Below are 57,671 nucleotides of genomic sequence, written 5' to 3'. Positions count from 1 at the left end.
CCACATTGTTCGGATGGAGGATATACAATCCCACCATGTTGCCGGTAGCTTCTTCGATGGCCACCCCGGTAAAGGATTGGCCGCCGAAAAACTCCAGGCCGCTCGTTTCGTCAAGGGGTTCCATCTGGGGGAACGCAATCCCGGTAGCTACCACTTCGTTCCAAATGGGCAGCATAGCGGGAATATCTTCAGGTGTAAATTCTCTGACGGTAATGCTCATGATCCATCCTCCTGATTTCTATCATTCTTTAGGTATCTTGTCATTCATTATAACATGGACTTTCTTTCCTTGACATTTACCTTTTCACTGCTTATAATGTAGAACAAAATCAGCGGCAAGCGTGATCATAACCAGAGAAAGGTCCGGGAAAAAATCGAACTGAACTGAATAATAAAATTTTTATATAAGTTCATAATGGGTTGAACGTCTCTACCAACTACCGTAAATAGTTGATTATGAAAATTTTGAATGGAAAGCAACCGGCGATGTTTAAGGGCCGGCTATATTCTGTTTGAAATGTTTTATAATCTTTTTTTATTATCCTTTAAGCCTTTGGTGGAATGAATCGGATCGAAAATAAGCGATCAGGGGAAATGCATGAGGAGGTATGGTCTATGAACGATAGGAATTTAAAAAAGCTGGAGCCAAAGTCCCTGGGGCGGGAGAAGGCACAGCTTGTGCTGAAGAACGCCCAGGTCATCAATGTGTTCTCAGAGGAAATTCTGGTCAGGGATGTTGCCGTTGAAGACGGGGTGATTGTGGGTGTGGGGCAGTACCAGGGCCGGGAAGAAGTGGATCTGAGCGGGAAGTATCTCTGCCCGGGCTTCATCGACGCCCACCTCCATTTGGAGAGCACCCTGGTTGCGCCGCCGGAGCTCATTCACTCCGCCCTCCAATGGGGAACCACCACATTTATCATTGATCCCCATGAGGTAGTTAATGTGGCCGGTGAAGAGGGCCTGGATTATATGCTGGATCAGACCGAAGGTTTGGCGGCCAATGTCTTTCTGATGCTGCCCTCCTGTGTTCCGGCGGTGCCTTTTGAAGAAAACGGCGGTGTTTTCTCAGCGGAAAAGATGGAGCCCTATCTGGCCAACCCCCGTGTTCTGGGTCTGGGTGAGGTGATGGATTATGTGTCTGTGATCGAAGGGGAAGAGGAGATGGTGAAGAAACTCCGCCTTTTCCGGGAGCGCATCAAAGACGGACATGCTCCCTATCTGGAAGACAAACAACTGGCGGCCTATGCCCTGGCCGGCATCAAAACGGACCACGAATGCATCGACTATGCCTATGCCCTGGAGGAAATACGCAACGGCATGCAGGTCCTGATTCGCGAGGGTTCCGGTGCCAGAAACCTGGAGGCCATTGTCCGGGGGATTCAGGAAAATAACCTGGATACAGGGAACTTTTCCTTCTGTACCGATGACAAACATATCAACGATATCCAAAAGGAAGGCCATATCAGCTATAACATTAAAAAGAGCATTGCCTTGGGCCTTCCGCCCCTTAAAGCCATTAAAATGGCCACCATCAATACAGCCAGATGCTACAACCTGACGGAACTGGGGGCAGTTGCCCCGGGATATCAGGCGGATTTCGTCATCCTGGACAGCCTGGAAGAGGTAGTGGTTCATTCGGTCTACCACAAAGGGAAAAAAGTGGAGCGGGAAAAGAAAATTGAAATTAAGCCCTGTCCGGAGCAGCTGCGCCGGACCGTCCACCTTCCCGCCCTCAGTGCCGATGATCTGAAATTAGCTGTCTCTGACTCCCCATCTTCCCTGATTCAAATGATCGAAGGTCAAATCACTACGAAGCATGTGCGGAATGTTCTGCCCGCCCAGGACGGCTGCTTTGTTCCCAATGCCCAATACAACAAGGTGGTTGTGGTGGAACGCCACAAAGGGACGGGACATTTCGCCGTGGCTCCCGTGCTTGGCTTTAATCTGCAGCAGGGAGCAATCGCCACCAGCGTTTCCCACGATTCTCACAATGTGGTGGCCATCGGTGACAACGACGAAAGTATCCTGCTCGCCCTGCAGGAATTGCAGAGAGTCCAGGGGGGCTATACCATGATCCGCGGGCAAAGAGTGCTGGCCACCCTGCCCCTGCCTATTATGGGTTTAATCAGCGATGTCGGATATCAGGCTGTAGAGAATACTCTGAATCAAATGATCGGTTATGCCCATGAGATGGGGGTGCCGGCCCATACCCATCCTTTTATCGCCCTGTCCTTTATTGCCCTTCCGGTGATCCCGGAGATCCGCATCACCACCCGGGGACTCTATGATGTGGTGGAGCAGAAATTTATCAGATAAGTTGACAAATCAATGTGGATAAGCCAAGGAAAGGCAGGCGTCTTTTCGCACTGCAGGAGACGCTGCCCCAGAGGCGGGAGTATAGTCAAATATTAGGAATTAAAGACTGCCGCCAAGGCCCTATTAAGGCTTAGGCGGCAGTCTTTGTATCCTAAGAAATGGTTTGCCTTTACGTCATTAGGCGGATGCTTTGGCCAGGGCATCGTTTACTGCGTCAGTGAAGCCTTTTAGTGTCATAGTAGCGCCGGAGACCGCGTCAATCCCGGTGGACTGGTTGGCGATCACCGCTTCGATATACGTGGGCAATGCCACGCCGCCGATGGTTTCGGTTTCTTTCTGCTCGTCTACGGTGATGGCGGTGATCTTGCCGCTGGCGATGGTGACGCTCACCTTAATATCGTCTCCGAAGACCCCGGAGCCCTTGCCCTGATAGGTGCCGTCCTTCCAATTGCCGGAAGAACCGACAGAGCTTGCGGCAACGGTGGTGGTGCCGGACTCGGCGATCTTGCCACTGCCGCCGGAAAGGGAGGCGGCGTGCTTAGCGGCCAGACGGCCAAAGGTGAAGCAGCGCCCGATGGAGAGACCTGTAGCATGGAAGGGATAATCCGCCGCGCCGTAGAACTGTCCGCCCAGGTTGCCGGCACAATAAAGGCCTTCGACAGGCATTTTGTTTTCATCGAGAGTTTGTCCGTTGGCGTTTATATAGACACCGGAGCAGAGGGCCGAGACGCGCAGATGGCGCCGGATTCCATAAAAAGGAGGTTTTTTAATAGCATTCATCCACTTTTTATCTTTGCCGAAGTCTTCATCCGCACCCTTTGAGCACAACGTGTTGTAGCGCTCGATAGTGGCCAGGAACGCTTGCTTATCCTCAATGCCGAGCTTGTCGGCCAGCTCGTCGAGGCTGTCGGCACGCCAGGTGTCGATCAGGTGGGGGAAGACGCCTGTGCGGGCTGTGCCATTATGGGAGGCGGCATAGTGTTCATCGGTAATTTCCGGCATGTATTTTTCCATGACGGCAGGGGGGACTAAGGATTCGAAAGCTTCATGGCTCATGTAGTCGCTGTCGTAGATTTGGCAATACCACCCGAGAGAACCCTTCTCCGGATCGTCGTAGTTCTTGCCCCCCTTGTACATATCCTGATGGAGCATCATGTCGTTCATATAGACAAAACCGATGAACTCATTGCAGAAGCGTTGGCCTTTCATGTTGACGGAAAGGAAGGGCTCCTCATACATGAGGCCGGCGTCAAAGTCGTGGAGCATTTTGGTATGCCCGAGTTTTTCCATGACAGCTCCGGCGGTGACTGCCATGAGGTGGCCGTCCCCCGTCTTCTGGAACTGTTTCTTGTCGAAGTTCTCCACATCCGGGCACCAGTGCTTCACCATGGCAGGGTTGTTTTGATAGTCACCGGTGGCGAGGATAACGGCTTTGTTAGCATTAAACTTTACATAAGTCCCGTCGGCAAGCTTGCCAACGACACCCTTCACCCGGCCGGCATCCACAATAAGCTGAACCCCCGGAGTGCTGTAATAAATCTTCATGCGGTCGGAATATTGCTGGGCGGCCTCGTCAAGCACGTAGCTCAGGTACGTGCCGATATTATTGGGTTTCGGTCCCATCCAGGGGGCATACATATGGGCTTTAGCCGTACCGTAGTCGAACTTGCTGTAACGATGGTCGGTCCATTCGCCGGTGAAATCCTGGCTGGTGTCCAGGTAAGCGAAGAGTCCTTTGTCATTGGGCTTGCCGGCAGAAGTGCCGGTCAGGCGGGCGCGGTCGTATACCCATTGCACGGCCTCGCCGGAATGCATAACGTAGGCCTTAAGAAGCTCAGGGTCGGAGCGCCAGCTGTTCAGACTGTTGGTCTGCTGGACATAACGCAGGAGCCCCTCGGTGTCACTTTTGTCGATAATAAGACCGGAACCGCAGTTGCCTTGAGAGACGACCGTACTCTGCTTCTGCAGCACGGCGACGGAATTGCCTCCCTCAGCGGCGGTGACTGCCGCCGGTACACCGGCTGCACCGGCGCCGACAACGACGATGTCTACTGTAACCTCGCCAACAAAACTGGTAATGGAGTCAAGCTGTACCAGTGAATCCTTAAACTCTTCAAGGGTGAAAGAGCCGGGAAGCGCGGCGGAGCCTTCCGGTGATGTGAGGTCCGCCCCGGGAGTCTCATTGACGGATGTGTCACAGCCTGTCAGTCCCATGAGGCCGATGCCGGCTGCTCCTAAAGCGGCAGTCTTAAAAAAGTCCCTGCGTGAGATAGTGGTGCTCATTGTTTTTCTCCTCCCAACGATTGATAATATAATTGCGCGATTTCATTTTACAAATCATTGCCGGAAATTTCATCGTACAGTTCCGCTGTTTTGTCTATAAAGTCATTGGCTCTGGACAGATACTGAAAACTGTCCAGGGAAGGCCAAGCCAGGTTTGCTGGGATGCTCTAAATGGATTCACATTTTCAAAAATTTGTGATAAAATGTACATAAAATCAAATGTCCGGATGCCTCTGTAGGTATAGAAGCATCCACAACTGGAGGTGAATCTTAGTGGGGTAAGGCAGCGGGAAGGACAGATGAAGCTCTGCAGTACTCTGGAAAAAACTCTGGAAAGATTACTTCAGACAAGTAGCCTTTCGGAGATTAAGGTGATGGATGTTTGCCGCTTGAGCGGCATACCGAGGTCAACCTTTTATTCTTATTTCTGTGATATCTATTCTGTTCCGCAGTGGATATGGGACGACATGATGGAGCATTCCCTTTATAAGATCGGTGACGGCCTTACCTGGGACGAGGGCCATCGTATTATGTTTGAGAACATTCTGCAGCATAAGATTCTTTTCAGCAAAATCTACTGGGAAAACGACAACAATTCGATCCTGGAATACGGCTACAGGGGAGGATATTCTGCGGTGAAGCGCAATGTTGCGTTCCGCAAACATCACCACTGGACGGAAACGGAGCTGCTTGAACTTGACTATACCATCCGGGCGCTGGCCTCCCTCACCACAAAGTGGGGGAGAGACGGCATGATTGTGCCGGTTGAGACCGTGGTGCATATCTTCAACACCCATGTGCCGCCGTTTTTAAAGGAGCTGTGCGACATATAGCCCGCCACTTTTCATGGGAAGGAATTGTCCGTTGAACCCAAAAGATTTTAGGCTGCTTTTTAAACTACCGCATTATATGTGGTAGTTTCATTTATATTAATCGCCTCATCTTGTTGATGGAACCGTTGTACTCAGGACGCCCGGCTTTTCCTGTACAGGAAAGGCGGGCGTCTTTTCGTGCTGCAGGGGTTCCCCTTTGCGGGGGTAGAAGCATATCATATTCCATAAATTGCCGACATCCTTATTTATGCAGGGAGATGAGTGCAGGATATGCTTTTCGAGCGTGAAGACTGGAAACTGTTCCGGAATATGGAGACACTGACCCAAAAGGCGGGAGTGCCCAAAAGCAAATTGTCCATGCTGGTCTGCAAGGAACTGGCGGATAATGCCCTGGATGTGTGCGGCCAGTGTGAGATCGGTTTTGAAGACGGTTTTTTTTATGTCAGGGATCAGGGGCCTGGGCTGGACCCCGCACTTTTTTCCATCAACAGGCCCTTAAGATCCTCCAAATACCTGAGGCTGCCCACCCGGGGAGCGCTGGGGAACGGTCTGCGGGTGGTGGCCGGCGCGGTGGCCGCTTCAGGGGGGGAGTTGTATGTTTCCACAAGGGGCAGGCGTTACCGGATTCATTTTCAGCCCGATGGGACGGCCCGGCCCGAGAACCTGGGCGATGCTCAGGAAATGGGCACCAAGATCAGCTTCCAACTGGGCAGACTGCCTATCAACTCAAGCTGGGCGCAGACGGCGGTCCGCTATGCCGGCGGGGAGAGCTACCGGGGAAGGACCTCCCCCTGGTGGTATACCAGCGAGAATTTCTTCGAGCTGTTCCAGGCCTTCGGCGGCACCGTCCGGGAGCTTATCCAGCAATTGACGGCTGCACCGGGGGCAAAGGGGGGAAAATCGCCGCCCTCTATCCCAAAACTCCCGCCGGGGACCTGACCTTTGCCGAGACGGAAGGGTTGCTGGGGGAAATGAGAACGGCGGTCAAAAATGTCAGGCCGGCGAGATTGGGGCGGATCGGGGAGCGGGAGGAATGGAGCAGTTACAGCAAAGGGGAGGGCGTCTTTTATGTGGAGAGTGCCAAGGGGGAACATAGAGCGGAAATCCCCTTTGCGGTCGAAGTCTACGCCGAAGCCTCTTCCAGCCCCGACATAACGGTTTTGCTCAACAAATCCCCCATCACGGGCGGAGTCAGTCTCTACGACCGGGAGAAGCATGAACTGGGACTGTTGGGCTGCGGGCTGTACCTCTCTTTTCGGAGCAAGCCCGTCCGGCTTCTGCTCAATATCATGACCCCCTATATGCCGCTGGTGACGGATGGGAAGGAGCCGGATCTTTCCGTCGTGGAGGATGTCATCGAGGAGACAGCCGCCCGGGCCGTCCGCCGGGCCGGGAAAACCCTGACGGGGCTGCCCGCAGGCAAAAAGAGATCCCATAAGGAGATCGTGGCGGATTGCCTGGAGCAGGCCATTGCCAAAGCCAGCGGCAACGGCGAGTACCGCTTCAGCCTGCGTCAGCTTTATTATGCCGTAAGGCCCTATGTAATCCGGGAGACCGGCAGAGAGCCGGATTACAACTATTTCTGCCGGGACCTGGTGGGGGGCTATGAGGCACGGCACGGCGACATCCCCCTCATGTACCGGGATGAGCGGGGAACCCTCTATCATCCCCATCGCGGCGAGGATATCTCCATCGGCACTATTGCGGTGGAGAATTACCGCAAGCCCCTTTGGACGTTCAACAAAGTTCTCTATATCGAAAAAGAGGGTTTCTTCAATGTGCTCAAGGAAAGAAAAATACCGGAAAAATACGACATGGCCCTGCTCACCAGCAAAGGGTATGCCAGCCGGGCGGTCCGGGACCTGCTGGATGCCCTGGGGGAACATGCCGAGGAGGAGATCATCTTTTTCTGCATTCATGACGCGGACGCCTATGGCACCACCATCTATGAAACTCTGCAAAACGAAACGGGAGCCCGGCCCGGCAGAAAGGTAAAGATCATTAATTTGGGGCTGGAGCCCGAAGAAGCTGTGGCTATGGAACTGGAAGTGGAAAAGGTGGAAAGATCAGGACGCAGAAGAGGGGTGGCCAGCTATATTGAGCCTCAGTGGGAGGGCTGGCTGCAGAGGAACAGGGTGGAACTGAATGCTATGAGCACCCCCCAGTTTCTGGCTTGGCTGGAGGAGAAGCTGCAGCGTTACGACAAAGGAAAGGTGATACCACCCGAATCCGTCCTGCGGGAGAATCTGGAACAAAGCCTGGAGGCCGGAATCAGCCGGGCCATCGCAAAGGAGATCCTGGAACAGCATAACCATGCGGGCCGGGTGGCGGAAGCGGTCCGGCAGGTCAAAACCGATTGGGAGGAGCGGCTGACCGGGCTGGAAGAGAGGGTGCGGGAGGAGCTCCGGCAGGAGCCGGTCAGCCACTGGCAGGACATTGTGAAGGATCTGTCGGAAGCCATGTTGAAAATCCGCCCTTTTTAAAAATCAGGAAGCAGGCTTCGTAATTTTGCAAACTGTCGGATTTTAACGGTGGAAACCACAGAGAACAGCCTTTAGTCCAGCTTCATATACACCGGTACCGCAAACACCCCACCTTCTGCCGCAAAGGGGACCCCGCCGCCGTACTTTTTTTCCTCTGGATTTGCCCGCCAAAATCCATATAATTAGGTGTAGGGCCGTTTAGGCTAATACCCCGGACACCTGGCGGAAAGAAGTGGGGCGCAACGTGCAGTATATTACCTTTTCCATCGTTTATGGGATTATGATATTTATTTGGACTTTTGTGTATCTGAATAAAAGCAAGGATAAAGTCAATGAGTCCTTTTTGGGCTTCTTAACCGTGGTTATCCTCTGGATGGTTCTGAGCATAAGCATCGCCGGCGACGATATTTCCACCCTGGGGCTTGTGCTGAAAACGATCTATTTTTACAGCATGCTCAACATGGCGGTTGCTTTCTTGCTGTTTATCTACCGGTTTATCGGCAGGAAGCTGGACGGGGTATTTTATATGTCGGTGACCATCAACACCCTCACCATTCTGGCCAGGTACCTGTTTCCCATCGATTATGCGGATCCGACTTTCTGGCGGCTGACCGACCCGGTCGTCGCGCCGGTCATGTCCGCCTTGTTCAGTCTGCCGGCTGTGTTCGCCCTGATTCTTATTGTGCGGCACTATAAAATGACGCGGGACGCCAAATTAAGAACCCAATTGAGATTTGTCTTGAGCGGGACCGGACTGGCCTGTCTGATCAGCATAGTTTCCGAATACATCCTGCCTGCTTACTTTGGGCTGGAGAGCAATCTTTCTCTCATGTATTTTGCTATTCTTATTTTTATTGTTTATATTTTCCGCTCCATCATCAAGTTCAAATTCCTGAATATACAGTCCGACTATGTGTACAGAAGGTTGTTTTTAAATTCCGGCGAAGGCATCCTCATCGTCAACCGGCATTTAACCATCGTCAGCATCAACAACCTGGCCAAAGAAATTCTGGAGAATAAGGCTATCGAGCCGGGGGATAAGATAACGCAGCTGATCAAAACCTACGATTTTGACACGAATTATAAACAGCAGGAGATAACCATTGTGTTGGAAAGCGGAGAAAAATATCTCACAATGACCCAGCATCCCATAGACCCGGATGATCGGGATTCAACCAAGCTCCTGGTAGTCAACGATATAACCTCTGCCAAGCTGAAGCAGAAGCAGGAAAAAGAGCTGCTGATGAAACGGTCTTCAATCGATCCGCAGACCGGCTTTTTCAATAAGCAGTATATGCTGGACTATGATGAGGCAGAAAATCCGGATTTGGGCAATACGGCTTTGCTGTTTATCGATATTGACAATTTTAAATCTATCAATGATCTTTACGGACACCTGGCCGGGGACAGTATCCTGAAATCCGTGGCGGAATGCATCAGGTGCAGCATAGGGAGCGAAGCACAAGTCATCCGGTTCGGCGGGGATGAGTTCGTGGTGATCTTTGCAAATCCCGGGAAGAATGAAGCTTACCTGACGGCGGAGGAAATCAGGAACAAGGTGAATGGTTTGATCTTGCCGGAGCACTACGGGGATTTGACCATATCCCTCAGCATCGGCCTGGCGGAAGGCCGGGCTCCGGTCAAAGAGCTGATCACCCAAGCGGACGAGGCCATGTACAGTGCCAAAAGCCATGGCAAGAACAGAACGATGATCTTTCTGCATTAGCAAAACCGTGCCCCAGTCTGCCGACAGGGTTATCGACAAGATAGTCACGTCAAGATAGAATTGTGTTCCTCATAGCTGCCATCCTTCATAGGAAAGTCTGGTCAGGGATGTTGCCGTTGAAAAAGGAGGCCGGCAACAATCGCAGTTATTGGAACCGTAATCGTAAGGCCGATGCTTCCGGCCATAGACCTTAAGATTTCCGAAGCAATGATTTCCCGGTTGATAAGCTGATGCAACGATATATTCTCGGCAGATAAGAGGAGCAGCATATAGATGGAACCACCTGTATAAGCCAAGATCAAGGTATTGGCCATGGTACCAATGGTGTCTTTTCCAACATTCATACCTGCTTTGATTAATTGGCAAGAACTTAACGAATAGGTCTTTTCTTTCAATTCATTTACGGCTGAAGCAATGGACATGCTGACATCCATGACTGCGCCGAGAGAACCGATAATGATTCCGGCAAAAAATAAACCTTGATAACTGAATATAGAATCTTGGGAAAGATATTCCAACAGATAGGAGTCTTCATCAATGGCTCCGGTAAAATGCGCTAAATCGCCGATTGTGATCGTAAGATAGGCTGCAGCGCAGAGACCGCAGAGGGTTCCGATAATAGCGGCAAAAGTTTTCTTATTATGACCTCCGACTAAGAGCAACGTAAAAATTGCGATAACCGAGCATAAACCGATCGTAATATAGGTTGGATCATAGCCTTGTAAAATAAGCGGAAAAAGAACGTAAATAATCGCAAAGTAGGTTGCAAGCAGGGAAAGAATAGCCCGGATGCCTTTGGCTCCTCCGATTAATACGAGAAGCCCAATAAAACCCAATAAGAGGTAGGTCATATACTTATCGCGGGCAATCTCTGTAATACTGACTTTCTCCACAGCCCCATCCCCGTTAAGAAAAAGGGTAACGAACACCTCGTCGTTTTCTCTAAGAGTAATTCCGTAAAAAATACCGGTAGCATAAAAACTCGTAACAAATCTTTGCTGCTTATGCGCCCCCTCTAAGGTAATTAACTCCACAGACTGAGCGGAGTTTTGATGCTTTTGCAGATCAATGCTGATAATTCTTGCTCGGATCATTTTTTCTTGTTTCTCTGAAGAGGATGATGATATCTCGGCGGCGGCCAGGCAGATATGGCTTGAAGATATAAAGGAAAACGCTATACAAATGACCCCCAAAACGATGTATTTATAAAGATTTTTCTTCACTTCATTCCTCCTTGGGCAAAGGTTGTCCCTAATATTTATGTGTATGATTCAAGATTATTCTTCTAAAAAGATCCAATGTATCTATAACAAAATATTTGCAGGATAAGGCAGTAAGGAGCCGGCAAGAAAGTCTTTTCGCCGTATATGATAAAAAGTCATGATAGTGGCCTAACCACTATCATGACTTTACTAAAGGTCAATCAAAACTCGCTTTCCCGTTTTTTGAAAAAATCATAGTAGATGCGGACATTTTCCAGCTCCGTCCATCGTTTCACCGCTACGGGATTTTCATCAAGATCATAGACTTTAGCTCCCCTCAGAGCCAGGAGAAAAGGGGAATGGGTGGCGATAATGAACTGGCATTGCCAAAACCGCGCCGAGTCCTCGATAAACTTCATCAATTCCAGCTGACGCTTTGGGGAAAGGCTGTTTTCTTTTCTGACGAAACGGGACTGAGAGTTAAACCGGGCATGGTTGACCCTTTTCAGCTCCTCGTAGTCGGCCAGGGATTTCAATTGGAACCGGGAATATTTCGCTTCCAGATAGTCGTCAAAAAGCTCTTCCCGCTTCCGGTCAATTCCTTCATTTAAGCTGCGTATGTTGAGCATATAGTCAAAGACATCATCGCTGGTAATAATCCGGCTGTGTTCAGGAAGGGCGGCTTTAAGCTCCATCTCACATATGGCGACATAGTCGGGGAAGAAACTGGATTTGTTATAGATGGCATCCCGGGGGACTTCCGTTTTTTCGGCGATAATATTTAATAGGGTCGATTTTCCCGAGCCGTTTCCTCCATATAAAATGGTGATGGGATCAAAATCAAGCCTTTCCAGCCCCCGTCCCGGCAGGACCTGAAAGGGATAATAGGAGTCATAGCAGGTTCGTTTGACCTTGTCCTGGAAGAAGCCGGATTCCATGTCTCCGTCGGGAAAGGTAAACTGATCTAAATAAATCATGCTGTCCTCCCCATGTTCATCGATAATTCTTTAGTATCATGATAAGGCAGGAGAGATGATTTTGGCAATGCCGCGGCAACCCTAAAGCCGAACCCAACAGCTTGATTCGACGGGAATTCTTCTTGACAATTCAAAGATAGTCGATTACCCTGTAATAGACAGACAGTCGGTCTGTTGCAGGAGGTATAACATGAGGATAGTCAAAGAAGCTGAAGAACGCAGAAACGAGATTCTCGACGCTGCGGATGAACTTTTCGCTCAGAAAGGCTTTGACGGCACCAGCACCAACGAGATTCTCGAAAAGGTGGGGATTGCCCGGGGAACGCTGTATTATCACTTTAAGTCAAAGGAGGATATTATGGACACTCTGATTGAGCGGCATAATGTCCGTCTTATGGAGGCGGCCCGGCAAATTGCCGCGGATAAAACTCTGGCGATTCATGAGCGCATTGTCCGTGTCGTTATGGCCTTGAACTTAAGAAGTGCAAGCGGACCAGAAATTATCGAACATCTCCATAAGCCGCAAAACGCCCTGATGCACCAAAAAATACAAAAAGCGATTTTTGGGGGCGTTACACCGATCCTCGCTGAAATTATCGGCGAAGGGATTGAAAAGGGGCAGTTTAATACACCCTATCCCTATGAATGCATGGAAATGGCCATTGCCTATGTCAATACCGTTTTTGATGGCGATGGGGTTGAGATGACCGAGGAGGAACGGGCTTCACGCATACGGGCGTTTATCTTCAACTTAGAAAGACTGCTCGGTGTGGAAAGCGGAAGTCTTCTGTTCGCCAGGCAAATGTTTGGTAGTGGAAGCAGAGGCGGCCATGAATAATTCGGAAAAATCTTTTGGGAAGTTTATGCTTCTCTGGTCCGGAGAATTTATTTCGGCTGTGGGAGGCGGGCTGACTGCATTCGGGCTTGGCGTCTATGTTTTTGAGCAGACGGGAAAGGCCTCGGCCCTGGCCCTGGTGACCTTGCTGGCCTTTATGCCGTCCCTTCTTCTCAGTGCTCCGGCGGGGGTGCTTGCGGACCGTTATGATCGCAGACTCCTGATGGCCCTGGGCGACAGCCTTTCCGCGCTGGGTCCTATCTTCATTCTCGTTTGTATGCTGCAAGGGGAAGTACGGCTATGGCAGATTTGTCTGGGAGTTACCATCAGCTCAGTGTTCTCAGCGCTGCTGGAACCTGCCTACAAAGCCACGGTTACGGATTTGCTGACCGAGGAACAGTATGTCAAAGCAAGCGGCCTTGTTCAGGTGGCGGGTTCGGCAAAATATCTGATTTCACCGATCATTGCGGGCTTTCTGCTCATCGTTTCCGATATCAAGCTATTGCTGGTCATCGACATCTGCACATTTTTGGTGACGGTTACCACCATTCTTATGGTGCGCAGCGGTCTGGCCGCCAAAAAACAGGAACAGGTTCATTCCTTTGTCCGCGAATTCCGAGAGGGCTGGGGTGCTGTGTCCGGAAACAGGGGTGTGCTTGTTCTCATCCTGATGGGGACCCTCATAACCTTTTTCCTCGGCTTTGTTCAGACGCTTTTCACACCGGTGATCCTTGCTTTTGCGGACAGTTCCGTATTAGGAACGGTGGAAACAATCGCCGCTTCGGGGATGCTGGTAACGAGTGTGCTCATCGGCATCCTGCCGATTAAAAAAGGGTATGTGAAAATACTCTCCTGTTCCTTGTTTGGTGCCGGAGTTTTTATGGCGGCTTTCGGCCTGGGCGAGAATATCATCTTGATTGCCGTTTCGGGATTTTTCTTCTTTGCCATGCTTCCTTTGGCCAATACAAGTCTGGACTTTCTGATCCGCACGAACATCAACAATGAGCTGCAGGGCAGAGCTTGGAGACTGATCGGCGTTATCTCCCAGTTTGGCTATATTATCGCTTATGGGATCTCCGGTGTTCTGGCCGATTATGTATTTACTCCCCTGCTGCTGGAGGGCGGGCTGCTCGCCGGCAGCGTGGGCAGGGTTCTCGGTACGGGAAGCGGCAGAGGAACAGGGCTGCTCATTATCTGCGCGGGAGTGCTGCTATGTGTGACTGCAGTCATTTTGTACCAGCTGAAATCAGTGAAAAGCCTGGACAAGGGAGGTGAATTATGTATTTCAGAATCCTAGGCAATGGTATCTTCAAAAGCAAGACGGTTACCCTGATCACCATGATCTTTGTCGCCGCCGCGGCCCTGCTTGTTTCCCTGGCGGCAGTGCTGATCGTGAATTTACCCGGCGCGCTGGATACCTTAATGAGCCAGGCCAAAACCCCCCATTTTATGCAGATGCATGGGGGAGCCATCGATAGGACCCGGCTTGCGGATTTCGCGGAGGGCAACAACCAGGTGGAGGATTTTCAGGTGCTTGAATTTCTCAATGTGGACGGAGCACAGCTCGTCATTGGCGGTCACTCCCTGGCAGATAAGATTCAGGATAACGGGCTCTCTACCCAGAGTGAAAAATTTGACTATCTCCTTGACCTGAACGGAAAGAGGATCCAGGTGTCCGATGGGGAGATTTATGCTCCGATCAGCTATATGAAGGATGGCACAGCGAAGGCCGGTGACCGGGTTGTGATCTGGGGAAAAGCATTTACCGTCGCAGGGTTTCTCCGGGATTCCCAGATGAATTCGCCCCTGGCTTCGTCAAAGAGGTTTCTGGTGAGCGAAAAGGACTATAGTTCCCTCAAAGAGTTTGGCAGTACAGAATATTTGATTGAGTTCAGATTAAAGGAGCTGTCCTCCCTGGGCTCCTTTGAAGCCTCTTATCTTTCCGCAGGACTAGAAACCAACGGGCCGACGGTTACCTATCCGCTTTTCAAAACCATGAATGCCCTTTCCGACGGGCTGATGATTGGGGTTATTCTCCTGGTAAGCCTGCTTGTAGTTGCCGTCGCACTCCTCTGTATACGTTTTACCCTGCTGGCAAAAATCGAGGACGATTATCGTGAAATAGGCGTCATGAAAGCCATCGGCCTGCGTCTTGCCGAGATCAGGAAAATATACCTTGCCCAATATGGGGTGATTGCGGCGGCAGGCTGTGTTCTCGGCTTGATGTGTTCCTTTTTGTGCCGGGACAGGCTGCTGGAAAACATACGGCTGTATATGGGGGAAAGCGAGCACGCTTCTTTAGCCTTGATGTTTGGAATAAGCGGCGTACTGCTGGTATTCCTGACGATCCTTGCTTATGTAAACAAGGTGCTGAAGGGCTTTCGGAATATATCGGCGGCGGAGGCGATCCGCTTCGGGATGTCACAGGAAAAAGCCCCGGGCGTCAGGAAGTTTCGCCTGAGCAGAAACAGGGTGCTGAGTACGAATGTCTTTCTTGGCATCCAGGACGTTCTCACCAGGACAAGATTGTATGCCACCATGCTGGCGGTGTTTGTGATCGCGTCCTTTATCATCATTGTTCCGCAGAATCTGTACCATACCATTTCCTCAGAAGACTTCATCACTTATATGGGGATAGGGAAATGCGATCTGCGCATCGACGTCCAGCAGACCGATCATATTTCCGCAAAGGCGGCGGAAATTGTCAAACATATGGCAGGGGACAGGGACATATCCCGCTACGCTGTGCTGACGACCAAACTATTCAAAGTCAAGGGTCCGGACGGTATAGAGAAACGCCTGAAAATTGAGCTGGGCGATCATGGGGTGTTCCCGGTAGCATATTCTCAGGGCAGAGCACCTGCTGCGGAAAATGAAATCGCGCTTTCGGTTATCAACGCCGGCGACTTGGGCAAAAAAACCGGAGATGGGATTACCCTGGTGAGGGGAGGAAAGGAAACGAAGCTTACGGTATGCGGAATTTATTCCGACATCACCAACGGAGGGAAAACGGCAAAAGCTGCTTTTGCCGCTCCTGAGGCGGACATCATGTGGAGCGTAATCTATGCGGAGCTTGGCAATCGCTCCCTGGTAGGCGGCAAAGTTTCAGACTATGAAAGACGCTATGGATATGCCAAGGTTTCGGATATTAATGAATATATTCGGCAAACTTTCGGCGCCACCATCAGCTCCGTGGGTAAGGCCTCCCGGGCCGGAACGGGGGTGGGGCTTATGCTGACGCTGCTGGTTACCCTGCTGTTTATGAAAATGCTTGCCGCCAAAGATCGCTATTCGATTGCCGTACTGAAAGCCTTAGGTTTTACAAGCCGGGATATTGCGGCACAGTATGTTTCACGTTCAGCCGTTGTTTTGATTGCGGGAATTGTTTTGGGAACGCTGCTGGCCAACACTCTTGGCGAGGCACTGGCAGGCGGAGTGATCTCCTGGTTCGGAGCGTCCTCTTTTCAGTTTACAATTAATCCTCTCTGGGCCTATCTGATGTGTCCCTTGATGATGGCCGGTTCCGTACTGCTCGGAACCATGAGCGGCATAGCCAACGGGGGGCAAATTAAGCTATCCTCCCATATAAAGGAGTAGTCTATGAAACAGATTGTCACCGGTGAAACCATTGTCAAGTATTTTGGCAAGGGCGGCGAGAGAGTCAAGGCTCTGGATAAAGTCTCCCTCCAAATAAACGAAGGCGAATTCATTGCGGTTATGGGGCCTTCCGGATCGGGAAAGTCAACGCTTCTGTTCGCACTCAGCGGTCTGGACGGAATTGACAGCGGGAAAGTTATGTTTGAGGGCCGGGATATTTCGCTACTCAGTGAACATGAACTTGCCGACCTGCGCAGAACCAAAATAGGATTTGTTTTTCAGCAGCCCACCCTGTTGAAAAATCTGAATATCCTGGATAACATCCTTCTTCCCGCTTGGCGCGGCAACAGAAAAAACACCCTGCAGATAACGGAAAAAGCCAGAAAGATTATGAAAAGAGCCGGGATTGCGGAGCTGGAAAAGCGGGATATCACCCAGGTTTCGGGCGGGCAGCTGCAGCGTGCGGGAATCTGCCGTGCTTTGCTGAGCGGTCCGGAAATTATTTTCGGGGATGAACCCACCGGCGCCCTTAACTCAACATCTGCCCAGGAAGTGATGAGCCTGTTTTCCGAAATCAATCGGGAGGGGACTGCGGTTATGCTGGTGACTCATGATGCCAGGGTAGCGGCGGCGGCAGAGCGCATTCTGTTTATGAGTGATGGCAAAATAGTCAGCGAAATACGGTTTCCCCAATCAGCCGGTAGGGATGCCGGGAACAAAATAAGGAAAATCACGGCAAAAATGCAGGAGATCGACATATAATAACGGAAAGACAGTAGAAATATTTAAATCTCTGACACCAATTCATTAAAGGGTTGGTGTCATTTTTATGCAGAGGGAAATTCCGTCCGCTTGAGTACATTCAGTTAATTTTCAGCTAACACTAAGTAGTCTTTAAGCATGGACCGTTATAATTATGGAGGAGCAATCTGGAAACTATTAAGGAAACAGTTAGTCTGGGCAGAAACAAGGAATAGAGGAGAGAGGGTATGAAAAAAAAGTTGGTGATTACTCTGGTCCTTGGCGTTGTTGTATTGGGCGGAGGAGGTTTCTGGGCTTACCAGCATTTTCAGGAGAAACCCCAACAAACGTCCTTGCTGACAACCACAGTTAAGAAGGGTGATATTATCCAGGAGATTACAGCTACAGGAACTGTGATGTATCCTGAAGAGGTTCCCCTGGCCTTCGAACAAAACGGCAAGGTGCGGGAAATCTATGTAAAAGTCGGCGATGAGGTAACAGCAGGTCAGGCTCTGGCCCAGATGGATACGGAAACCTTGCAGCAGGAGGTGACCGAGAGTATGGCCAGTCTGAAAGAAGCTGAGCTGAACTGGCAGCAACAGAAAGTGGAAGCAGAAGGCACGCTGGTTAAAGCCAGGCAAGCGCTCCGGACAGCGGAGCAAAACGCTGATCCGGCTTATTTGCAGAATCAGCTGGCCATTGCGGAACAAAGTCTTCTGATTGCCGGCAATAATCTGGCGGCCAGTCAACTAAGCGGAGATGAATCGAGTATCTTACAGGCCAAAACCGCCCTCACTCAGGCCCAGTCTGAACTGATCAATGTTCAAAATACATATAACGGTGGTGCGGAACAGGCTGTGGACTCAGCAAAAGCCGATCTGGAAATCGCCGAAGTGAAATTAGCTCGTCTTCAGGAAAGGACTTCCCTGGCCCAGGCAGAAACCGCTGTGGTGAAAGCACAGGACAATTTGGCCAAAGCAACCTTGGTTGCTCCTTCAGATGGGGTGATTATCGATATTCCGGTAAAAGAAGGGCAGACCTTAAGCAATACGACCACCGTGCTCAATTTAGCCACCGGAGGAGAGCTGTTGATCGTAGAATCCTATGTCTCTCAGGATGAAGTGACAAAGATTAAAACAGGTCAGAGGGCCAATATCTCCCTGGATTCTGCGCCGGAGGATTATATGAGCGCAACGGTGACCCAGGTGGCCCTAAAAGGAACAACGACTCAAAATGTAACCACTTTCCAGGTGACAATGCAAATGGATGAAGTAACAGACGCCATACGGCCGGGAATGAACGCTAATGTGGGGATTATCATAGCCGAAGCCAAAGATGTTCTCATCGTACCGAGTTCAGCTGTACAAACCCAGGGAGATCAGAAAGGGGTTCTCCTGCTCTCCAATCCGCCATCTTCAGGCAGTCCATCCTCAGAGGGGCAGATGCAGGGAGGGCCTTCCCAAAGGGAACAAGTTCAGGGGGAACAAGCAGAAGCTCAAAAGGAACAAGCCCAAGGGGAACAAGCTCAGGCAGGGGCCGCTGAACCCAGGAATTCGGAGAGGTCCGCACCCCAGGGGACTATGTCAAATAACCGGGAGCAGGGAGGTATGGGGGCAGCACAGTTTGTTCCCGTTGAGACGGGTCTGGATGATGGGACTAATGTAGAGATTAAAAGCGGTTTAACAGAAGGGCAAAGGATTGTGGCAGGGACACGAACAAACTCATCCGGTTCCAACACGAATGCCAATTCCAACAGGAATATGAACTCCCCCGCCGGAGTGATGCCCGGTATGGGCGGCGGAGGCGGATTTGGCGGAAGCGCACGGCCCATGAGATAGGGGGGACCAAGGGTGATCCAGCTTAAAGGAATTAAGAAAATCTATACAACCGGGGATATTCAGGTCCACGCATTGCGGGGAGTGGACTTTCACATCAAGGCCGGAGAGTTTGTATCCATCATGGGGCCCTCCGGTTCAGGGAAATCCACAACGATGAATGTCCTGGGCTGTCTGGATATTCCTACAGAAGGAGAATATCTTCTCGATGGTGTGGATGTGGCCAAGGCCACGGCTAAAGAATTAGCCAAAATACGCAACCGCAAGATCGGTTTTGTCTTTCAGGGATTTAATCTTTTACCGCGCACCACGGCTTTGGAGAATGTGGAGCTGCCCATGCTGTATGCCGGGATCAATGCTAAAGAGCGTCATCAAAGGGCGGTGGAAGCATTAGAGTCGGTGGGTTTGGGAGACAGGGTATACCACCGGCCCAAAGAGCTGTCGGGAGGCCAGCAGCAGCGGGTAGCGATTGCCCGGTCTTTGGTGTGCCGGCCGGCCATTATTTTAGCCGACGAACCCACCGGAAACCTGGACAGCAAGGCCAGTGGGGAAGTGATGGCCATCTTTCAGCGCCTGCACCGGGAGGGGAATACCATTGTGCTGGTTACCCATGAGCCGGATATAGCGGAGTATACCCAGCGCATTATCCGCTTCCGCGATGGGGAGATCGAGAAAGACGAAGCCGTCGAAAACTCCCGCGTGGCTAATGCTCTCCTTGACCGGGAGAAAGGAGGAGCGGTGTGAACTTCCTGGAATTGATGAAAGTATCTTTACGGGCTCTTTATGCCAACAAGCTCCGCTCGGCCTTAACCATGCTGGGAATTATCATCGGCGTGTTTGCCGTGATTATCATGGTGGCCATAGCCAATGGGGCAACCCAATCTGTAACCGCCAATATACAGGGGCTGGGTTCCAATCTGCTTATTGTCTCTGCAGGGCAGTCCAGCTTTGGCGGGGTGCGGGGCGGGGCGGGGAGTGCCAACACCTTGACCATGGAGGATGTGGCGAAGGTGAGAGCTGCCGGCTCCGCGGTCAAGGCGGTGGCTCCGGTGGTGAATACCAATGCTCAGGTGGTTTATGGCACGGGCAATACCTCCACCAGTGTCATGGGGACAACTGCGGAATATGCCGATGTCCGCAGCATCAAAATAACCCAGGGAAGGTTTATAACCGAAGAAGATATCACGAAATCCGCCCGTGTGGCGGTGGTTGGCCCTACCGTGGTTGAAAATCTTTTCGGGGATGCCAACGCGGATATTATCGGCAAAAACATCAAACTGAACAATATTCCCTATCAAGTGGTTGGCGTTACGGTGAGCCAGGGCTCATCCGGGATGACCAACAATGACGATATGATCTATGCCCCCATTTCCTCCGTACAGTCCCGCCTGGTGGGGAGCAAAAGCGTGCGCCAGATCTATATTGAAGCCGAGTCGGCTCAGCTGATGACTGAGGCTCAGGACCAGGTTACCTATGCCCTGCAGCTGGCTCATAAGATTCAAAGCGGCCAGGAAAATGATTTTACCATTACCAACCAGGCCGAAGTTCTGGAGTCCATGGAAGAAATATCCCAAACCATGACCCTGCTCTTAGGGGGGATCGCGGGAATATCCCTGCTGGTGGGGGGAATCGGTGTAATGAATATTATGCTGGTATCCGTCACGGAGCGAACCCGGGAGATAGGCATACGCAAAGCCATCGGAGCCGGGGAAGGGGATATACTCTTCCAGTTCCTCATCGAGTCGGTGGTGCTCAGTCTGATTGGCGGAATGATCGGTATCCTTTTAGGGTGGGGAGGTTCCTTGATCGCCAGTGAGCTTTTCGGTGTCACAGCCAGCGTATCCCCGTCCTCAGTGGGCATAGCCTTTGGTTTTTCCGCCCTGATCGGAATTGTGTTCGGTGTCGTCCCGGCCAAAAAGGCCGCCGCCATGAATCCGATTGAGGCCTTGCGGTATGAGTAGCAAGTGTTAGGAACGGAATAAAGGTATGAGCAAAATGAAGCTATGAGCAAATGAAGATGAGCAAAACTAGCAGCCGGAAAAGAGAGAGGTCTGGACATTTGCTAAGAAAGAGAGGAGGAGAACCAGAGTGGCGGCCAAAAAGAAAAAGAGCCTGGCTCTTGCAGTATGCCTGTTTGTCCTGCTGGTAACCCTAATTCCCGGAACTGTCCGGGCAGCTGATGATGATGATGTGGATTGGAACAAAGGGGTGCTGGCCTATTTAGTCGTGGATGCAGGGGATGCGCAAACAGTGATCGGTTCTGCGGATACCATCCATTTCCGGTTGTATGATTTGAACGGCGATCCCTATAGCGGCTCGGTATCCGGCTATATTACCGATCCTGATGATGAGGTGACCTATGTCTCTATAAGCGGGGGTCAGGGGAATTATTCCATAGCCAATTTTAATTTTGATAAGCTGGGCAGCTACTCCATATTTCTGTGGGATCAATATGATAATTATGCCGGCGGGACGGTTAAAGTAGTTGAACCGGTCATCACCCTAACGGGCAAGCCGGTGGTTCATTCGGAAAGCAAGGTAAGCGTAAAGATTGCCGACCCTGATGGCAGAGTCCTTGCCCGCCAATCCATTACTGTGGACGGGACAGAAGTCGGTGCCGGCTCGTCGAGCTACACTACGTTATTTGACGGCACCTTTACTTTTACCATCACCCCCAAAAAGCCGGGCACTGTCAGCATTATCTATGGCGGGCATGTGGTGGGGACTGTGGAAGTTGTGCCGGCCTACACCCCGGGCAGCCGCATCGGCGCTCAGGCCGCTGATAATATGCAGCTCTCGGTGGCAGTGGCTCAAAGCGGATGGACAAAGGCCTCCACCGTCATTCTGACCCGGGACGATGTGGTGGCAGATGCTATGGTCGCCGTGCCCTTATCGAAAAAATATGATGCTCCTATCCTGATGACTCCTTCCCAGCGCCTGAGCAATGAAGTTCTTCATGAAATTCTCAATCTGGGGGCGGAAACAGTCTATATGATCGGGGGAACGGGTGCCATCTCCCCAGAAATTGAAAACGAACTGCAAACCTTCGGGATAACCACCTATCGCTTGGCAGGTGCCAACCGTTATGATACAGCTGCGCAAATCGCGGAGTTGGTCGGTCCTTCAGAGAGAGTCTATCTTGCTTACGGATACGGAGAGCCTGACGCTATAGCCGTAAGCGCCTTTGCAGCAGCCCAGGGTGCTGCCATCTTGCTGACGGATACCCACAGTCTGCCGGAAGAGACCCAAAGCCGGTTAAAGCAAATCTCGCCTGGGGAAGTTGTGCTGCTCGGAGGGACCGGCATCATCAGCTCCGCTGTGGAAACCCAGCTTAGCGGCCAATACGCTGTGAAGCGCTGGGGAGGAGCAGATCGCTATGGAACCCAGCAGATCATCTTCCAGAATCTCCTCACCCAAGAGACTCCTCTCTATATTGCTTCGAGTTCGGTCTCTCCTCAGGATGCGGTTCAGGGCAACCCCAAGGGAGACGCTTTATTGGCTGCCGCTTTAGCCGCCAAAGTAGGGGGCTGCGTCATGAGTGTTCCCCAGAGCAGCCTTCCTGCTGCTGTCAGCTATTCCTTGCTATATAATAAGGGATATATCTCAGAGGCCACAGTGGTCGGGAACTCAGAATCAGTCCAGACGACCTTGGAGTATCAGATTCATGAACTGGTGAAGCATTAAGCGGCGAAAAACAGGTTATAGCAAAAGACGGCTCCGGCATCAGCCGGACACCGTCTTTGGTGAAGTCCTAATCAAATATGCTCAAATCTGGCGGTGAAGAAACGCAGCATTTCTGGTTCGTAAACAAATTTAAGCCCTCTGATGGTCTCTCTTTTCTGGTAAAGATCGATAACTGCCTTGGCCACGATGTCCATATGAGCGTAAGTATAAACCCGGCGGGGAATCGTCAGCCTTACCAGCTCCAGCTTGGGATGGCGGTTTTCTCCTGTTTTAAGATCACGCCCGGCGGAGATGATTCCTCTTTCCATAGAGCGTACCCCGGATTCTATATATAATTGGGCGGCAAGAGCCTGTGCCGGAAATTGGTCCTGAGCAATGTGGGGCAAAAACCGTCTGGCATCGAGGAATACGGCATGGCCGCCCACCGGTTCCACAATGGGAACTCCTGCCGCTAAAAGCTGATCGGCAAGATAGGCGACCTGCTCGACACGGTGTTCAATGTAAGCATAATCCACCGATTCGGTAATCCCGATAGCCATGGCCTCCATGTCCCGACCGGCCATGCCGCCGTAGGAAGGCATACCTTCATAGACCACAACCAGCTCTTTGGCCTTGAGGAAGAGTTGATCATCATTCATAGCCAGAAAACCGCCGATGTTAACCAGGCAATCCTTCTTGCCCGACATGGTGGCTCCGTCGGCATAGCTCATCATCTCCAAGAGAATGTCCTTAATGGCCTTGTCCTGATAACCGGCTTCCCGTTTTTTGATAAAGTAAGCGTTTTCGACACAGCGGGTTGCGTCAAAAAACACCTTGATGCCGTGTTTGTGGGCAAGCTCATGGACGGTCTTCATGTTTTCCATAGAAACGGGCTGTCCCCCGGCCAGATTGACAGTAACGGCAAGGCAGATATAAGGAATCTTTTCCGCGCCTACTTCATCGATTAAGGTCTGGAGCTTCTTCAGGTCGATATTTCCTTTAAAAGGATGCCGGTTGGCTGAATCATGGGCTTCATCAATGATAATATCTCTGAAGGTAGCTCCGTTGGCTTCCTGATGGTATCTTGTGGTAGTAAAATACATATTGCCGGGCACATAATCCCCGGGCTTAATCATCAGTCGGGAGAGCAGGTTTTCCGCGCCCCGTCCCTGATGAGTGGGGACCAGGTGCTTGAAGCCATAATACTCTTTAACCACTCGATCCAAATGCAGGAAATTCCTGCTCCCTGCGTAGGCTTCATCACCGATCATCATACCGGCCCATTGTTTATCGCTCATGGCAGTGGTGCCGGAATCTGTGAGCAGGTCAATATAGACATCCTCACTCTTCAGCAAAAAGGTGTTGTAGCCTGCTTCTTTCATGGCCTCTTCACGTTCTGAACGCTTCATCGACCGAACAGGTTCAACGACCTTAATCCGAAAGGGCTCTGCCGGATAGGTTTTCATGATCATCTCTCCTCACATTTTGTTATTGTTTAAAAGATTGCGGGTATAATTCCATGCATGGATCCCCTCTAAAATGATTATAGGAGCTGTGTTTTATTTATTCTGTTGTCAAATTAACATCTTCGAAAAAATTTTTTAAATTTAGACAAATAGGCATTTGTCCCTGGTAGTTCGTTATTTCATAGAATTTGAGCAAGAGCACAGGTGGTTGCCTGGCTTCTAAAAGTATGCTATTTTAATAGCAATTAAAGGAATCAGGTGGGGGAGGGGATTTTGTGAATGAGGGAACGAATGATTTCGAATTGCTGGGTTCACCTTGGATATGCGAAAATCCGCATGCTGACTGGACTGCTCCTGCTGCACATGGGATATTTAAAAAGTTCAAAAAGAAGGAAATCATTATCCATAGCGGTGACCAAATCGACTGCATCTATTATTTGAATAAGGGACGGATCAAAACAGTGGCCCAGAGTCCTTCAGGCAGTCAAAAAATTCTTTGGTATATTGAAGCCGGGTCTATTTTTGGCGAGACCCCCTTTTTTAACCGCAAGCCCTGTGATTATAACTTTTTTGCTGTCACAGATTGTGAAATATATATTTATCCCATGGAGATAATTATGCAGGAGATCATCCCCAAATTTCCTGACCTCACTCTATCCATTATCAAAACTCTTTCACGCAAGGTTCATATCCTATCCACCCAAGTGGAAGATTGCGTTTTTAATAAACCGCTTGCTCGTGTGGCTAAATTGATTTATCTCCTCCATCAAGGACGTATCCTTGTGGATAAAAGGGGAAGTTCATCCATTCCGCTTACCCAGGAGGATATAGCCAATACACTGGGGATGCATCGGGTTACAGTCAATCAGGCCCTGAAACATTTAAAAGAGATCCAGGCGTTAAAAGACCATACCCATCTTATGATCATCAATGATCTGGAAAAGTTGAAAGAGGTTATGGAATCATAAGCACCTCTAAGCCGGATAATTCATGAAGGGAGTACCTATGGCTGCTTTTTAAGGCGGCAGGTGGTACTCCCTTCCGCATGCCTGCTTTCCAATCAAGCAGGATAGGATTTTAAAAACATAACAATAAAAAAATATGATAATTTTGCAAGATGTTAATTCGACAACAGATTTAGAAAGATTCAGATAATATAATCACCTTAGAAGGGTCCATGCCTGGAATATCCCTTCTGCGCAACAAACCGGGGTCTAGGCTGAGAACGCCGGAGAGGAGGACGATCAATCAGATAGGCCGAACCTTATTGAGAAATTCCCTTGTTGAACTACAATTGAATGGGGGTCAATGAATGGCTGATGAGAGTAGCACCAAAAAACCAGGGCTGATTTTTGCTATCGTAGCCTTTGTCATTCCCGTACTCTTTATTTTATGGGGTACCGTTATGGCCAAGCTGCCCGCTATCCTGCCTTTGATTATTGCGACAGTGATTTCTTGTTTATTTGGGAAATACCTGGGTTATTCCTGGAAGGATTTGCAGGAAGGAATGTCTGATTCTATCCAACGGGTTCATATTGCTGTGTTTATTTTGATCGTCGTGGGCATGCTGGTCGGGGTGTGGATTCTTTCCGGTACCATTCCGACGATCATTTACTGGGGATTAAAGCTTATCTCCCCCTCGACTTACCTGGTGACAACCTTTATCCTCTGCATCGTTGCTTCGACAATGACCGGAACCTCCTTCGGGACGATGGGGACGGTGGGTATTGCTCTGATGGGCGTCGGCCAGGCCCTGGGCTATCCTTTGCCTTTGGTCGTGGGTGCTATTGTTTCCGGAGCTTACTTTGGGGATAAGATGTCTCCGGCATCCAGTTCAACCAATATAGCCTCCTCTGTTTGCGAAGTTGATTTATTCAGCCATATTGGCTCCATGATGTGGACGACCATACCTGCTGCTGTAGTAACCGCTGTCATTTATGCCGTGATGGGCATGAATTATCACAGCGGCAGTGATTTGGGCGGGGACATTGCAGTTATCCTGCAAACCCTTGACCTGACCTTTAACCTTTCCCTATGGACCTTGGTTCCGCCTTTGGTGCTGATTATCCTGGCTTACCGCCGGACTCCCGCCGTTCCGCTGATGCTGCTGTCGGTTGTTCTCGGAGCCTTAGTAGCCTTGATATGCCAAGGGCAGTCCATCATTGCGATTCTTAACTCCAGCGTCAGCGGCTATGTTGGGAACACCGGTGTGGAGCAATTGGACAACCTGCTTAGCCGCGGGGGAATCAACAGTATTACCAGTACTGTCATGTTATTGATCGCTGCAGTATCCTTCGGCGGAGTACTAGAAAAGATCAGGGTGTTGGAAGTGATTGTTGAGGCCAGTCTGAAATGGGCTAAAAACACGGGCCGCCTGATCATCGCCGTTCTGTTTGCCAGCTATGTCATGCTGATCGGTACAGGAAGTCAATCGGTTTCCATGATTATTCCGGGACGTGCTTATGCTCCGGTATTTAAGGAAAGAGGATTGCACTTGAGGGTCCTTTCTCGAACTGTTGAAGATGGCGGCTGCATTGCCAGTCCCCTGCTGCCTTGGGGAGTTCATGCCTTCTATATTCTGGGAGTCCTTGGCGTTAGTGCTTATGAATATGCACCCTATGCCTTTATGTGCTGGATTGTTCCCATATTCTCCATAATTTACGGCTATACAGGGATTGCTATATGGCGGTCGGACAATTCACCGGTGCGCAAGCCTGCCCTGGAAATGAAGGCTTAAAGGGCTCAGGGAAAATTCGAATTCCTGAATGTTATTAAAGGATAAGGAGTGTGGTTTAAATGGGTCAGCCTTTTGTTCATCCCACCGGAGTGACCATCTATAATCCTGAAAAATGCTTTAACGGTTATACCATTATGCAGGCCCCGGGTTTAGGCTGCGTTTTAATCGATATGAATGGTAATGTGGTTCGCGTCTTTAAGGATCTGCAGGGATTTCCCAATAAATTGCTCCCTGGAGGCTATGTGATGGGCAGCCGTGGCCGCAGGAACGGCAAATTTGGTTATCAGGATCAAATTGATCTGGTTCAGGTAGACTGGGATGGCCAAGTGGTTTGGGAATTTGCTAAAAAGGAATATATCGAAGATGAGGGAGAAAAACCGCAATGGATGGCTCGTCAGCATCATGACTATCAAAGAGAGGGAAACCCTGTGGGGTATTATGTTCCGGGAATGGAGTGCAGGACCAACAGTGGCAACACCCTTATCCTTAGTCATGAAAATTGTTATCACAAAAAAATCTCGGATAAGCAGCTCTTAGATGACGTGATCATCGAAGTGGACTGGGAGGGCAATATTGTCTGGGAGTGGCATGCCGTCGATCATTTTAATGAGTATGGGTTCAGTGCAGCAGCGAAGTTAGCTCTTTATCGCAATCCCAACATGCATGAAGCCGGGGGCGGCATGGGGGACTGGATGCATATTAATTCCGCCAGTGTCCTGGGTCCCAACAAATGGTATGATAAAGGGGATGAGCGCTTCCATCCTGACAACATTATCTGGGATGCCCGTGAAGCCAATATTATGGCTATTATTGCCAAGAAAACCGGCAAAGTGATCTGGAAAATGGGGCCGGATTTTGCTCAGGATAAAAAGCTGAGGAAGATCGGTCAAATCATCGGGCAACACCATGTTCATATGATTCCTCAAGGTCTCCCCGGTGCCGGCAACATCCTGATCTTTGACAATGGAGGCTGGGCAGGCTATGGCGCCCCCAATAATGTCTCGAAAGATGGAACCAAAGTAGACATTGCCGACCGTTCCCGGGTCCTTGAACTGAACCCGGTCACCATGGAAGTGGTGTGGCAGCTCAAGGCCAGCGAATTGATGGATTACGGACAACCCGGAATTTCCGATTACCGCTTCTACAGTCCTTTAACCAGTGCGGCCCAACGCCTTCCCAATGGCAACACCTTGATTACGGAAGGGTGCGGGGGACGCTTCTTTGAGGTAACCCGGATGAAAGAAGTGGTTTGGGAATTTATCTCGCCCTTTAATGCTAATCCGGCCACGATTTATTACCGCGCTTACCGTTATCCTTACAGCTATGTGCCGCAGCTTCCCGAACCGCAGGAAACTCCTGTGCCCATGCTGGATATCCGGAAATTCCGTGTTCCCGGAGCCGCATCCTGCGAAGTGCAGAATGTGGTAGGTGTGGCAGGAACCATCGGCTATCCGACCATGCAGCAGGCTTGTGTGGCCTCCGCAGATCAAGATCTGTCCTTAAAAGATGACGACGATGAAGATGATCTGTTTGCCAAAAGCTTCTGATTCCTGACATTATTCATGTTTAAGACTGAGAGCGGACCGGGCGTATTTTCATTAGAAAATACGCCTCTTTTATTGGGGGCAGTTCTTTGAAAGTATGTTTTTGCCTTATTTGACCCTTCAGGATGGGAGGTTATTGACGGCTCTCATCCTATTGATTATTATATAACTATGGTTATATAACGTTAGTTATATTTAGGAGGGTTGATATGCCGCCTCAAAAAAAGGTCAGCAAGGAAGACATTATCGAAGCAGCGTTTAACATTGCTAAAGAAGAAGGATTTTCAGGAATCACCGCCAGAAATGTGTCCAAAGCTCTTGGTTGTTCAGTGGCTCCGATCTATGTCAATTTTGCTGCCATTGATGATTTGACCAAGGCTGTGATCAGGCGTGTTTTTGCCCTTTCCGATGAAATTCTGGCCCGGCAAAAAGGCTCCCATCCCTTCGAAACTATTGGGAAAGCCAGTATAGCTTTTGCACGGGAGTATCCGGTTTTTTTCCGTGAGCTGCTCATGCAGCCCAATTCCTATATGGATTCCTATGAAACCGTTGAACATAACTTACTCCAATTGCTTGCCGGGGATGAAACGATGACTGGCTGGACCCTTGAAGAACGCAGGAATCTGCTCTTGAAAATGCGGATCTTTCAAACCGGCTTATCCGTTATGATCGCTAACGGACACTTACCCCCCTGGCTGGATGATCAAGCAGCTGAAGCAGTGCTGATGGAAACGGGAAGAGATCTTTGGCGCATGCAGAATATAAAAAGGGGAGAGGGGATAAACAATGGCTAAGCTGGTCATTATCGGCGGAGGGATCGCCGGGTTGAGTGCGGGCATCTTCGCTCAGAAGAATGGTTTTGCCAGCATGATCCTGGAGAAAAACCACGTTTTAGGCGGAGAATGCACAGGCTGGGATCGTCAGGGTTATCATATCGACGGCTGCATTCATTGGCTGGTCGGCACGAAAAAAGGAACCCCGATCCATGAGCTTTGGACTTCAGTAGGTGCCCTGGATGGGGTGGAAATCTATCATCAGGAAAGCTTTTTGACTTTTGAACATGCAAGCGGTGCTGCCGTGCATCTGTATCGCGATCTGGAGCGGCTGAAATCCAGTTGGCTTGAACTGTCTCCCCAGGACGCGGAGGCCATTGATGATTTTTGCCAAGCCATTGAACAACTGCAGTCTTATGAGATACCGGTGGAAAAACCCCGGGATTTGCTGGGGCCGCTGGAAAAGGTCAAATTGATGATGGCCATGAAAGACGCTGGGCTGATCATGCGGAAATTCGGTAAGATGAGCTTAAAGGAATACGCTAAAACCTTTAAACACCCGGCTTTGCGGGAGACACTGGCTTCTTTTCTGCCGGATGGCTATAGTGCCTCGTCGGTTTTCTTCGCTCTGGCAGCTTTTACGAAGGGCCAGGCTTCCATCCCTTATGGGGGTTCCAAGAAATTTGCGCAGCGCATGGCAGAGCGCTATTTAAGCCTGGGGGGGCGCATCGAAACCTCTTGTGAAGCGATCGGGCTGCATAAGGAGGGCAGCAAGGTCAGCGGCGTTATTTGCAGCAATGGCCAAACCTTTGCGGCTGATTATTTTATTGCTGCTTGTGATGCCCATGTGCTTTATGAGCGGTTGCTTAAGGGGAAGTACCCTGATCCTGACTTTCAAAAACGCTATAATAATCCCACGGACTATCCCTTGGGCTCAGAAATTCATATAGCCATCGGTTATGAGGGCACGATGGAGGAGATTCCGCGCACCCTGCGCTTTCCGGTGGCCCCCTTTAAGGTGAATGAAACAACCATAGACTATCTGACAATAACTCATTATAGCTATGAACCGGACTTTGCCCCGGCTGGATGCACGTTGCTGATCTGCAGCATTAACCAATTCCCGGCTGATTATGATCAATGGCATGCCCTGGCTGAAGATCCCGGCTCCTATCGCCGGGAAAAGTCGCGAGTCGGGGAAGAAGTCATCCGGGCGATTGCGATGCGTTTTCCGCAAATGCAGGGAAAACTCAGTTTGCTGGATGTGGCTACACCGAAAACATTTGAACGGTACTGCAACGCCTATCGGGGGGCATTTATGTCGTTTTTACCTACGGTCAGCGGGACAATGATGTCCCATACAGGGCGAATCAAAGGCTTGCAGAATCTCTTTTTAAGCGGTCAGTGGCTGCAGCCCCCCGGCGGGCTGCCTGTGGCCTTGATTACTGGAAAAGATACGATCATGCGGCTTTGTAAAATAAAAAAACAGCCCTTCATTGGTTAAGGACTTCCCATTGCGCAATTGAGAATTGTAAACTGGACAATATAGCATTGAATAATGAAGACCTGGATGGAGATATTTATGTTGCTGGAAAATAGCTAATTTATGAAGAAATATTGATTAATTAGCTAATAATATGCATAATAGAATATATCTAGCTAATAGGGAGGGATGATGATGAGAGTTCCTTCGACAGAGGTCCAGAACAATTTTGGCAAGTATTTAAAGTTTGTGGAGGTCAATGAAGAAATCATTGTGACCAAAAACGGCAAGGATATCGCCAGAATCCTGCCTTGTGACGACCCTAATAAAAGCCTGCTGGCGGAAGGTGCCGCTGAATATCAAAGCCGTGAGGGAAGGGTGGCTTACGAAGAGTTTTTGGAACTGGTGGAGGCTTCCGAACAGCGGTTTGAGTTGATTGACGGCGTTATCTATAATCTGGCGTCTCCTTCTTACGAGCACCAATATGCTGTTAATGAAATTCATGGCACATTCTATAACTGGTTCAAGAATAAAAAATGTATTCCTCTCACTTCACCTTTTGACATTACCCTGTTTAAGGCCGAGGACAATATTTGTGTTGTCCAGCCGGATATCATTGTAATCTGCGACAGGGATAATATGGACAAACAAGGTAAGTACCGAGGGGTGCCAACCCTGGCGGTTGAAGTCCTTTCACCTTCCACCAGAAGTAAGGATATCCTGAAAAAGCTGGAGCTTTACAAGCAATGCGGAATTAAAGAATACTGGATGGTCGATCCGAAAAACAACCTGGTAACCATTTATAGCCTTGACCAAAATGAGATAACCGACAGCACGGCCTTTTATAAAGGGGCTCATGACTATGTGGAGTCGGTCTATTTCAAGGGACTGAAGGTAGCGCTGGCGGATATGTTTTTATAGAGGATAAGATTGAAAGGCGAAAGCTCCGCTTTTGGGCAATTGCTGAAAGCGGATAAATGGGGAATAGAGAAAGGAGTTAGAAGTACATGGTAGAAGTAAAAGTGAACCCAGGTGTCTGTGGTCTAAAATCGCTCATCAAGGTGAATTCCGAAGATAAGCAAAATGCCCTGATTGAATTTCAGACAGCCTGTCCCAATCTTAAACCTTTGGAACAGGAACTGAAAGAAGTGGATGGATTTAAAGAATGTTTCGCCAAGCTGGGGGAATCCCAGGTATATGAACTGGGAAAGAAATACTGCAAGCATCCTGCCTGTCCCGTACCATCCGCTATCATAAAAGGTATTGAGGTCGCATGCGGGTTGGCATTACCCCGAGATGTTGAGATCAAAATAGAAAAACTTTAGTTGATCTTGGCGGACTTGTGCCGATGCCGGTCAGGAATTAGGGGATGAAAGGAAGGAACTGCTCATGTTTAGAGAAATGAGAAGAGGTAAACAATTATTATCAAGGGAAGATACCGTGGCTGTCATGGACAGATGCACAAATGGTGTCCTGGCTTGCCTGGGTGATGAAGATTACCCTTACGCCGTTCCCTTCAACTATGTCTATTTCAATGACAAAATCTATTTTCATTCGGCAAAGGCCGGACATAAATTGGAGGCCATGATGAAGAACCCTAAGGTATCTTTTGCCGTAATCGATGAGGATACCATAGTAAGTGCAGAATATACGTCCTATTTCCGCAGCGTGATCGCTTTTGGCAAAGCAAGAATTGTGGAAGGGGATGAACGGCTGGAAGCTTTTAAGGCTTTGGTGGAAAAGTATTCAGGGGATCAGTCTGAAGAAGCCAAACATCAGGAGATAAGCAAATGTACGCAAGCATATATTATGGCTATTGACGTCGAACACATCACCGGCAAGGAAGCCAAAGAATACGCCAAAGCTAAACAGCCCCGCTGATTATTGCAATTCGTTTAACTTCCGTTTACATTGGTGCGGTACCCTGCATACGAGGTGACGAAGTGGCGAGGTGAATGATGATGAGCAAAATTATGATTGTGGACGATGACCCGACGATCCGGGAACTGGTCTGCACCCTTCTCAAAAACGACGGGTTTGCAACGTGTGAAGCCAGGGACGGGCGCGAGGCGCTGGAAAAAATAAGCGAAGCGAATCCCAGCCTGGCGGTGATTGATCTGATGATGCCAAATATGGACGGTTATGAGCTTTGCCGCCAACTGCGTCAGGATTACAAAGATCTGCCGATCCTGATGCTGACGGCGAAACATGAAAAGCCGGCCAAAGTGAAAGGTTTTGAGGCCGGGACGGACGATTATCTGACGAAACCCTTTGATGGGGACGAACTGCTCCTGCGGGTCAAGGCGCTTATGCGGCGATACAGAATTGAAGCCTCCCAAACCATTCAAATCGGCTATATCACCCTTGATAAAAACAGCTATTCCGTCATCCTCAACGAGGTGGGTGAGGATATTCCCATGAAGGAATTTGAGCTGCTGTTCAAACTGGGAGGCTTTCCCGGGCGGACCTTTACCCGGGACCAGCTCCTTGAAGGTGTGTGGGGCTACGATTTTGAAGGTAATGAGCGAACGCTGGATGTCCACATTGGCCGTTTGCGCGAACGGTTCCCCGCCGAGAAATCCGGCTTTAAGATTACCACTGTGCGGGGGTTAGGCTATCGGCTGGAGGTGCAGGTATGAGGAATGAACGTCCCAGACCGGGACCTCCTTCTGTGATCCGGGGATTTTTGATGCTGATCCTGGTCTATGGCAGCGCCCTGGCAGGAGGATATGGGATCACGGCCCTGATTTACCGTGTCACAGGGCCGCCGTCGGAGCTGCTGCGGCAGGTGTTTTCCGGTCTGACGGCGTTGGCCCTTATTGCCGCGGTGGCGGGGTTGGCAGCCCTATGGCGCGGGCGGAGGGGACAAAGATCCCATGAAAACATCCACGATATCCTGACCGGTGCTCTGGCTCAGATCGCTCGGGGGAATTTCGATGTATTTCTGGACGCCAAAGCAACCGATATGCACCATGACCTGGCTGAAGCCATCAATGATATGGCCCGGGGACTTGGCAATCTGGAAACCATGCGGCAGGACTTTATCTCCAACGTCTCCCATGAGATTCAATCGCCCCTTACCTCCATCAGTGGGTTTGCGGGGCTGCTGAAAAAAGAGGATTTACCTGTAGAACAGCGCCGGCGCTATGCGGAGATTATTGAAGCGGAGAGCAGGCGGCTATCCAGCCTTAGTGAAAACCTGCTGAAGCTGACCACGCTGGATAACAGCAAGCTGCCCTTGAACAGGCAGGAGTTCCGGCTGGATAAACAATTGGAGAATGTCGCCCTGCTGTTGGAACCCCAATGGTCGGCAAAGAACCTGACCCTGGAGGCGGATCTGCCCCTATGCATTCTCTGCGGTGATGAAGATTTGCTGTCCCAGGTATGGACCAACCTCCTGCACAACGCCATAAAGTTTACGCCGGAAGGCGGGCAGATCAGCATAGGGCTGAGACAGGAAGGCGATGCAGCCCAGGTGACCATTGGGGATACCGGCATCGGGATTGGGCCGGAGGACCGGATTCATATCTTTGAGCGGTTTTATAAGGCCGACAAAGCCCGCGCCCGTTCGGCAGGCGGCAACGGGCTGGGCCTTTCCCTGGTCAAGAAGATTGTGGACCTGCATGGGGGAAGCATCAGGGTCGAGAGTACAATCGGCAAAGGGACAACCTTTGAAATTTTTCTGCCCGGTTTACATTGCGTTTAAACTCCATTTAACCTCCGTTTATTTTGACCCTTTACCATAGGGGTATCAAATGTAACGGAGGTTTTGTTATGTCGATTATCATTTTTTTCGTTTGGGGAATTAAGACCTTAAAGAAGTCTATTGTAAGCAAAAAGGAGGCCTCATCATGGGCGTAATCGAAGTGAAAAATTTGGTTAAGCAGTACAAAGGCGCAAAAACGCCTTCCGTGGATGGGGTCAGCTTTACGGTGAACAAGGGTGAGTTCTTTGCCTTTCTCGGTCCCAATGGGGCGGGCAAAACCACAAGTATCTCCATTCTTACGACTACCCTTTCCAAAACCTCTGGGGAAGTAAAAATCGCCGGGTTTGATGTGGAAAAAGAAGCACGGCAGGTGCGCGAAAAAATAGGCATTATCTTTCAGAAGCCCAGCCTGGACGCCCAGCTTACCGCAGAGCAAAATATCCGCTTCCACGCCGCTCTCTATGGCATGTGCACCTATCAGCCCAGCTTTAAGCTCATGCCGCCCGCCTATCGCAAGCGGGTGTTGGAGTTAGCTGAGATCGTGGGCATCAAGGATGCCTTGTTCAAGCCGGTTAAAAACCTTTCTGGGGGGATGCAGCGCAAGCTGGAGATTATCCGCAGCCTGATGCACACACCGGAGGTTCTGTTTCTTGACGAACCGACTCAGGGGTTGGATGCGGTAAGCCGCAGGGGGCTGTGGGATTACATCGATAGGGTGCGTCAGGAATACGGCACGACGGTGTTCCTTACCACTCACTATATTGACGAAGCGGAGAATGTAGATAAAGTTTGTATTATCAATCACGGCAAAATCGCGGCTTGCCAGTCTCCGACTGAACTGAAACAGAGCCTGCTCCGCCAGGAGCTGATTGTGGACGCCGCTGACAGGAACGCTTTAACCGCCGAACTGTCCGGGTTAAACCTGTCCTATAAACTCAACGGGCAGATCAGTGTTACCCTTCAGGGGCGAACGGCCCAGGAGCTGATCGCCAGGCTGCAAACACCGTTGACGGTACTCAAAATCCATGAGCCTTCCTTAGAGGATGCCTATATAGAGTTCTTAAACAAATCAGGAGGTGAAGCACAATGAGCGAGCAGGTTTTAACCCGGAAAAAGTCCCGGATCTATCGGGAGGCAAGTACAGTTCTGGCGATTTTCGCACGGGAGGTTACCGTGGCCTTTAAAGCTCCCGGAACCTTGATCATGAGCCTGGTTATGCCTATTATCATGATGGGCATGATCGGCGGTAACCTGATGCAGAACATGGCGGGGGGCCTCGGCTTTCAGTTCGGTACTTTCATGCTGGTGGGGATGCTGGTGAACATGTTGTTTATGACCACCACCATGGGAGTGGCTTCCTTAGTGGACGACCATGACTCTAATTTCAGTGAAGAGATGCTGATTGCTCCGGTATCCCGCTATGGGATCGTGATCGGCAAGATTTTTGGCTCCATGTTCGGCGCTGTCATCAGTATGGTGGGAACGCTGATTGTCGGATTGATAATGGGCATCACCCTGCCCTTCACCCAGTTGCTGTTGATTTTGGCCCTGTCTCCTTTGATCTGTCTTTCAGCCGGGGCTCTGGCCATGATTCTTATTGGGCTTATTCAAAACAGAAAGACGGCGAACCTGGCTGTTATGCTGATCACCATGCCGCAAATGTTTTTATCGGGTGCAATTATCCCCATTAATCATTCCAGCGGGGTTTTGCTGGTTTTGAGCCGGATGATGCCCATGACCTACTGCCTGGACTTGGTGCGGGCGGTGGTGTATAGGGGTACACCGGAATATAGCAGTGTGGTTATGTTTAATCCGGTGGTCAATTTTGCCGCCATTGTCGGGCTGACAGTGCTTTGCCTGGTCATCGGCACCTTCTTTTTCGCCAGGAGCGAAAAGAACCGATAGAATAGCGGCCATCATCGCTATTAAGGCCGGAAAAGTATATAATAAGTATAGGGTCCAGAGATTCAACCCCGCCCCCTGGTTCACAGAGGGTGGGGCTCAGACCTTGGGGAGCGGGTTGGAGCTTCTCCGGGAAGTTGGGAAGTTGAAAAGTTGCCGAACATGTCTAAGGAGGCTAAGGAGATTTATGAAATGACGGATCATTTAACGGTAAAACACTTGAAGTTGGAAAATGGAGAAACATTGGCTTATCGGGAAGCCGGCAATGGCAATAATATTTTGCTTCTGGTACATGGCAATATGTGCTCGGGAGTTCATTTTCTGCCTATAGCGGAAAGGCTGCCGCCGGGCTTCAAAGCCTATATCATCGATTTGAGAGGGTTTGGCGACAGCACTTATAATAATAGAATCGATACTATCAAAGAGCTTTCTGATGACCTGTTTGCTTTTGTCAGTAAATTGGCAGTGGAGCATTTTACAATAATAGGCTGGTCTGCGGGAGGAAGCGTGTGCTTACTGTCCGCCTTAGCTGATTAGCAGTCAGCAGGAACCAGGCTGCAGGATAGATAGGGATAGGTGAACTTTCGGTAATGTACGGGCTGATGCTCTCCTCCAGCAGGGGGGGAAGAGTTCGAATGGTGCAACGCTGCAACATTTGAACTACACTCAAAGGCTCTTTGGGGGAGGGAACCGACAGAGAAAGGAATGAATCCATTGCCCTTACAAAGATTGATGCCGATTATGATTGCAGTGCCTTCTATGGCTATAGGAGTGCTGGCCATGTATCAAAATCATGTTCCAGCTCTGGTTTGGGGCCAAAATATTATCTGTTTTTTGGCAATGAGTTTTATTTATTGGATTGTGGTTACATATAAGTTTGATTTCTTCAGTGGAAGTAAACATAAAACAATCATAGTGCCCATCGCCATGTGCCTTTTAATTTTGACTTTTCTAAACCCGGGTATGGAAGGTGTACATCGGTGGATATCGATTGGGATCATAAAGTTAAATATTGCTATGATAGTATTACCTATAATCATCATCGGGCTGGGGCAGATAGTGCAGACTAAAGGATTTGGAGTGGGCAGCGTTGCGGCAATAGGAACAGTATTCGTGCTGTTTTTTCAGCCGGATGCTTCTCAATTGACTGGGTTCGCGATCCCAATGATGATTTTGATCAGCAGCGAGACGAAAAGTAAACTATTACGTTTATTTATAATAAGCGTTTTTTCAGTATGTGCTATTTTATCCTGGATGCATTTGGACAGTCTGCCTCCAGTAAATCATGTGGAGGGAATAGTAAGCATGGCAGCGGATATGGGGACCTTGTGGTTAATTTTGGGAATCATTTCCCTGGCAATCTTACCGATACCTTTTCTACTATTTCCTCCTGAAAATGCGGGGTTAATTTCAAGATGCATCGGCGTTTATTATAGCATCATTCTTGTTTCCACAGTGCCTGGCAACTTTCCCGTCCCTTTGATGGGATATGGCCTGTCACCGATCATTGGCTATTTTATAGCTATGATTTGGTATATAAAATCCAAACATATCAATCAAGTATATCATTTAAAATGAAATGGCCTGAATGTAGATAGTGATAAAAAGATAGTGATAGAAGAGGCAAGGGGATGAGAGTTTGTCGGAAAAAAGCAAACTAATAAATGTTGCCCATTACGAGGCCTTCTCTGCTACTCCTGGTCAAGGAAATCCCGCAGGAGTTGTCTTTGCTGCTGATCCGCTGACAGCAGAGCAGATGCAGAGTATCGCCAAAAAGGTGGGCTTTAATGAAACCGCCTTTATATTAAAGTCAAACAAAGCAGACTTGCGCATACGCTATTTTACCCCGGGCCATGAAATGAATTTGTGCGGACATGGTACCATTGCCTCAATTTTTGGATTGATGACAAGAAATAATACCACGTCCTCAAGAGATTTGAGCATTGAGACTTTGGCAGGTATCCTTGATGTTCATTATAATCATGCCCATCAGGAGATTAAAATGGCTCAGGCACCGGCCGAATTTAAGGAGTTTCACGGAGACTTGGACCAGCTGGCGGATTCCCTTGGCTTATTAAAAGAGGACATTGCTTTGGAGTATCCCGTTGTTTATGGCAGCACAGGCATCTGGACATTAATCCTTCCCATTAAAAAGCTCGATGCTTTTTGGCGTATGAAACCGGACAATCGAAGATTTAAGGAGATTTTAACCCAAATACCGACTGCTTCAATCCATCCGGTATGCCTGGATACCTTTGATAAAGGATGTAGCATGCACGGCCGGCATTTTTCGGCTGCACATTCAGGAACTATAGAAGACCCAGTTACAGGTACTGCTTCCGGGGTTATGGGTGCTTACTATATATCCTATATTAAACCTGGCCATCGAGGAGAGCTGCTTATTGAGCAGGGGAATGAAATAGGGCGGAAGGGGATAGTAAGGGTCTCTGTGGAGAAGAAGGACTCACTCATCAATGTCAGTATCTCGGGAAAAGCGGTATACGTAGGGGATATTGTTATCGAGTGTGGAACATTTAAAAGAGTTAAAGAGCCAGGGCAAACTTGTACTTTGCGGGCCTTTTACAGATTATCCTGGGGGGATGGTCGTTCTCCTGGCTGAGGATTTGGCTGAAGCTACGAGCATAGCTCAAGGGGATCCTTTTATTGCCTCAGGATGCAAATCCTTTGAGATGAGAACCTTGGCAGAAGCCAATGAGGAGAATAATTATCTGCTGGGTGAATAGTCAAGCAACTGCTTGCGTTTGGTTTGATATCAAATTATAATTTACTTATGAAGCAGATAGAGACTGATAATACAATTAATCTAATGAGCAGAATCAATGAGCGGGCCAATCGTTTTATCCTCGCTGAGCTTGAAAAGCGAGGGATTACGGATATAGCTCCTTCCCACGGGGCTGTGTTGGTCGCTTTATTTCGAGACTCCGAATTAACCATGAGCGAAATTGCCCAACGAGTCAATCGGGATCGCTCTACAGTCACCAATTCGGTCAATAAGTTGATCGATTCGGGTTATCTGGCCACCATGAAGAATGCTCAGGATAGCCGGTCAACCCTGGTTTTTCTTACTCCAAAAGGAAGAGAGCTGGAACCGGCTTTTTTTCAGATTTCCCAAAGCCTGGCTAGGTTGGAGTATCAAGGGATCAGTGCTGAAGAAAGGGAAATCTTCCAAAAGGTCCTGGAGCGCATCTACCTGAACTTTTCCTGATAAATATGGCATCGAAAAAACAACCAAGGCTGCTGTCTGCTTGACAGGGGGCAGCCTTGGTTGTTTTTGCTTTTGGTTATCTCTTATCCCTCGTTTTTTTTGTCCATGTCTATGGCTGCGCCGGCCAATTTAGCCTGACCGCCCTTGCCCAGAAGCTCTTTGGCACATGCCAGATAATAATGCCGGGCATTGGCACTAATCTGCATCCGGCCTAAATGGAGGAGCCCTTCCGCTTTAAGGGCTTTGCTTTCTGCCACCTTTTCTCCGGCATCCAGGAGGATATCACACAGTTCAACACCCCATTGCTCATCCTCATGTTCAATAGCCTGTTTGGCCTCGGCGTAGACTTTTTCAGCTCCGCCCATGATGGTCAGGGTTTTTTCCGCTTTAATCCCAACCGGCAAAGCTCCCAGTTTAGTGGGATTTCCGTCAAACCAACCCAGGTAGCCTGTGTAAATGGAGCGGACAGTCCACTCCACGGTGCCGTAATACTCCTGGAGATTGGGCAGGGCCGCCCACTTTTCAGGCAATTGGACAGTGTCAACCAACTGAGCGATGGTCATTCCTTTGTTCATGCCTTTTAAGGTTTCTTCCAATATGTATTGAATGGCATCACGGTAATTCGTTAAATTCTCCTGAACAGCTTCCTTGCCGCTGATCGCTTTAGTATGGCCTGGTAAGAGGTGCTCGGCATCATAGGCAAGCATAGCGTTAAGTGAGCTTACCCATTGACTGATGTCCCGGTATTGTCCGCCACGAATGGCGTAAAGATTGGGCCAGGAATGGTAATAATTATCCCCGCTGCACAGCACCTTAAACTGGGGCAGCCAAACGAACAGCTGGTCATCGGTTTCCCCCGGCGCCCCAACCAGGTGTACTTCAATGCCGTCAAGGTTCAGTGTTAAGCAGTCTTCGGAAAACCACCGTGTCGGCTTAAGGATGGCTTGGGTGCCGTTGAGCTCATTCATAGGGCCTATGCCCATAGAAATGATCTCCTCCGGTGTCAGGCCTACTCCAAATTGCCTTGCTCCCCTGATAGCCGCGATATCTTTGAGCAGCTCGGAGCGTGTGTATTGGGGGTAGGCCGGAGTTCTGGCGATGATCTCACACCCCTCGGCAGCGAAAACTCCGGCGCCGGCGGTATGATCAAAGTGGTGGTAATGAGTGAAAATAATGGTTTTAATCGGTTTATCTGTGAATTGGCGAAGCTCCGCTAAGGCCTCTTCAGCAGCTTCATGTCCATTCAGGGTATCGATCAGGACACAGCTTTCCTGGCCTTCGATCAAGGTTGCGGTACTGCTGCCATAGCCCAACACAAAATAAACCTGGTCCGTAATTTTGGTGATGCCTTTAGGAAAACCTGTCTGCGCTTCTTCAATTAATTTTTGTTCACCCAGATAACGACTCATTGAAATTCCTCCACTTACTTTGATATCAAACTATCTTTATCTCTATATTACTTGGATATCAAAGTAATTACAAGAAAAAATAAATAGAAAATTCGTTTGTCGAAAAATGCAAATTTAAGGCGATTTTTTAAAGCATTTTTTGGATAAGATGTTATAATTGGATCAAAGAGGATTTTCCAGAGGAAAGGAAGAACCCGTTATAAACGGGTTGGGAGGTACATATCGGTGGAGAGCAATTTTGAGCTGGTAAAAATAACGAAAACCATAACCGATATGATGGATGACTATATCCTGGTTTGCAACACTGAAGGGAAGATTGTGTTTGCCAATCGGATGATGCAGGCCTGCTTAGGCTATCAAGAAGCAGAGTTGGAACATAAGCGTTTTGGAGATATCATTGAGAGCAGGCATCGTGATAAGGCCAAAGACTTTATAGCCAGTGCGGCGGCGGAGCCAGCCGGCTGGGAGAGGTTTTTGCTGAACGGCAAGCAAGGGGTTGTGAGCCTTCACCTTAAATTTCTGCTGAAGGACGATTATATCTATATTTATGGCAATGAAAAATATATTGAGTATGAGAGAATACGAAAAAAGCTGGATGTTGAAATAGCAAATGCGGTTAAGATTCATAAACGCACCTTGCCGGAGAGCCTTCCTGACACGGAGCGGATCTCTTTTGCTTCTTTATATATTCCGGCTGAAGAGTTGGGCGGGGATATCTTTGATGCGTTTAAAGTTGATCATGGGCTGCTCAATGACTATTTTGAACAATATGTATGCTATATAGCCGATGTTTCCGGACATGGCTTGGACAGCGCTATGCTGGCCATTTTTGTCAAAGACACCATCAATAGTTTTTTCCGACTGAAGCATATCCCGGGACAGCTGCTGTCTCCTCAGGAAATCATGGATTTTTTTGTTGAGCAATATCTAAAGGAAGGGTATCCGGAAGAATACCTGGTTTGCCTGTTCATGGTTGTTTTTGATTTAAAGACCAAAGAATTGACGTATTGCAATGCGGGGTTTCATATTTGCCCCCTATTAATCAAGGATGAAGAACATATCATAGAGCTGAATAATGGCGGACTGCCTGTTTCCACAGGTATATTCCCTGACCTGTTAAAGTATGGGGATTCTTGCCACCATTTGTCACCGGCTATGACGCTGTTTATTATGTCTGATGGATTGCCGGAGCAGCAGTCTGAGAATGGACTCTATCAGGAGCGTTTAAAAAAGCTGATCACAGAAATTTATTGCTTGAAGCCCGCTCAGATAGTGGAAGAAATCCATAAGGATTTTACCAGTTTTTTAAGCTATGAGAAGATCCGGGATGATATCACGTTGATTGCAGTAAAATTGAGCTAGCGTTACAGAGTGCGGCGGCTCGATTAGACATTGGCCAAGGAGAGGGGGGAATTTGTATGCAGCAAATATTGGACGGAATATTAGAAGCCATTGAGGATGAGATGAAGGCCCAGAAACATTATCAAATGCTGGCTGAAAATGCGGCGGATCCGAAAGTCAAAAAGTTCTTTGAACAATTGAAAAAAGATGAGGAAGATCATGAGCAGGCCCTGCGCACCCGTTACGAAGCTTTTATGAAATTGCAGGCAGCGGACCAACGGGAGAACATCTGATCTTGAAGCAGGAATTTTTCCTGCTTTTATTTTTTACGATAGCGCTTATTTCTTAGGATGGATCTTAGTTTGATTTAAAAAGAGCAAAAATTATCTGATTACAGTTCTTCAAGAATATTTTACCAGACTTTCTTTTGCTGTATAATAACAACTGTTCTAATAAGATTTAGTTCAGGTAAGACAGGCTTATACCACTCTGCTGATTGGGTGCATCGTTGTCTTTATTGGGGCGACAGCATACGGCTTTCCGGAAAACGTCAGGATCACCTTTGCCTCTTCGATCACAGCCATATTGATGGTATACCCCGTGTATAAGCTGTTTAGAGATAACAAGGCTTCCCGGCTGCAGAAAGGAATTGCCGTCCTTTACAGCATTACCATACTATTTCTGCTCTTCAGGGCGGTTGCGGCTTTAACGACAGACATAGATATGAATTTGGCCTCGACAAGCATTTTCAATACCTGGCTGTTTTTACTGCTCTACATTGTAATGCTCGTGGGAAGTACCGGGTTTATTCTTCTGGATAAAGAAAAGCAGGACGAGAAACTGCTGAAAGCGGCGTCCTTTGACGGCTTAACCAATATATTGAACCGCAAAACCTTTATCAAGCGCTCCAGCGCGCTTATCTCATTGTACTTGAGAAAGCAATTGCGGGATTACGACTTGTTCGGCAGATATGGAGGGGAGGAATTTGCCATATTGCTTCCCGGGACAGATAAGAAACAGGTTCAAGAAGTTGCGGAGCGGCTGAGAGGGATCATCGCGAACTCCTCAGTTGACACCGGCCTTAAAATAAACTATACCATAAGCGTAGGGTATTGCAGTATCACTCCCAGTCAGGAAACGACGATTGATATGCTTTACAAACTTTGTGATCAGGCTCTTTATATGGCCAAAGCCCATGGGAAAAACTGCTGCAGGAAGGCGGCTGAGGTATAAAGCCAGATGAGGTATGGGATGAATAAAGTATTGGTGGTTGAAGATGAAGATATATTGCGTGAAGTGATCGTCGATTATTTGATAGAGAATGGATATCAGGCCTTAGCGGCTGCCGACGGCGAACAAGCCTTAGAGCTCTTTCATGCCAACTCTGTGGATTTGGTGATCTTGGATATTGTTCTGCCCAAGATTGACGGTTGGTCGGTATGCCGTAGAATTCGCAGGAATTCCGGTATCCCCATTATCATTTTGACGGCCCGTTCCGATGAGGATGACTCTCTCCTGGGCTATGAGCTGGGAGCCGATGATTATCTGGTCAAACCCTATAGTCCCCGGGTGCTCATGGCCAAGGTGAAACGGTTTCTGGAAAAAACCTCAGGCACTGTGGAGGGCATGCAGATCTCAGCCGGCGGAATTGTTCTCAACCTGGGGTCAAGACGTGTTGCCGTAGAGGGCAGTCCCATCAATCTGACTCATACGGAATTTGAAATTCTCGCTTATTTAATGCAGAACAAAGGGCTGGTCATAACCAGAGAGCAATTGATCACGAAACTATGGGGTTATGATTTTTACGGTGATGAAAAGACCGTGAACAGCCATATCCGGAATCTGCGCTCCAAGCTGGGCAGCAAAGGGAGCAGCATTGTTACAGTGATCCGTTCGGGATATAAATTCGCAGAGGAACAGCTATGACGAAAAGCATTGTGTTTAAATGGTTCCTGCTGACCGCTTTCTTATTCTCCACGCTGTTTTTAGTCATGGGCATCACCCAGAATTACTTTTTTGAGAAGTATTATATTAACAAGAAATCTGATACTCTCAGACTGGATATGAAGGCATACACAGAGCGGGCGGCAACGCTAGGGGCGGAAGCGGCTTCCCAAGAGCTCTATAAGCATAACCGGGTCTGGATTGCCGAATTGGATGAATATGGGCGGATCCGCGATGTAGAAAATTACTATATTGAAGTAAAGTTGCAGGATGAAGCACAGGGTCATTGGCGGATACCCATGTACACCTTTGCCGGGGAATTTTCTGCCGATGTTCTATCTTCCTTAAAGGCCGGGGATGAGGTCATCATTGATACTGTCAATATAGGCGAGGAAAGGATACCTTATCATATCCAGACCGGCTCGACGGGTGTTGTCAATTTAAACCTTGCCAACAAGCTTCATGGGCCTCACGCCGACCAAGCCTATAGTCATCTGAGCACCGGGCTCTACAAAGGAACGATAACGAAAACCGTATTTCCGGAACGGTCGGAGTACATTGCTTTTCCCTATCAGGAACATTATTTTTTGGAACAGGTCAAAGAATTTCAAGCCGGCCTGCTGGCTGAGCAGGGGCAGCCTCTTCAGGACAGCAAAGAATGGGGGGCTGTAGAGAACTTTGCGGAGTATAAGATCATCATCGAACCGGATAGGGAACATGAAGTAAGGGGATATATTTTCGCCATGACTTCCCTGCAGCCGGTGGATGAGGCCATCGGGGTTATCCGGCAATTCTATCCTTACTTTTTGGGATTTGCCTTGTTGTGTATGCTGGTTTTGGCCTTCGTTCTTTCCAAATGGCTGGCCAAGCCCCTCCTATCCATCAACCGGATCACAGGGAAGATAGCGGCGATGGATTTTACAGAAAAGCTGCCGGTGGGGTCTGAGGATGAAATCGGCCAGTTATCCCGAAATATCAATCACCTGTCCAGCCAGATGGAAGGATATATTGAGAAATTGAAACGGGATCTCGATCATGAGAAGCGCTTGGAAAAGACACGGAAGGAATTTATTGCCGGAGTATCCCATGAACTGAAAACTCCTCTGGCTGTTATGAAAAGCTGTCTGGCGATTATCAAAGACGGCATTGTCCCTGAAAAAAGAGAACATTATTTTCAGGCCATGGAAGACGAAATAGAGCGGATGGATGTGCTGATTGTGAATATGCTGGATCTGGCTAAGTTTGCCTCAGGCACCTATAAGCCGGAAATGGCTCCTTTTGCCATCGATCAGGCGATTACTGAAGCAGCCAGGTCACTGGCTGAGCCAATCGAGGAGAAAAATCTCTTCCTAACCTTAAACCTTTATTCTCTGAGGGTCGTGGGGCATCAAGGACTGATCAGCCGCGTGATCACCAATTTTCTCAGCAATGCCATCCGGCATACGGAGAAGGGTGGGGCCATCGCCATTGTGGTCAGTGACAATGGGCAGACTGCAGAAATAAGCATCGAAAATCAGGGGAGCCCCCTGGCAGAAGCAGACAAGCAAAAGATCTGGGAGCAATTTTACCGCGGGGAAGCGAGGGCAGCCAAAGCAGGTACGGGTCTGGGGCTTGCCCTGGCCAAGGAAATACTGGAACTTCATCATGGGGTTTATGGTGTGGAAAATACCCGGGACGGCGTCCGCTTTTTCTTTAGATTGCCGGTCCAGCCCTGATTTTGCATCAAGGGGTTTAGAATTTCGCCGTTTTGGCGATTTCTAAACCCCTTGGCCGTTTGCCACAATTTTTCATAGCCATGCCATTTTTCCGCCATATTCTTTTGCTATTGTTCAAGATACAATACATTAACAAAGCAGGTGAATGCGGTGAAAAAATACATAATAGGGATTTCCGTTGCCTTGATCATGGTATTTGGTGCCTACACGGCCTATGGAGCAGAGGCTAGTCTGGATATCGAAAAAGTTGCCATAAAGGCGCTCCAATATTCGACGGAGGTTAAAGCTAAAGCAAGTGCGGCCAATCTTACTCTTGACAGATACAGCAAGGACTTACATGTAACCAATGCCTTGAGTGCAAGCAGTGTGATCTATGCTCCCTTAAATGCCCAGTATCAGATTGATCTGAGTTACGGAGACCTGCAAATAACCGAAAGCTCGGTAAGATTAACTGCCTATCAGCACTACATAACGATGTTAAAGGATAAATACAAAGTTGAACTGCAGCAGAAATTTGTGGATAAACTTGAACTTGAGAATGAAGATGCGGAGAATAAGCTTAAATCCGGCGGGATATCGGAATATGAGGCCCGGGTGATCGCAACGAATCTGGCCAAGGAATTGATTACCCTTAAAAAGTACCAGAGATCGTACGCTGCCGATGTGATTAATTTAAATAAAATCATGGGGGAGCCGGTGCAGAATACCTATACAAACTTTATAGACCAAAACATCAAACCGGCTGCTGCCCTCAAACCTCTGGAGGAATATATCCAAGCCGCTCTATCCAGCAGATATGAAGTAACAAGTGCGGAGAGTTCTCTGGAAGTAACCAAAGTCAGGCAGGCCATCGAGGCTCCGGATAAAAGCCAGAGCATGCCCCTTGATTATTATCAGTCGACCACCCAATATGACTTGGCCCAGGGGCAAAATGAAATCGCTAAAGCCAGGATTCAGGTAGAGCTTGACTTGACTTCAGGATACAGCGAACTTGAGTCACTGCTAAGAAGCTGGGAAAACAGCAAAATCCTGCTGGAGTCGGCGCAAAGCGATTATGATCTTGTCAAACAAAACTACGATTTAGGAAGAGCAGGTAAGGAAGAGCTGCTCACTGCGGAAAAAGAATATATGGATGCTCAAATACAGGTGAAAAATGGGTCATTGGATGCCTGGTTTATGCAGATGAAGATGGATCTGGCCAGCGGCATAGGCCCTGGCATATCACAATAGGCGAATAGGGAGGGTATATCATGAAAAAGATACTAAGTCTTGTCATGGCCTTGATAGTAATGATTGCAGTTTCCGTTCCTATGGCGACTCTGGCCGGGGAGGAAACGGCAGGTACGGATAACACCACGGTTAAGGGTGAGGCGGTTGAGACCGTTGAAGGAGCTGAGACAGGTGAGGCAGGTGAGGAAAGTGAAACAGTTGAGGCAGTTACAGTGATTGATATGCTGACTTTAGAGAAAGCTTATGAGTATATCGAAGAACATAACCAAGAATTAAAGCTGATGAATGATAAAATTAACCTCTATGAAAAGCAATACCAAGATGCCGTGGACAGATCAAACTGGGCTAAGGGAAAATCCATTGGTGGGGATGAAGAGCAGAATGTAACCTATAGGAAAGAAGAGCTGTTATACCCCAAGCAAAGATTGCTTGAACTGGATGGGGCTAAACATGAAAGAGAAGAAAAATTGAAGGAATTGAAAAGCAGTGTCAAGAAACAGTTCTTGGAGATAGGTGTGTTTCAGGAAGAGTTGCTCAACACCCAGAGTGAACTTGCCGCCCTGGATAAAACCATAGAACATACAAAGACCCAGATTAATTCAGGGAGTCTTCCCCAATCCGCCTTAAAACAATATGATGCGCAAAGAGTGCAGATGCTGTCCAAACTGGATACAACCCAAAGACAGATAAACCTTAACCTTATGGGGGTGGCAAGAGATCTGGGCGTAAAACTGGCCGAGGGAATAAAGCTGGAACAATTCGATGAAGAATTGGTGCTGTTTGATGATACCGATATTGAAGACAAGATAAGTAAAGCTTGGGAAGACAGCTACGACTACAGAAGCCAGCAGGGTAAATTAGAGTTGGCTGAGATAGAATGTGACATTATCAGGTATAATACTTATGTGGACAATAACCTGAACCAACTTCAGCAGCTTGAGGCGGAGGTCAGCAACAACCAGGCTAAACTGGAACAAGTAAAGCCAAACCTGGAAGCAACCCTTTGGAATAAATACTATGAATTGAAGAATCTTGAAGGGGATCTGGAAATAGAAAAAATCAACCTTGAGGATGCTGAGTACACCTTAAATATCACGAAATCCCAGGAAGCATTAGGAACGGCCAAAGGCAGCAGTGTAGTGGACGATACCATTGCCTTAAACCAGCAAAAAGTGAAGCTGCAAAAAGCCATCCATGCTTATAGTTTAGCGGTCGATGAATTAAATGGCTTATTGATAAAATAGGTTTGAGGTGAGTTTTCATTGAGCACAGCGGGACATATTTTGATTTGTGATGACCAGTTAATCATTCACGAGACGATTGCAGCTTACCTGAAAGCGGAAGGATTTACTTACAGCTCGGCTTATGACGGGGAAGAGGCCCTGCAAAAAGCTTATGAAACCTCACCGGATTTGATTATCCTTGATCTGATGATGCCCAAACTCAGCGGTATAGAAGTCTGCCGGACCCTGCGCAAAACGACGGACGTGCCCATCATCATGCTGACGGCCAAGGGTGAGGAGATCGACAAGATCCTGGGGCTTGAGCTGGGAGCGGATGATTATATTGTCAAGCCTTTCAGCCCCAGGGAGGTAGTGGCCCGGGTAAAAACCGTTTTGCGCCGCAAACTTCCGAAAAGCAGAGACAATGAACCAATCCTGAAATACGACGGACTGGAGATCAATATCTCATCCTATGAATTGCGCCTGGATGGCGTGCCGGTCAGCTGCACGCCCAAGGAAGTCGAGGTCTTATATCTGCTCGCCGCTCATCCGGGCCAGGTGTTTAACAGGGAGCAGATCATTCAGAATGTCTGGGGTTCCGATTACTTCGGTGATACGCGGAGTGTGGATACACAGATCAAGCGCATTCGCCAAAAACTGGCCGGCGAGAAGATGAAGTGGGGCATTAAAAGCATCTATGGGGTAGGGTACAAGTTTGAGGTGTCAAATTTACAAAAGTGAATTATACAAAAGGATTTGCTGTAGATGCAGTCAATCTTTTAAAAAGCTGCAGCTATCACTATAGGCTGCTACAGCAGGAATGGAAGTATCGTGAAGAAGAAGAGCTCGTTTCTCAAGCGCATCCTAATACTAATGATCACCACAATTGCCTTATATAGCTTCCTGATCACCATCTTTTTTTGGTTTACAACCAATGATATGTTTAGAGAATTGCAAACCCGCGAACTTAAACCCAGTGCGCAAGCGATCGCTGATTTGGTGTTGAAATATCAACAGGGGACTATGAGCAAAGATGACCTTGAGGAACATTTTAATCTTAACAAAGGGATATGGAACTTTGTTGTTCATGTTTATGATGGGCAGGGCAACCTGGTTATTAAAAATGAAGAAATTCTGACCACCTTGTTCCGGGGAAAAAATGCGGAGATTGGGCTGAACCTTAACCCTGTTTTGAAAGAATATTTCAGCTCCGTTTTATCAGGGGATAGTGTGGTTGCTAGCAAGGGACCCTTTTTGATAGTAGGCCAGCCCATTACGCATAACGACAGCATCGTTGGCATGGTTTTCCTAGGCAAGCCGCAGATAGAGATTTTTACTGCCCTATCCGGACTTAACCGCTCGATCTGGATAAGCGCCTTAGGTGTTCTTTTGCTGTTATCTTTTCCCCTCTATCGTGCCGCACGGTATATTGCCAATCCATTGAAACAAATGCGTGATGTAGCCATTAGTATGGCAAATGGCAATCTTAAGGAACAGGCTAATGAAAAGTATGGAGGAGAGATCGGCGAACTGGCCCACTCCCTTAACTATTTATCCTCAAGGTTATCTGAGACCATTTCCGCCTTGGAATTGGAAAGAAACCGGCTGAAACAAACCATTGACGGTCTGGCCGAAGGAATTGTGGCCATAGATAATGAGGGAAATTTTACTCATATTAACCCTTCCATCTATAGGATGTTTGGTAAAAATGAAGGGGAGGGACGTATGAGTTTAATACCCAGTCAAGAGCTATGGGAAGATTTTGATGCTGTTCTCGCCGAAGGATATACCATCGTCCGCAGTTTGCAGTGGAAGCAGATGCTGTTAAGGGTTACAATTTGTCCGCTGGAGGATGAAACCCATCATATTGCCGGTGTCGTTGGCTTATTCCGCGATATAACAGAATCAGAACGACTGGAACAAACCAGGCGTGAGTATGTTGCCAATGTTTCTCATGAACTGCGCACACCTGTATCGGCCCTCAGGGCTTTATCGGAAACACTGGCCGATGGCATGGTAAGTGATGAGGATACCAAAAACCGCTACTATCATCATATGCTGCATGAAACCATGCGGCTGACGCGGCTGATTAACGATCTGCTTACCTTGTCCCGTCTTCAGTCTCACACAGAGCCGGTGCGCTCTGAGGCATTCCTGATCAACGAGGTAACGGGCAGTGTAGCTGAACGTTATAAACCGCTGGCGCAGAAAAAGGGCTTAAGATTTGATTATGCACCATTGGTCCATGATCTGAAAGTCATGAGCACTATGGACTTGGTTGAACAAGTTTTGATCATTCTTCTGGATAATGCCATAAAGTATACTCAATCAGGCGGCAGGATTTCCTTAGGCACTGTCCTTGACGGAGATACGGTTAGAGTTTCTGTAGCGGATACGGGAATGGGGATCGCTCCGGAAGACCTCCCCCATATCTTTGAAAGGTTTTACAAAGCTGATAAGGCCCACTCCACACAAGGAACGGGGTTGGGGCTGGCCATCGCCTTTGAAATTATTCAGCGTTTAGGTGAAGAAATTTATGTTGAAAGCCATTTAGATGAAGGCAGTACCTTTACCTTCACTTTATCTTGTGAGGGCATTTCTGCCTCCTGAAATATAAAACCTGCCAACGACATGTTTCTTTTAATCAGAGCGCTTTCCTATGAGTATAAGTTAGCTGGTAAAATATAATGGGTAACAACAGTTTTACAAGGGCAGATGACTCTCCGTATACCAGAAGTCATCTGTCCTTGTATGTTTATTTACTTGCCATAATCTTTCATCCTCATGCCATTTTCTTGCCACAATGCTTTGCTATGATTCTGATGAATAAACAAAGAAACAGGTGAGAGGAATGGGATCAGCAAAAATAATTTTAGTGTGTGTCACAGATCAGAAAAACTGTGCAAGGCTCATAAAAGCAGGGAATACCCTTGCGGAATCCCTGGCTGTAAAGATGAAGATTTTAAGCGTACAGCCATCCAGTCAGATGCAAAAACTTGAAGAGACCTATCTGGAATATCTGTTCAATGTGTGCAAGTCATTGAATGCAGAAATGAAGGTATACTGGGGAGACGATGTCAATCGGATAGCTGTTGATTATATAAGACACAATGGCATCAGGCAGTTGGTAGTTGGGGAGCCGGAGGAAATGAAACCGGGGAATTTCGTCTACGAGGTTCACCAGGCCTTTCCCGACCTCCCTATTTTGATTGTAGACCGATTGAATAATCATCGTACTCTGAGTTCTTTTTAAAGCAATGGATACTTTTCTGCAAAAAAACATCAAAAGTTATTGAGGGGGAGCCAAGATGGATAAATCAAAACTGCTGAAAAAACTGAGAAAACCCAAAAGAACAACAATTATAGCCGCTCTGGCGGTTGTGGTCATTGGCATATGGGGGATAACGGCATTGCTGGGAGGGAGTAAAAGCGCTTCTGCCAATATCGCCAACACCAAACTTGCTAAAACTGAATTGATCAATAGTGTCGATGTATCAGGGAGTATTAAAAGCCAAAACACCCAAAAAGTCTATTCAACCTTAAGCTACTCAGTCAAAGAGATCTATGTCAATATCGGGGACAAAGTTGAGGTCGGGGAGCCCCTGGCTCAACTGGATTCATCCTCCTTAGAGCTTGATATAGCCCAACAGCGCAGCACCCTTGAAGCTTCACAAAAAACCGGAACCATCAATTTAGAAAGCAAAAAGCGCATTTATGAAGATACCAAAAAGCAGTATGAACAGGGCATGAATACGGAACTGCTGAACGCGGAAAACAGTCTCAAGTCGGCAGAAAATGATTTAACAACGAAGAAAAACACCTATGAAAACAACGTCGAGTCCTATAAATTCGGCGCGGTATCCAAGCAGGAGCTGGATCAGTCGGAGGCCGGTTACAAGCTGGCCCAGAATACCTATAATAAAGCGGCAGCAAGCCTGGAAGCCGCCAAAATAAAGGCTGCCCAGGATGTAAGAACAGCCGAGGCCAACTACAATAGCGCTCTGGCTGACTATAACAATGACAGCCAGCAAATAGCTTTGGATAAGCTGGAAAAAAACCTCGCCGACGCCACGATCAAAGCCCCCATAAGCGGCGTTGTGACAGCCGTGTATGCGGAGGTGGGTTCGCCGGGAAACGGTCTTTTATTCGTGGTTGAGGACGCGGAGAAGCTGACAATAACAACTTACGTCAAAGAATATGACGCCGATAAAGTCAAGCCGGAGCAGAGGGTCAATATCAAAACGGATGCAACTGAAGGTGAACTCTTTGCCGGCCAGGTGGTGAGAATTTCCCCGGCCTCCACCAAGACCGCCGATGGCTCTACCGATACTTCCAGTACAACGGTAGAGTTTGAGACAGAAGTTAACATCTTAGAGCCCAATGATCAGTTGAAAATCGGCATGAATGCACGGCTGAACATCATTATCGAAGCAAAAGCGGATGTATACACAGTGCCTTATGATGCTGTCAGCGTCAACGACCAGGGGCAGAATATTGTCTATATCCTCTCCGTGGAAAATGGCCAGCAAACCATGCAAGAGACAGTGGTAGAGGTGGGCATGACGACAGATTACTATACTGAGATTTCCGGAGGAGGGCTGGCTGACGGTGTCCTGGTAGTGAATAATGCTGCCAGTGCCAGAACCGGGGATAAGGTCCGGCCCGGATCACCTATGAAATAAGGCGGAGGCATTATGAATGAGATGATGATAGAAATTCGCGACCTTGTCAAAAAGTTTTATATTGACACTCCCAATGAATTGGAAATTTTAAAGAATATTTCACTCACGGTAAGGAAAGGGGAATTTATATCGATAGTGGGGGCCTCCGGATCGGGAAAAAGTACCCTGATGAATGTTATCGGTGCTTTAGACCGTCCCACCTCAGGTGAATATATACTTGACGGCGCGCCAATTCAGAATATGTCGGACCTCGAGCTTTCCGATATTCGAAACAGGAAAATAGGCTTTGTCTTCCAGACCTTTAATCTCATCCCCCGCAATTCCGCCCTGAAAAATGTTGAACTGCCCATGCTCTATGCAGGAATGGGCAACAGAGAAAGAAGGGAAAAGGCTGAGGAGCTTTTGAAACTGGTCGGGATGGAAGATCGGATGGATCACCTGCCCAATGAGCTTTCCGGCGGACAAAAACAAAGGGTCGCCATCTCCAGAGCTTTGGCCAATGATCCGGCGATTATACTGGCTGATGAACCCACGGGCGCCCTGGATTCGGTCACAGGGCGGATGGTTATGGACCTTTTTCATCAGATTCATGAAACCAAAGGAACCACCATTGTCCTGATCACCCATAATTACGAGTTGGCTGAAGAAACAGATCGGATCGTGACGCTGAAAGACGGCAGAATTATCGATGAAAAAATTAACGCCAAGCCTGGGCAACATAGTGAGGAACGAGGTGAGAACGGGTGAACATGGTTGAAAATATCTTACTGGCCTTGGCCGCGTTAAAGGCCAATAAAATGCGGGCAATCTTAACCATGCTGGGGATCATTATCGGCATTGCCTCAGTCATTGCCATAGTAACCGTCGGCAACTCCCTGACGGCTTCGATCACATCCACGATGGAAGAAATGGGGGCTAATTCGATTGTGGTTAATGTAAGGGAACGGGGAGGAGATGAGTTTGGCGGCGGACCTCGTAGCCCTAACCAGGCTGCGGCTGCCCCGGAAGAAAGCGATCTTTTCTCAGAGGACACGATTGAAGCCTTTGCATCGCGATTTGAAGACAGAGTTGAAGCCATAAGTTTATCTCAAGGTGTCGGCAGTGCGAAAGCTCAGGACGGCAGGCTCTATGCCAATATCAGTGTCACCGGAGTTAATGATGGCTATGAACGGGCCAATAATATAGAGCTGCTCTTCGGTCGGTTTATAACAGAGAAAGATGTGAAATCAGTAAAAAAAGTTGCCGTTGTATCGGATAAATTGGTAAATAACATGTTTGCAGCTGGAGTCGATCCTTTAGGCCAGGAAATAAAAATCTATTCTTCAGACGACATCGAAGTCTACACTATTATTGGCGTTTACCAATATGAAGCTTCAGCCTTTGGACCGGACTCTTCTTCAGAGCGGGATACAAGGACTAATTTTTATATACCGGTAAGTTTAGCCAAACAGGACAGCACCACCAAAAACTATCAGTCCTTTACCATCGTTAGTAAAACCGGTGTGGATGCGGCAACTTTTACAGAAGACATCAAAAGCTACTTTACCAAGATTTACGAAAAAAACACGAAATGGGAAGTAAGCGTTATGAACATGGAGAGTACGATTTCCAGTATGACCTCCATGCTGAACACGGTTTCCATCGCCATTTCCATAATCGCTGCCATATCCTTGTTAGTCGGCGGTATCGGTGTGATGAATATCATGCTGGTCTCAGTTACAGAACGCACCCGTGAGATCGGGACAAGGAAAGCGCTGGGTGCCAGGAATTCTTATATCAAGATGCAATTTATCGTCGAGTCGGTGATTATATGTGTGATCGGAGGTATCATCGGGATTATCCTGGGCCTTATCCTGGGGATGCTCGGCTCGACCCTTTTAGGCTATCCGGCCAGCACCTCCATTGGCATCATTATCTTAAGTGTTTCGATAACCATGATGATTGGGGTGTTTTTTGGATACTATCCAGCCAATAAAGCGGCAAAACTTGATCCTATCGAGGCTCTGCGGTATGAATAATAGAGAGATTGGACACTGAAAACGTATTAACAGCCCTTAATCACCAAAGCATAAAGGCTTAGGTGATTAAGGGCTGTCCCTCGCTTAATTTATTAAATAGGCTGAATAGATTGACATAGTATAAGTCACTCTAATATAATTGTCTTGACAATTATATTAAGGAGGTGCGGCTGTGACCATTAATCCTAATTCACTAGGATTTATTTTAAATCGTACCAATACTAAACTTAAAAATTCATTAATCCAATGCTTAAAACCCTATGATGTAACGCCGGAGCAGTGGGGAATACTGAAATGTCTGTGGGGACAGGAAGGGATTACACCTAAAACCATAGCAGAACTGACATCGAAGGATCGGCCCACAACGGTAAGGATATTAGAAAAACTGGAGAAAAAGGGGTTGATTTTCAGAGTAGTAAATTCAGATGATAACCGCTCATACTTAATATATCTTACAGATAAGGGGAAAGAATTAAAAAACATCCTCATACCTTTAGCTGAAGCAAAAATAAATCGAGCTTTGACAGGGATCAATGAGCAGGATACCCAAAAATTATTGCAAATACTTAATAGAATTTACGATAACTTGTGAGCTTATTTTTTTTGCCAATTAAGTTGTCATGACAATTATATTGGGTGAAAATCTGGTCTGGCTGTCGCTGAAGACATTTTTTCAAATTAGAGGAGGTCGGTTTGGAGAATGGATGCTCAAGAGAAGTCAATTAGCAAGCCGTCACTGTGGTCCAGAGACTTTATACTGATTACTTTGGCAAGTTTATTTATGTCGCTGGCGTTTCAAATGCTCTTGCCGATTATGCCGGTTTATGCGGAAAACCTAGGCGGCTCGACTACTGCTGCCGGATTAGTTGTCGGCGTTTTTACCTTTTCAGCGGTGATCATCAGACCGATTACCGGCCGCCTGTTAGACCTTTACGGAAGAAAAGGGGTGTATTTGGCAGGGCTGGTCTTCTTTGGCTTATGCGTCATCGCTTATCATTGGACGCCGGGCATTTTGATATTGCTTATATTAAGATTTATCCATGGCTTTGGCTGGGGTGCCGCAAGCACCGCTTCGAGCACGATTGCTACAGATGTAACCCCTAAATCCCGCTTAGGGGAGGGAATGGGTTACTTTGGTCTTACCAGTACTCTTTCCATGGCCATTGCCCCGGTACTGGGCTTAAGCATTCTGAACCGGTACGGAATGGGCGCGGTTTTCAATGTCAGCGCCTTATCGGTGTTGCTTTGCCTGGCCATAGCCCTCATGATCCGCTATCAAAAATCAGAACAAACACCTCAAGGTAACAGGGGCAGTATTTTCGAAAAGTCGGCGATTTATCCCGGTCTAATCATTTTGTTTCTGACCATGTCCTATGGTGCGGTGATTTCCTTTATTGCCCTGTATGCTGGGCAGCAAGGCATCAATAATATTGGACCCTTTTTTACGGTATATGCCGTTGCTTTGTTTATTTCGCGGCCGCTTTTCGGACGGTTATCTGATCAGAAAGGCTACTCCATCGCCATAATACCTGGAATTCTGGCAGTATCGGTTGCCTTGCTCATATTGTATTTTGCCCATTCTTTAAGCGGTTTTTGTGTGGCAGGTTTTGTTTACGGTCTCGGTTTTGGGGCGGTACAGCCGGCTTTAATGGCAATGGCAGTGCGTGACGTTCTGCCTGCCCGTCGTGGGGCTGCTAATGGAACCTTCTTTGTGGGATTTGATATTGGGATTGGTGTAGGGGCAATAACATGGGGGGCTGTTGCGGAGATAACCGGTTATCGAATGATTTACCTCTTGGCTGTTCTTCCGGTTGTTATTGCCTTCCTTCTTTATCTTGGGAAAGACCGGTTGACTGGACAGAAGAATTAATAAACCATTTCCTATGAAGACTGTTCAGCGGGCGATAGTTTCTTATAGTGATAAAAGAGGGTGGAAGCCGCGATATAGAAGGGGAGGAGCACATGAACCTGCCTAATCTTTTAACACTTATACGCATTATAATGATTCCGATTTTCATGGGAATCGATTATCTGGTCAGATCTGGCCCCCTTTTTATGACAGGCCGGCAGTGAACATGCCGGCCTGTTTTAATGGAAACAGTCGAGTAACCGAAGACACTATCTAAACTTGACCTCATCTGCACCTGTTCTGCATTTGGCTGTAGTACTATCTGGGAAGATGATAAAGAAAAGGGGCGCTTCAGATGAAAAAGCTGATGATAGGTTTGCTGATAGGGATGCTGCTGCTGGGTATGACGGCCTGCGGGAAGGGGACAGAGACTGGAGAAAAAAATGTTACGGCTGACTTTAGGAACAGTGTATTTATGGGGGATTCCATTACCGAAGGGTTCGCCTTCAATGAAATCCTGCCCCAAGAACAGGTTATCGCGGGGGCGGGGGCTACAGCCGGCTTTTCCTATGATGATCTGGATGCTTTGGTTGAGCAGAAGCCGGATCAGGTCTTTATCATGCTGGGTTCTGTGGATATCCTCATGCCTGTGGATGATCCTCAGGAATTATTCGGAGAGGATTTACGGAAGCTGATCAACAGGATTAAGGAGGAGCTGCCCGGTGTTGAAATCTATCTCCAATCCATAACCCCTGTAACTCAGGAGGCCTTAAAACAAGAACCCCGCTATGCAGGAATCGAGGCATATAACGGGATCTTAAAAGAGATTGCAGACCAATCAGGGATTCATTATGTCGATATCGGAGTTTTGGCCAGGGAAAATCCCGCTTTATTTGCTGAAGATGGTATACATTTTCAGAAAGAATTTTACG

The 57,671-nt window shown here is 48.3% G+C and carries 50 protein-coding genes, 1 pseudogene and 1 riboswitch (2 of these 52 only partly in view); of the genes and pseudogenes, 45 read left to right on the top strand and 6 right to left on the bottom strand.

Translation table 11 applies throughout. The features are described 5' to 3' along the window. Positions 1–220, bottom strand: partial view of a GNAT family N-acetyltransferase gene (locus BUA14_RS05300; protein ID WP_072771612.1) — the 5' portion only. It extends 272 nt beyond the left edge of the window; the window shows 220 of its 492 coding nt (coding positions 1–220); its start codon is at positions 218–220; its stop codon lies off the left edge, out of view. Positions 221–380: 160 nt separating this feature from the next. Continuing rightward, positions 381–477: riboswitch (purine riboswitch) on the top strand. Positions 478–615: 138 nt separating this feature from the next. Between BUA14_RS05300 and ade the strand changes: the two genes are divergently transcribed. After that, a complete protein-coding gene (ade, locus tag BUA14_RS05295; protein ID WP_072771611.1) occupies positions 616–2,316 on the top strand; it encodes an adenine deaminase in 1,701 nt (566 codons plus the stop codon). 177 nt (positions 2,317–2,493) lie between these two features. On the opposite strand, the gene BUA14_RS05290 is transcribed toward ade, so the two are convergent. Then, positions 2,494–4,599, bottom strand: coding sequence for an FAD-binding protein (locus BUA14_RS05290; protein ID WP_072771610.1), 2,106 nt, complete (start codon positions 4,597–4,599; stop codon positions 2,494–2,496). A gap of 299 nt (positions 4,600–4,898) precedes the next feature. Here BUA14_RS05290 and BUA14_RS05285 point away from each other — a divergent pair, with 299 nt between their 5' ends. From BUA14_RS05285 to BUA14_RS05275, 3 genes and pseudogenes are all read left to right on the top strand, one after another. Beyond that, positions 4,899–5,432: a hypothetical protein gene (locus BUA14_RS05285; protein ID WP_072771609.1), complete on the top strand. Its 534-nt coding sequence runs from the start codon at positions 4,899–4,901 to the stop codon at positions 5,430–5,432. Positions 5,433–5,702: 270 nt separating this feature from the next. Further along, positions 5,703–7,915: pseudogene (locus BUA14_RS05280) on the top strand (hypothetical protein). A gap of 244 nt (positions 7,916–8,159) precedes the next feature. Then, positions 8,160–9,641 carry a sensor domain-containing diguanylate cyclase gene (locus tag BUA14_RS05275; protein ID WP_242954560.1) on the top strand — a complete coding sequence of 494 codons (1,482 nt, stop codon included), beginning with the start codon at positions 8,160–8,162 and terminating at the stop codon, positions 9,639–9,641. A gap of 101 nt (positions 9,642–9,742) precedes the next feature. Here BUA14_RS05275 and BUA14_RS05270 read toward each other — a convergent pair whose 3' ends face one another. Together BUA14_RS05270 and BUA14_RS05265 are read right to left on the bottom strand one after the other, a co-directional pair. Continuing rightward, on the bottom strand, positions 9,743–10,864 hold the full coding sequence (locus tag BUA14_RS05270) for a YibE/F family protein (protein WP_072771607.1): 1,122 nt from the start codon (positions 10,862–10,864) through the stop codon (positions 9,743–9,745). A gap of 200 nt (positions 10,865–11,064) precedes the next feature. Then, positions 11,065–11,820 carry an ATP-binding cassette domain-containing protein gene (locus BUA14_RS05265; protein ID WP_072771606.1) on the bottom strand — a complete coding sequence of 252 codons (756 nt, stop codon included), beginning with the start codon at positions 11,818–11,820 and terminating at the stop codon, positions 11,065–11,067. 190 nt (positions 11,821–12,010) lie between these two features. On the opposite strand from BUA14_RS05265, the gene BUA14_RS05260 reads away from it, so the two are divergent. From BUA14_RS05260 to BUA14_RS05225, 8 genes are all read left to right on the top strand, one after another. Then, on the top strand, positions 12,011–12,658 hold the full coding sequence (locus tag BUA14_RS05260) for a TetR/AcrR family transcriptional regulator (RefSeq protein WP_072771605.1): 648 nt from the start codon (positions 12,011–12,013) through the stop codon (positions 12,656–12,658). Further along, the gene (locus BUA14_RS05255) at positions 12,651–13,952 is read left to right on the top strand and encodes an MFS transporter (protein ID WP_072771604.1); all 1,302 of its coding nucleotides are present in this window, start codon (positions 12,651–12,653) and stop codon (positions 13,950–13,952) included. Before BUA14_RS05260 ends, BUA14_RS05255 begins: the two co-directional genes overlap by 8 nt. Next, positions 13,934–16,252 (top strand): FtsX-like permease family protein, encoded by a 2,319-nt coding sequence (locus BUA14_RS05250; protein WP_072771603.1) that lies wholly within the window; start codon positions 13,934–13,936, stop codon positions 16,250–16,252. The genes BUA14_RS05255 and BUA14_RS05250 overlap by 19 nt, the downstream gene beginning before the upstream one ends. 3 nt (positions 16,253–16,255) lie before the next feature. Beyond that, a complete protein-coding gene (locus BUA14_RS05245; protein ID WP_072771602.1) occupies positions 16,256–17,014 on the top strand; it encodes an ABC transporter ATP-binding protein in 759 nt (252 codons plus the stop codon). A gap of 227 nt (positions 17,015–17,241) precedes the next feature. Then, a complete protein-coding gene (locus BUA14_RS05240) occupies positions 17,242–18,831 on the top strand; it encodes an RND family efflux transporter (RefSeq protein WP_072771601.1) in 1,590 nt (529 codons plus the stop codon). Positions 18,832–18,843: 12 nt separating this feature from the next. Further along, positions 18,844–19,572 (top strand): ABC transporter ATP-binding protein, encoded by a 729-nt coding sequence (locus BUA14_RS05235; protein WP_072771600.1) that lies wholly within the window; start codon positions 18,844–18,846, stop codon positions 19,570–19,572. Next, positions 19,569–20,789 carry an ABC transporter permease gene (locus BUA14_RS05230; RefSeq protein ID WP_072771599.1) on the top strand — a complete coding sequence of 407 codons (1,221 nt, stop codon included), beginning with the start codon at positions 19,569–19,571 and terminating at the stop codon, positions 20,787–20,789. Before BUA14_RS05235 ends, BUA14_RS05230 begins: the two co-directional genes overlap by 4 nt. Positions 20,790–20,916: 127 nt before the next feature. Next, on the top strand, positions 20,917–22,512 hold the full coding sequence (locus tag BUA14_RS05225) for a cell wall-binding repeat-containing protein (protein WP_072771598.1): 1,596 nt from the start codon (positions 20,917–20,919) through the stop codon (positions 22,510–22,512). 71 nt (positions 22,513–22,583) lie between these two features. Here BUA14_RS05225 and BUA14_RS05220 read toward each other — a convergent pair whose 3' ends face one another. After that, the gene (locus BUA14_RS05220) at positions 22,584–23,957 is read right to left on the bottom strand and encodes a tyrosine phenol-lyase (protein ID WP_072771597.1); all 1,374 of its coding nucleotides are present in this window, start codon (positions 23,955–23,957) and stop codon (positions 22,584–22,586) included. Positions 23,958–24,232: 275 nt separating this feature from the next. Here BUA14_RS05220 and BUA14_RS05215 point away from each other — a divergent pair, with 275 nt between their 5' ends. The 17 genes from BUA14_RS05215 (at position 24,233) to BUA14_RS05135 (ending at position 39,328) form a co-directional block, all read left to right on the top strand. Next, a complete protein-coding gene (locus BUA14_RS05215; RefSeq protein ID WP_072771596.1) occupies positions 24,233–24,925 on the top strand; it encodes a Crp/Fnr family transcriptional regulator in 693 nt (230 codons plus the stop codon). 344 nt (positions 24,926–25,269) lie between these two features. Further along, positions 25,270–26,694, top strand: a complete 1,425-nt coding sequence (nhaC, locus tag BUA14_RS05210; RefSeq protein WP_072771595.1) for a Na+/H+ antiporter NhaC — start codon at positions 25,270–25,272, stop codon at positions 26,692–26,694. A 59-nt stretch (positions 26,695–26,753) separates the two neighbouring features. Continuing rightward, entirely contained in the window at positions 26,754–28,241 is a 1,488-nt protein-coding gene (locus BUA14_RS05205; protein WP_072771594.1) for an aryl-sulfate sulfotransferase, read from the top strand. A gap of 206 nt (positions 28,242–28,447) precedes the next feature. Continuing rightward, positions 28,448–29,032, top strand: a complete 585-nt coding sequence (locus BUA14_RS05200) for a TetR/AcrR family transcriptional regulator (protein WP_072771593.1) — start codon at positions 28,448–28,450, stop codon at positions 29,030–29,032. Next, entirely contained in the window at positions 29,025–30,515 is a 1,491-nt protein-coding gene (locus tag BUA14_RS05195; RefSeq protein WP_072771592.1) for a phytoene desaturase family protein, read from the top strand. The genes BUA14_RS05200 and BUA14_RS05195 overlap by 8 nt, the downstream gene beginning before the upstream one ends. A gap of 174 nt (positions 30,516–30,689) precedes the next feature. Beyond that, positions 30,690–31,415 carry a type II toxin-antitoxin system Phd/YefM family antitoxin gene (locus BUA14_RS05190; protein WP_072771591.1) on the top strand — a complete coding sequence of 242 codons (726 nt, stop codon included), beginning with the start codon at positions 30,690–30,692 and terminating at the stop codon, positions 31,413–31,415. An 86-nt stretch (positions 31,416–31,501) separates the two neighbouring features. Continuing rightward, entirely contained in the window at positions 31,502–31,819 is a 318-nt protein-coding gene (locus BUA14_RS05185; protein WP_072771590.1) for a DUF6951 family protein, read from the top strand. Positions 31,820–31,883: 64 nt separating this feature from the next. Continuing rightward, positions 31,884–32,375, top strand: coding sequence for a pyridoxamine 5'-phosphate oxidase family protein (locus BUA14_RS05180; RefSeq protein WP_072771589.1), 492 nt, complete (start codon positions 31,884–31,886; stop codon positions 32,373–32,375). An 80-nt stretch (positions 32,376–32,455) separates the two neighbouring features. Beyond that, the gene (locus BUA14_RS05175) at positions 32,456–33,133 is read left to right on the top strand and encodes a response regulator transcription factor (protein WP_084078467.1); all 678 of its coding nucleotides are present in this window, start codon (positions 32,456–32,458) and stop codon (positions 33,131–33,133) included. Next, on the top strand, positions 33,130–34,200 hold the full coding sequence (locus BUA14_RS05170) for a sensor histidine kinase (RefSeq protein ID WP_072771588.1): 1,071 nt from the start codon (positions 33,130–33,132) through the stop codon (positions 34,198–34,200). The genes BUA14_RS05175 and BUA14_RS05170 overlap by 4 nt, the downstream gene beginning before the upstream one ends. Before the next feature lie 145 nt (positions 34,201–34,345). Next, positions 34,346–35,290 carry an ATP-binding cassette domain-containing protein gene (locus tag BUA14_RS05165; protein WP_072771587.1) on the top strand — a complete coding sequence of 315 codons (945 nt, stop codon included), beginning with the start codon at positions 34,346–34,348 and terminating at the stop codon, positions 35,288–35,290. Beyond that, a complete protein-coding gene (locus BUA14_RS05160; RefSeq protein WP_072771586.1) occupies positions 35,287–36,105 on the top strand; it encodes an ABC transporter permease in 819 nt (272 codons plus the stop codon). The genes BUA14_RS05165 and BUA14_RS05160 overlap by 4 nt, the downstream gene beginning before the upstream one ends. 189 nt (positions 36,106–36,294) lie before the next feature. Further along, a complete protein-coding gene (locus BUA14_RS05155) occupies positions 36,295–36,639 on the top strand; it encodes an alpha/beta fold hydrolase (protein ID WP_242954559.1) in 345 nt (114 codons plus the stop codon). A 243-nt stretch (positions 36,640–36,882) separates the two neighbouring features. Continuing rightward, on the top strand, positions 36,883–37,680 hold the full coding sequence (locus BUA14_RS05150; protein ID WP_242954558.1) for a hypothetical protein: 798 nt from the start codon (positions 36,883–36,885) through the stop codon (positions 37,678–37,680). 61 nt (positions 37,681–37,741) lie between these two features. After that, on the top strand, positions 37,742–38,722 hold the full coding sequence (locus BUA14_RS05145; RefSeq protein WP_084078446.1) for a PhzF family phenazine biosynthesis protein: 981 nt from the start codon (positions 37,742–37,744) through the stop codon (positions 38,720–38,722). Continuing rightward, on the top strand, positions 38,628–38,846 hold the full coding sequence (locus tag BUA14_RS05140; protein ID WP_242954557.1) for a YciI family protein: 219 nt from the start codon (positions 38,628–38,630) through the stop codon (positions 38,844–38,846). The genes BUA14_RS05145 and BUA14_RS05140 overlap by 95 nt, the downstream gene beginning before the upstream one ends. Before the next feature lie 83 nt (positions 38,847–38,929). Then, complete coding sequence (locus BUA14_RS05135; protein ID WP_242954556.1) at positions 38,930–39,328, top strand: MarR family winged helix-turn-helix transcriptional regulator; 399 nt, start codon at positions 38,930–38,932, stop codon at positions 39,326–39,328. Positions 39,329–39,411: 83 nt separating this feature from the next. Here the strand turns inward: BUA14_RS05135 and BUA14_RS05130 are convergent, their stop codons facing one another. Next, entirely contained in the window at positions 39,412–40,737 is a 1,326-nt protein-coding gene (locus BUA14_RS05130) for an alkyl/aryl-sulfatase (protein WP_072771583.1), read from the bottom strand. Between the two features lie 225 nt (positions 40,738–40,962). Here BUA14_RS05130 and BUA14_RS05125 point away from each other — a divergent pair, with 225 nt between their 5' ends. The 16 genes from BUA14_RS05125 to BUA14_RS05050 form a co-directional block, all read left to right on the top strand. Beyond that, positions 40,963–42,099 carry a SpoIIE family protein phosphatase gene (locus BUA14_RS05125; protein ID WP_072771582.1) on the top strand — a complete coding sequence of 379 codons (1,137 nt, stop codon included), beginning with the start codon at positions 40,963–40,965 and terminating at the stop codon, positions 42,097–42,099. A gap of 56 nt (positions 42,100–42,155) precedes the next feature. Then, positions 42,156–42,371 carry a ferritin family protein gene (locus tag BUA14_RS05120; RefSeq protein WP_072771581.1) on the top strand — a complete coding sequence of 72 codons (216 nt, stop codon included), beginning with the start codon at positions 42,156–42,158 and terminating at the stop codon, positions 42,369–42,371. 307 nt (positions 42,372–42,678) lie between these two features. After that, positions 42,679–43,311 (top strand): GGDEF domain-containing protein, encoded by a 633-nt coding sequence (locus tag BUA14_RS05115; protein WP_242954555.1) that lies wholly within the window; start codon positions 42,679–42,681, stop codon positions 43,309–43,311. Positions 43,312–43,317: 6 nt separating this feature from the next. Further along, complete coding sequence (locus BUA14_RS05110) at positions 43,318–44,004, top strand: response regulator transcription factor (RefSeq protein WP_072771580.1); 687 nt, start codon at positions 43,318–43,320, stop codon at positions 44,002–44,004. Beyond that, positions 44,001–45,737 (top strand): sensor histidine kinase, encoded by a 1,737-nt coding sequence (locus BUA14_RS05105; protein ID WP_072771579.1) that lies wholly within the window; start codon positions 44,001–44,003, stop codon positions 45,735–45,737. The genes BUA14_RS05110 and BUA14_RS05105 overlap by 4 nt, the downstream gene beginning before the upstream one ends. A 150-nt stretch (positions 45,738–45,887) precedes the next feature. After that, complete coding sequence (locus tag BUA14_RS05100) at positions 45,888–46,967, top strand: TolC family protein (RefSeq protein WP_072771578.1); 1,080 nt, start codon at positions 45,888–45,890, stop codon at positions 46,965–46,967. A 20-nt stretch (positions 46,968–46,987) separates the two neighbouring features. Then, entirely contained in the window at positions 46,988–48,211 is a 1,224-nt protein-coding gene (locus BUA14_RS05095) for a TolC family protein (RefSeq protein WP_072771577.1), read from the top strand. Positions 48,212–48,229: 18 nt separating this feature from the next. Further along, complete coding sequence (locus BUA14_RS05090; protein WP_072771576.1) at positions 48,230–48,931, top strand: response regulator transcription factor; 702 nt, start codon at positions 48,230–48,232, stop codon at positions 48,929–48,931. A gap of 90 nt (positions 48,932–49,021) precedes the next feature. Next, a complete protein-coding gene (locus BUA14_RS05085; protein ID WP_242954554.1) occupies positions 49,022–50,800 on the top strand; it encodes an ATP-binding protein in 1,779 nt (592 codons plus the stop codon). A 241-nt stretch (positions 50,801–51,041) separates the two neighbouring features. Then, positions 51,042–51,443 (top strand): adenine nucleotide alpha hydrolase family protein, encoded by a 402-nt coding sequence (locus BUA14_RS05080; RefSeq protein ID WP_242954553.1) that lies wholly within the window; start codon positions 51,042–51,044, stop codon positions 51,441–51,443. A gap of 55 nt (positions 51,444–51,498) precedes the next feature. After that, the gene (locus BUA14_RS05075; protein ID WP_072771574.1) at positions 51,499–52,872 is read left to right on the top strand and encodes an efflux RND transporter periplasmic adaptor subunit; all 1,374 of its coding nucleotides are present in this window, start codon (positions 51,499–51,501) and stop codon (positions 52,870–52,872) included. Between the two features lie 12 nt (positions 52,873–52,884). Continuing rightward, the gene (locus BUA14_RS05070; RefSeq protein ID WP_072771573.1) at positions 52,885–53,619 is read left to right on the top strand and encodes an ABC transporter ATP-binding protein; all 735 of its coding nucleotides are present in this window, start codon (positions 52,885–52,887) and stop codon (positions 53,617–53,619) included. Beyond that, on the top strand, positions 53,616–54,890 hold the full coding sequence (locus BUA14_RS05065) for an ABC transporter permease (RefSeq protein WP_072771572.1): 1,275 nt from the start codon (positions 53,616–53,618) through the stop codon (positions 54,888–54,890). The genes BUA14_RS05070 and BUA14_RS05065 overlap by 4 nt, the downstream gene beginning before the upstream one ends. 172 nt (positions 54,891–55,062) lie before the next feature. Beyond that, positions 55,063–55,482, top strand: a complete 420-nt coding sequence (locus BUA14_RS05060) for a MarR family winged helix-turn-helix transcriptional regulator (RefSeq protein WP_072771571.1) — start codon at positions 55,063–55,065, stop codon at positions 55,480–55,482. A gap of 108 nt (positions 55,483–55,590) precedes the next feature. Further along, the gene (locus tag BUA14_RS05055; RefSeq protein WP_072771570.1) at positions 55,591–56,760 is read left to right on the top strand and encodes an MFS transporter; all 1,170 of its coding nucleotides are present in this window, start codon (positions 55,591–55,593) and stop codon (positions 56,758–56,760) included. A 334-nt stretch (positions 56,761–57,094) separates the two neighbouring features. Then, positions 57,095–57,671 carry the 5' portion of an SGNH/GDSL hydrolase family protein gene (locus BUA14_RS05050; protein ID WP_072771569.1) on the top strand. 35 nt of this gene lie beyond the right edge of the window, so 577 of the gene's 612 nt are visible here — the first part of the coding sequence; the start codon lies at positions 57,095–57,097; the stop codon falls past the right edge of the window.

The organism is Desulfitobacterium chlororespirans DSM 11544 (assembly GCF_900143285.1).
Taxonomy (GTDB): Bacteria; Bacillota; Desulfitobacteriia; order Desulfitobacteriales; family Desulfitobacteriaceae; genus Desulfitobacterium; species Desulfitobacterium chlororespirans.
The sequence above is the reverse complement of the archived record's forward strand: the minus strand, read 5'-3'. Positions and strand labels throughout refer to the sequence as shown.

What these genes read in the sequence shown, in the direction of transcription:
- ade (WP_072771611.1), top strand. Translation starts at nt 616, where the DNA reads ATGAACGATAGGAATTTAAAAAAGCTGGAGCCAAAGTCCCTGGGGCGG.
- BUA14_RS05290 (WP_072771610.1), bottom strand. Translation starts at nt 4,599, where the DNA reads ATGAGCACCACTATCTCACGCAGGGACTTTTTTAAGACTGCCGCTTTA.
- BUA14_RS05285 (WP_072771609.1), top strand. Translation starts at nt 4,899, where the DNA reads ATGAAGCTCTGCAGTACTCTGGAAAAAACTCTGGAAAGATTACTTCAG.
- BUA14_RS05265 (WP_072771606.1), bottom strand. Translation starts at nt 11,820, where the DNA reads ATGATTTATTTAGATCAGTTTACCTTTCCCGACGGAGACATGGAATCC.
- BUA14_RS05260 (WP_072771605.1), top strand. Translation starts at nt 12,011, where the DNA reads ATGAGGATAGTCAAAGAAGCTGAAGAACGCAGAAACGAGATTCTCGAC.
- BUA14_RS05255 (WP_072771604.1), top strand. Translation starts at nt 12,651, where the DNA reads ATGAATAATTCGGAAAAATCTTTTGGGAAGTTTATGCTTCTCTGGTCC.
- BUA14_RS05250 (WP_072771603.1), top strand. Translation starts at nt 13,934, where the DNA reads ATGTATTTCAGAATCCTAGGCAATGGTATCTTCAAAAGCAAGACGGTT.
- BUA14_RS05245 (WP_072771602.1), top strand. Translation starts at nt 16,256, where the DNA reads ATGAAACAGATTGTCACCGGTGAAACCATTGTCAAGTATTTTGGCAAG.
- BUA14_RS05240 (WP_072771601.1), top strand. Translation starts at nt 17,242, where the DNA reads ATGAAAAAAAAGTTGGTGATTACTCTGGTCCTTGGCGTTGTTGTATTG.
- BUA14_RS05220 (WP_072771597.1), bottom strand. Translation starts at nt 23,957, where the DNA reads ATGAAAACCTATCCGGCAGAGCCCTTTCGGATTAAGGTCGTTGAACCT.
- nhaC (WP_072771595.1), top strand. Translation starts at nt 25,270, where the DNA reads ATGGCTGATGAGAGTAGCACCAAAAAACCAGGGCTGATTTTTGCTATC.
- BUA14_RS05205 (WP_072771594.1), top strand. Translation starts at nt 26,754, where the DNA reads ATGGGTCAGCCTTTTGTTCATCCCACCGGAGTGACCATCTATAATCCT.
- BUA14_RS05200 (WP_072771593.1), top strand. Translation starts at nt 28,448, where the DNA reads ATGCCGCCTCAAAAAAAGGTCAGCAAGGAAGACATTATCGAAGCAGCG.
- BUA14_RS05195 (WP_072771592.1), top strand. Translation starts at nt 29,025, where the DNA reads ATGGCTAAGCTGGTCATTATCGGCGGAGGGATCGCCGGGTTGAGTGCG.
- BUA14_RS05190 (WP_072771591.1), top strand. Translation starts at nt 30,690, where the DNA reads ATGAGAGTTCCTTCGACAGAGGTCCAGAACAATTTTGGCAAGTATTTA.
- BUA14_RS05185 (WP_072771590.1), top strand. Translation starts at nt 31,502, where the DNA reads ATGGTAGAAGTAAAAGTGAACCCAGGTGTCTGTGGTCTAAAATCGCTC.
- BUA14_RS05180 (WP_072771589.1), top strand. Translation starts at nt 31,884, where the DNA reads ATGTTTAGAGAAATGAGAAGAGGTAAACAATTATTATCAAGGGAAGAT.
- BUA14_RS05175 (WP_084078467.1), top strand. Translation starts at nt 32,456, where the DNA reads ATGAGCAAAATTATGATTGTGGACGATGACCCGACGATCCGGGAACTG.
- BUA14_RS05170 (WP_072771588.1), top strand. Translation starts at nt 33,130, where the DNA reads ATGAGGAATGAACGTCCCAGACCGGGACCTCCTTCTGTGATCCGGGGA.
- BUA14_RS05165 (WP_072771587.1), top strand. Translation starts at nt 34,346, where the DNA reads ATGGGCGTAATCGAAGTGAAAAATTTGGTTAAGCAGTACAAAGGCGCA.
- BUA14_RS05160 (WP_072771586.1), top strand. Translation starts at nt 35,287, where the DNA reads ATGAGCGAGCAGGTTTTAACCCGGAAAAAGTCCCGGATCTATCGGGAG.
- BUA14_RS05155 (WP_242954559.1), top strand. Translation starts at nt 36,295, where the DNA reads ATGACGGATCATTTAACGGTAAAACACTTGAAGTTGGAAAATGGAGAA.
- BUA14_RS05150 (WP_242954558.1), top strand. Translation starts at nt 36,883, where the DNA reads ATGTATCAAAATCATGTTCCAGCTCTGGTTTGGGGCCAAAATATTATC.
- BUA14_RS05135 (WP_242954556.1), top strand. Translation starts at nt 38,930, where the DNA reads ATGAGCAGAATCAATGAGCGGGCCAATCGTTTTATCCTCGCTGAGCTT.
- BUA14_RS05130 (WP_072771583.1), bottom strand. Translation starts at nt 40,737, where the DNA reads ATGAGTCGTTATCTGGGTGAACAAAAATTAATTGAAGAAGCGCAGACA.
- BUA14_RS05120 (WP_072771581.1), top strand. Translation starts at nt 42,156, where the DNA reads ATGCAGCAAATATTGGACGGAATATTAGAAGCCATTGAGGATGAGATG.
- BUA14_RS05110 (WP_072771580.1), top strand. Translation starts at nt 43,318, where the DNA reads ATGAGGTATGGGATGAATAAAGTATTGGTGGTTGAAGATGAAGATATA.
- BUA14_RS05105 (WP_072771579.1), top strand. Translation starts at nt 44,001, where the DNA reads ATGACGAAAAGCATTGTGTTTAAATGGTTCCTGCTGACCGCTTTCTTA.
- BUA14_RS05095 (WP_072771577.1), top strand. Translation starts at nt 46,988, where the DNA reads ATGAAAAAGATACTAAGTCTTGTCATGGCCTTGATAGTAATGATTGCA.
- BUA14_RS05080 (WP_242954553.1), top strand. Translation starts at nt 51,042, where the DNA reads ATGGGATCAGCAAAAATAATTTTAGTGTGTGTCACAGATCAGAAAAAC.
- BUA14_RS05075 (WP_072771574.1), top strand. Translation starts at nt 51,499, where the DNA reads ATGGATAAATCAAAACTGCTGAAAAAACTGAGAAAACCCAAAAGAACA.
- BUA14_RS05070 (WP_072771573.1), top strand. Translation starts at nt 52,885, where the DNA reads ATGAATGAGATGATGATAGAAATTCGCGACCTTGTCAAAAAGTTTTAT.
- BUA14_RS05055 (WP_072771570.1), top strand. Translation starts at nt 55,591, where the DNA reads ATGGATGCTCAAGAGAAGTCAATTAGCAAGCCGTCACTGTGGTCCAGA.